Raw genomic sequence first — 56,363 nt, 5'->3', positions numbered from 1 at the left:
CATGTGGCGCGAAATGTCGCCGCGTGGCGTTCGCAGCATCTCCGTAGGAGAGCAGCCCGCCGCCAATTCGCCGCGCAGGCGCTTCATCGAACGACGTAAGCTAAGCAGGTTCGCTATCTCAATGGCGATAACGCGACGGTAGGCGGCAAATGGTTTCTGGATCATCACTTCATTTTCTATATCGTTACGCACGGCCGCGCCGCCGGCGAGCCGGGATGGTGCGCGGGCGAGATCGTCCGTAGAGCACCCCTGCTACCTATTATGACAATGCGACGTAACGTCTAACAAGGATTAGGTGCAACCACGGGCACCCAGGTCGCCAATAATTCCCGCTTTGACGACTCCTGGAGACGACATGTCCCGAACTGCAATCATGGTCCGCCTGGCTAACGGCGGTAGCGAAAATTCCGGCGCTCAGGACGGCTCGCCGTCCACGCACTCGACACTCGGCGCAGCTCGCGCCGAGCTGGAATATCATCTGCGAGAAGCTGAACTGGCCGCCGCTATGGGCCATCTCGACGGTGAGCACAGCGTGGCCGACTACTACCTGCATGACACCGCCACTGATGACGCATACGACGTCGCGTGGGGCCCAGGTAAAAGCGCCCTTCTGGTGCGCGTTTCACACGCGGCCGTGCTCAAAGTGCTTGCCGACGCTGTCGCTGAAGGTAAAGCGGAAAACGAGTTGGCCTTTGAGCTAGACGCCGCGCAGACGGTGCTCAGGTACGGGATGGAGGACCATCGGCGCACTCAGGTCGTGCTGCTGCCATCGCAGGACGGGCCAAACTGGGATAAGCACGTGATTGCACCGAGCAGCATGCTTGCCCACGAGGCATTAGCGTTCGTCAATGAGGTAAGCGCGCGAGCCAACGCGGCCCAGGCGCGGATCGAGCTGGGCTTCGTGGATGACGACGGGATGAAGCTCGGTGAGCGGATCGAGGAGTACCTGGGCGAAGCAGGCTTCGTCATCCTCTCCCAGGACGAGGGAAACATGCGTATTGCAGACTGCTGGGAACAAGATCCCAATCTGGAGGAGCTCGAGGAACCGGCGCCGGCGCCGGGCCTATAAAAGCAATCGGGCGAGCCAGACAGAAGCGCGCCCTATTCTCTCAACCCGCGCCGCCTTCGTTGCGCTCAACACCTTTCGACCGGTCGGTCGATTCAACTTCCGCGGCGTTGCGAGCCAGCGCATTCGCGGCCCTCCGCCGGCCGCGCGTTTCGAACAATGCAGCCGCTGCGATCGCCATTTCAATATCCTCAAGTAGACGCTCGTCAATTTCTCGCGTCGACGGATACTTCCCGCCGAACAAGGCCACCGTCATCGAACGGTTCAACGCTTCCTCGAACTGGTCGTGCAGAGCGTACAGCGCCTCGTTGTTGCTGTAGGCATCCCAACCTGCATCGATCGCTTTCTGGGCGTGCGCACGCATTGCGTCATCATGTGGATGGCGCTGAAGCCACATGTGGGCGCGCGAAGCCTGGTAGAACGCCCCAGGGACGGTTTTGGCCGCCGCAAAATTATCCAAGGTACAGGATCGCCAAGCTGCAGAACTTGTGTCGTCATTGCCTGGCATCGTCCCGCACTTGTCTTCGCGAGCGAAATCGGCCTTAGCATCACTCACATGGGCCTTCGCCACAAGGGCTTCACGCAGCTCGTAGTCGCTCGCCACTGGTCGACATAGGTCGAGGGCGACCAGCGCAGAAACGACCAGGAGACTTTTAGCGGCGAATCTCACGCCACGGCGATATTTCGGGTTTGGGCTAGGTATCTTCATGTCTGCAAAGTTGCGAAAAAACCTCTGATTGGAGTTCTTGTGATCAAGGAGCAAGGATTTACGGCCCCGAGCTTGGTCTCGCGGCGAGCCTGCCATGGTGGAATAGCCTGAGAGGGAATGTTTAGCCGGCAGGCCTCGCTGCGGACACAACCTTCTGCACGTAGCCAGTGCGGAAGCCGGTCGAGAAATTCCCCGACTGGTAGCACGACAGCGCGGCGCGCAGCGCCACCTGGGGAGCGCGATACTTCGGCAGCGCGCGGGTATAGCAGTCGGAGAGAATGAGCCCGCCGACGCGGATGTTATTGCACGGGTCGAAGACGGTCTCGGCGGTCAGGCCATATCGACGGAAGTTGCTTGAGTTGACCTGGACCGGACCTGCGTCGAACACAAAATCGTTCTCCAAGAACCACTTGGCCCAGGCGATCGCTTGAGCGCGGCTACGTGGCTGCGCATCGAGCTTGAACACGCGGCGATCGCTTCGTCGAACGATCTTGTAGCCGATCGCATACGGGTTGAAGCTGCTCTCTACGCGCATGACCGCCTGCATCGTCTGCTGCGAAACGTGCGCTGGCGTGCACTGTTGGATCAGTGCTGGGAGGTCCATACAATACTTACCTTACCCTCGTTACAAAAAGATTTCGCCGGCCGGGGCCGTGTCGGGATCTTCTCCGAAACCGCCGCGGCCGGCCCTTGGCTATCTGCTCGGCTGGGCGCGCCGCCCAGCTGCTGGATATTGCGAGGTCACTTAGAACCGTATTGCTCGTACAGGATGCCCGAGTGGACTTCCCCTGCTACCTGCCCTTTGTTCTCGGCGCTCTCACTAAACTCGACCAGCAGCTGCTCCAGCGTGCCGCCAGAGGCCAGAACACGTGCCCAGTAAGCCTTGCCAGCTTCATCCGGCTCACGGTGCAGCACGTTGCGATACAGCGCCCGCAGGATCTGCTCATGGGTCGGCGCACGGCCGTAGAGCGTGGCGAACTCGGCCGACTGAGCAAACTCACGCGCCACGGAATGGATCGTCATGCCTTGATCCATCACGCCGATCCAGAAGCCCAGGCCTTTCACGTCCGGCCGGCGATCGAACGCTGCGCGGTAGAGTCGATATGCTTTGCCGGCGTTGCCCTCGATGTCGAAAGCCAGCGAGGCATCCGTGAAATCGACTCGGGTAGGGTTCTTGACGGTCTGCACTCCATCGCGTCCAGTCCTGTCGGACAGGGTCAGCACGTTGTTGTTGTAGGAGACCATATAGTCCGAGTGCACACCGCGCAGGACCGGACCGGCGTCGAAGACCACGACCTCGTAGGTGAAGCTGCGAGGCTGATGATTGATCACGACGTTCGAGATCGTGACTTGGTAGCGCATGTCGGCGTCAGGTTGGGGATGCTCGCCGCGCTCATCGATCGCTGGCATTTGCCACACAATTGCATCCTCAAGACCGTCACCATTATCGAGGCGCTCCATCCGCAAATTGAGAGCAGTGCCGTTGAGGGCGACGCTCACAACGGCGTTGGTGAAGTTCGCATTCGGGTGTGCAAACGACCACCGCGAGAAGACGGTCTGATAGGGCACGTAACCACGGGCGGGCCACGCAACGAAACCATCACGGACGTGCGGCCGAGGTCCCCAGAAGTCGGCGTCAAGAACCCAAACTGCATTTCCTGCCCAAAGGCTTTTGCCGTCCACAGTCCCGCCGGGGACGTCGCCTACCCCGAAGCTTTTCATGGCAGGATTGAGCAGGAAGCGACGATGACCGACACCATAATTGCCGTCGCCAGGATCTTTCATGTACGTGTCGATAGCATCTGGACCGTTATAGCCAAGCGCCATATTGGAAGCCGCCGCAGCCTCGGCGGCGACAAGCGTATAAAATGCCCAGTCCGCCGTCGGGGAGTGACTCAGAGCTCCATTCTGGCTCATCACGAATGCCGCTTGCTGGGCCTTGACGCTGTTGACGCTTGAAAGCGGGACCGCTGCCGGAAGGCCTGCCATTGCGCGATACCAGTTGATACGCTCGATGGTCGAGAGCTGATACTCACGACTGATCGAACCTGCGGCTCCTGGCTCATGGCTGCCCGTCCATCCCATCGGCACCGGCGGCTTCATGTAGACTTGGGCAAAGAGCTTGCGCACGGCCTCGCGGTTTGTGGTGTCAATCGCAGCGACGCCCTCTACACCGCCGACTACCTGCGCGGATTGATTGCTCATCGAGCCGACGGACATACCTTGCTGCTTCACCGGGCGCGTCACGACTGGAGCGTCAAGCAAAGTAGGGCCGCGGACCTGATCACCGATAGAGTTGTGCGGTGCTGCCATCGTCCTTGCGGACACGGACGCCATTCGCGCTTCCTCAACTTCCGCCTGCCCGCCGCAGCCTGCAAGGCCGGCCGATACCACCATGGCGAGCGCCGCGTTCAGTTTTTGTTTCATTTGCATGCTTCCATCTCCTAAGCGCCTGTCCGGCGCCAAACACTCTTCAGGACAGTCTTGTAAGCGAACCGACGAGGCACTGGATTCATGCAACATCACGCTCAACGTGATTACATGATAACTATACAAGACACAGTTGCCAACAGGAAAGTGTTCACATGTAACCACCTGAACACTGCTTTTGGAAAGACCAGTGAACGTGAATCACTTGGTCATCGAGATGACGGCGAACTGCTCGGGTAAGAGAAGTTCGCCGGAACATGATGGGATCAGTAGTATTCGAAGTCGAGAAGTTCGCCCGTCATACGGTCGCAGTAAGCTATGCCGATCAGTAGCTTATTGCCTGTCGGTGTCCGGGAAACTTCGCGGCCCCCTTTGCTACAGACATTGTAGTGACTTGCCTGGACTCGAGTCTGACCCGACCCTTTATTACATGTCCAGGAATCTTCAACAATCTCCACAGTGCAGACCACCGGATCGTCGATCGGGATCTGCGGTTTGATCGGATCGGGCAGCTGCGGAGGGTCCGCCTTGCAAGTATTTGTCTGCTGTCCTTCATACGAGTAAGGGGCGCCATACGCACCGCTCGGGCACGTCTGATAGGACGTCGAGTACCAGCTGCCCGAGGTGCCTGCTGGGCAGGTGTAGGTGTTCGGCCAGCTAGCTTCGGTGCAGGTCACAACAGGCGCAGGCGTCGGATCAGGCTTCGGATCGGGAGCAGGTGTCGGCGCAGGCGTCGACGCGCCAGGAGCGTGACAGTCGATGGTGTGCGGACCTTCATACGTATAGTCAGGAGCGTACGGACCACCAGGGCAGGTGCGATACGTCGTCGAGTAGTGACTACCCACGGTACCAGCTGGGCAGGTGTAGGTATTCGGCCACGTATCGACCCAGCAAATGGCGTCTGCTGGCCTGGATGGCTCCGGCGCCGGTGTTGGTGCTGGCGGCGGGTCTGGCGGCGGCGTCGTGCAGTAATTACCGACCGTTACCCACGAACTGGTTGTGGTGTTACCCCATTTGTCGGTGGTGGTCACGCGCTCCTGCTCTCTATGGCCAACTTTGCCGCCAGTACAGCTAGTATTGCGATACGAATATGAAGGTGGAGGTACCGTTTGGCTCGCCTGGCTGTTCCCGAGCCATGCTTTTGCAGCGACGACTGCTGGAACACTGCCGCGCGGGTTCGGCAGCGTGACGCCCTTCTTGACAAGATTCAGAGGGTCGTTCAGAGCATTTGTCCAGCCGGCCCCATTCGGGACATATCCGGCGATCAGACCTGCCAGCTCTTGATCGACCTCCCCAGCCGACTTCACACTACCGCTGGTCACCGCCGTCAAATGCAGAACGCATTTCGCCGCGGCGCACCCTGTCGGCTCCTTCCTGATCTCGAAGAGCAGCTTCCCGCCAGGCTGGGATGAGTCGTCAAACGACGCGGCCGCAAAGCCAAGCGTCCGCAGCTCGGCGATCGTCGGTGCCAAAGGATTCGCGACGCCTGCCACGCTGGAACCCGACGTTAGCGCAGTCTGATACTTCCGCGCATACGCATCCAGCTGGTCCAGCCCGGACCCGATCTGCTTGCCCCGCCCCTGCGCGACCAGGTCTTTCTGGTAGTTGTTGTAGAGCACCGAGCCGCCGATAGCCAACACACTGACCACGGCGCCGCCGATAAGCGTGGCCATCATGTTCCAGCCTCCCTCATGGCGGCGCCGGCTCGCGAAGTTCAAACGATTGCTGTCTTCTTTCATACGATTCCTGTTGTTGTTGTAAACACTTAGGTGCTGCTACGGGGCGACCGAGACTAGCGCGCCAACTGCACCGGGAGCGCTGCTCGGATTCGGGATCTGGGTGTACAAATTCCCCAGCACGGCTGGGTTTGTTGGCGGCGCGCATATACCGATGCGGCCCAGCGCTTTCGCGATGCCGCAGGCGCGCTCACGATCTGGATTGCCCAACTTGTCCACGATGCTGCCCGTCAAATACACGGCCCCCTCGATCGCTCCAGTGGGCTTGACGGTCAAGGTCGTGGCGAACGTCTTCCCCCAGGGCGCTGTGACCTCGGGGCCACCGGCGCTGAGGAAGCCAAGCGAACGCAGTTCGTCGAGAGTCGGCGCGAGCTGGTTGTTCACGTACATGATCTCGTCACCACGCCGGAACGCCGCTTTGTTGGCCATCGCGTACTGCGTCAGCGCGCGCTGCATGTGAAGCAATCCCATGGCCTCGGCCGCGTAATAACGGCTCTCACGAACAGTTCGCGCCCAATCCATCGCGGCATACGCAGCGACATGGAAGAGGAAAGCCGCGATGATCGCCGCGACGAGCGCATCGCCTTTTTCACGGCGTAGATTTCGAAAACGCATGTCAGATCGGACTCGCAAGATAAGCCCAGGCGCACACTATTGACGGGCCGACAATCGGACTTGCGACGCCGGTGTGGGCCGGGCCATTGAGCACGCCTGGAGTCGCGATGCTGGTGCGCAGCCCGGCGCCGCCGGCCGCCATGACGACCGCGCCCGCGAGCTGTGGCGAGGGATCGCCAGCATGCGTGATCGCTTGGGTGTCGCACACCAGGCCAAACAGATCGTTGCGCGCGCCTTTACGGATCGTGAACTGCAGGCTGCCATCGAAAGGCGTCCTCAGTGGCGTGTATCGGGGCAGGAAATCTGCGGCCTTGAGCTGCTCGGCAGTCGGCTGTAGCGGAAGGGGAAAGCCTGGTGCATTCCCATTCTTCACGATCGACAGGCCGTGCATCTTCAAATAGGCGTCAAGGGCCAAGGCGGCCTCGGCGAGGATCTCCCCCTCGCGCGCCGCCTTGTTCATCAGGCGATAGTGGTTGAACGAAAACATGGTCCCGCTCATAAACGCGATCCCGAGGGTGACTGCCACCAACGTCTCGATCAACGAGCCACCAGACTGCCTTTGCCGCATCATCGTCTTAGGCTCGTTTCATCCGCTCGAACATGATCGACACGTTGTTCGCGCTGTCGCACTGGGTCTTCAGCGTGCCAGGGTTGACGACGCCGTTCAGCGGCTTGACGATGGTACCGGCCACGGTGATTCGATCAGCGTCATCGGACAGCTGGTTGACCAGGGTCGTGCAAGAGTCGCTGCGAACATTGCCGTCGGTATAGGTCAGCGCGTCGTTCGGCGAGTTGATGGTGACGATGCCCAGGGTGACAGTGCCGTTGAATCGGTTGTTGATCACGCCGCCGCCTGGCAGATATTTGTTCTGCACGATGGAAGGGGTAGCCATACTTGCCGTGGTCAGGCCGGTGTAATTGGCCGCGCCGGCATACACGTTCTCGATCTTACTGATGTGCGTCGAGACGGTCGACGCCTCCATCCAGCCCAGAAGCGGGCCATAGACCTGGGATTTCATAAAGTAGACGAAGCCGACTACCGCAACCATGACCACGACCGAGACGAGCATCTCCGTGAGCGTGACGCCGGCCTGCTTGATCTGGTTGACGCGGGTGAAGGCCCGCTGACGGCGAGCTGCATTGGTGCTGGTGGCGATTGCTTGTTTCATGTTTTGTGTTTCCTCGTTTTGTTAGAAAAGAACTGCTTAAATACCCTTGCCCATCGTCTTGATCATTGCGGCAGCCGAGGCGGCCATAATGATGAAAATGATTAGGCCAATTACCACCTGAAGCACTTGCTGAACCAGTGGGCCAAACCGCTTCACCTCGCCGGTGACGATGTCCATCGAGGTCTCAGCGATCGACCTCATCTGCGTTTGCCAATCAGACCAGCGCGCGTAGTCACTGATCAGGTCGGCCAGGTCTGGCTTGAACAGGCCAGTCGAGACCAGGACATCACCGAAATTCGACGCTTCCTTGTTGAGCATGCCGAGCATCGCCCGCACGTGCGAACGCATATACGGCGTGGAGATGCTCTCGATTTTCTCGAGCGCAGCTCGCGGCGAGACGTTCGCCTCGCGTAGGAACGCCAGGTTGACCTGGAAGATCACGCACTGGAAATCGCGATATTTGGTATAGAGCAACGGCAGCCGCTCCAACGCTTTGCGCGCCGGGCCGGTCAGGCGCGACAGCGACCAGGTCCAGGCAGCGATCAGCACGGGCATCGCAAGGACCAGGCCGGTCAAAATGTTGCCCATCTGCTCTGCCACCACAGCGACCAGACGCGTGATGACCGGCCACTCGCGGCGCGGCAGCGTGTCTTCCACTAGAGGGAAGAAGTACATGTCGATACCGATGATCAGTCCGGCCAGGATCGTCACAGGGATGGCCACCGAACGGATGGCGTCGATGAACGAACGACGCATCTCGTTCACACGCATGACCGACACCGCCAAAAACTCGAAGCCATGTGCGAGCGCCTGGTTGTCTTCGGCAATGCGCAGCAAACCATATTCCGTATCCGGGATGGTGCCCTGCATCGCGCGCGCCAGTCGGCCGGCCGCGTGGCCACGCAGGCTTTCGTACCAGTGGCCATAGACCGGCGCCAGACTGCTCTTGCGGCGCACGGAGTTCGCGTACATGGCTTTGAGCTCGCCCGACGGCGTACCGCCCCGGCGCAGGCCGAAAGCCATTTTTTGATAAATCGCGGCCCTGCGAGCACGGAACGTGCGCGTTGCCAAGAGAAGGGAAATCGACTTCATCACACGCCCCGCTCTTGCAAAGTCGCGCGCGTGACGCGAGGCGTGTAGCTTTCCAGCGTGTCGATCTCGCGCTCCAGGTCGGCCACGTCCATCGTGCCCTGCGAAACCCAGTACAGCGCCGTGGCCATCATCGGCTTGCCGGTAACGTCTTCGTCGGTTACATGGGAAATGCAGCTGCCAAGCCAATACTCTTTGGCGTCGCCGTCGAGGCCGGCGCGCATGAGGCGCATGTATTCCTCGTCCGGGATCACCAGCTCGACCACCGGCTGGCGGCCCAGGCGTCCACCTTTGCAGTGCGAGCAGCCATTGTTGTTCGCCGTGCGGACCGACTCCAGTGGAATTTCCAGGCGCTGCAGCTGCTCGACGACGCGCTCGGAGAGTGCACCAGGCGTGGCCGCCGGCACAGAGCAATGTGGGCACAGCTTCGGTACCAGGCAGGTATAGGCCAGACCAGCGATCATGTTGGTGTCGCACAGGCTCTGGGGAGGAATGCCGATCTCTTCGCCAGTCAGGCGGTCGATGATCTGGTTCACGGACAGCACGTGTGTCGTGGTCAGCACCTTCTGGCCAGTGGAACTGAGCACCTTGACCATGCGACCCATCTTCTTCTCACGCACCTCACCCACCATGGCCCAGTGCACGCCCATACGCAGCAGCTTTTTCTCGAGGTTCTCGTAGCCGATCTTTTCGACCGGAATACGGGTTATCCCGTACTGCTCATACTCAGGTGGATCTTCGACAGTCACGACGTAGCGGTCGCGCTGCTCCTTCGCGCGATACAGCAGCGCGTACAGCAGCGTCGTCTTGCCGCCACCGACAGGGCCGCAAACATAGATGGCGCCGCGGCGTCGTTCCGTGGCCGCGCGGATCATGCGGATAAACGAAGGCGTAAAGCCCAGCTTCTCGAGCGACGGAACCTGGCCTTTCGATGCCTGAGGCAGAATACGCATGGTGACGTCGAAGCCGCCATCGGCCTCTGGTACCGATGCATAGCGCAACCGGTAACGCCCGCCGTCGATGGTGCGCATGATCGTGCAGCTTTGATCGCGCGAAGCGTGCGCGAATTCGTTGTTCAAATGCTCGTACGAGTCCTGGTCCGCCAGGTTGGTAAACGCGTTCGACAACAGCTCGATACCGATCTGGGCCTTCACCGAGTCGGCCTGATAGATGCGCCCGTCGATCAGGTGGGTAATCCCACAGGTTTTCTCCCGCACGTGGTAATGGATCTCGTCGGCGCGCGCCTTGATCGCGTTGTGCAGGAGGTGGTCGAACAGCGCCGTGTTCTCGGACTCGACGCGCTTCTCGTCCTTCGCGCCAGCGTCGGTACTTTTGCCATAGCGGCTGCGGATCTCGGTCGCCGGCGCCGTGTTGGTCTCGACGGTCCAGCCATCACGCTCCAGGCGGGCTCGCACGGTCCCGAGCTCCGGGCTGTTTTTGAAGCTGTCCGTCACCAAGATGCTAGCCATCTTCGGCGCTTCGGCCAGCGCGACAATATTGGCGAGAAGATCCGGACGCAGAACAATCGTCGCGCCTTTACCCTGGCCAGTCAGCAGATATGGGTAGTCACGCGACGCCTCGGCATTGGCCTCGCGTGCCTTCGACATCCGCCCAAGGAAGCTGGTGATGATATTGGCCATCTGGCTCAGATCCCCTTGATGAAGGTGAGCATGTTCTTGCAGTGGTCCTTGACCTTGCCCTTCGCTGGATACACACAGACGCCGTCCTGGCGAATCTCGCCGACGATATAAGTCAGCACCGGGTCGCCAGTTCGCACCCTCCGCTGCATCCCCTGGACCCACAGGACGGCAGACACGTCGTCGCCCGAGCGCGAGATGCGGGTGAGCGAAATGGTGGGAGCCTTGCTCGCCTCACGACCTGCCGAACGCATACGGTCGCGAGCAGCATTGATACTCGCGCCGGTGCCGTCAACGCTCGTGATCGCGGGGACTTCGGGTGCTGACGTCGTCGAAATGGATGCCGCCGGTACCGGCGGGGTTTCGCGAGCCATGTCCGACAAGCTGACCACGCCTGGTGCGGCAGGAGCCGGGGCCGCAGCCGCGGCGCGTTGGGCGACGGGCGGAGCGGCCGGGGTGGCGCCTGCTGGCATGTTCGAGGTGGTCTGAGCGAAGGTGGTGGTCGTTGCCGCCACTAGACCAAGCGCGAGGACGATAGCGTTAAAGCGCATAGTATTTGCCGATAAATTTGATATAAGGTTTCGATTCAACGCTGGCGCCGCGCGACAGTTCGATCTGCTCGATCGTCATCATGTCTGGCAGGTTGGCCACCGCCTTCAGGTCGGTCTCTTGGAACGGCACAGTGAACTGGTACGTGGCGAACTGAGGGCGTTCCCCAGGTGCGACCTGGACTCCGTTCTCGGGCACGAGGGGCTTGAGCGCGTCCAGGGTCGGGCGTTCAAGCTGGCGATCCGAGAGTGACTGCAGCCAGGAGCCGACGATCTCGGAGAAAGTCGAGTTCGGTGCCAAGATCAGCTTTTTGCCCTCACCGACCTTTTCGAAAGAGAGCGTTCGTTTCGCGTAGTCGACGTCGTAGAAGGTGACGGATGGGTCGTTGGCTGGCACGTTCAGGGCGCGCAGGAAGCCTTCGGACGTCGCACCAGTCTGGCGCTTCCAGACGGCCGTGCAGTCGGTAGACACACACTTCAGACTCTCGATGTGCCAACCGGCTGCCTGACCAGGTACCGATGCCAGGAACGGAATGAAGCCGCCCATGACGCTCGATGGGAACTGGTTCGCCGTCGATATCTCGGTCACGGCCGCAGCGACCTGATTCCTGTACAGCTCCGCCGGCGGCACAACAGGTGCGGCAGGTGCCGGCGCCATCATCTCGCTGATGTCGTCGGAGAACAGAACGGCAGTCGCGGCCACCACACACATGAGGCCCAGGACGATCCTGCTGTCCGTCTGCCGTACTGGCTTCAGCTCGGCCGAGATGACAGCATCTGCAGCGATGCGATCCAGGGTCAGCGCCTGCGCGCCCTTGATCTCCTCCACGTGCAGATCACCGAATACCTTGCTCGCATATTCTGGTTGCTTTTTGATGAAGGCCAGCGCCGCCGAGATCACTTCGTTGCGCGTGCCGACCCGGTCCATGCCGAGAACTGGCATGCGGCGCTCGATGTCGATCGCAATCAGGCAGTGCTGGTCGTCGTCATTGATCCGGTGGATGAAGATGCCGCCGTCCGACAGCGAGTCGGCAACCGCAGCGGCGGCCGAGCGGACCTTGCGCCACTTCTTCACTTCGGCGAAACCGTACATGCGGCCGACTTCACCGATGACCTCGGTATAGACGTTGGCCTTGAGGCGCTTGGCCTCGTTCGCCATCTCGTCGCGAGTGTCACTTGTGGAAGTGCACCACTCCATGCCGAATGCCAGCTTCCTAGCGACGACAACCATCAATGTGCTCCGACGTTAGCGATGTACGGGGTCACCAGGATGACGGTTTCCGTCGTGTCTTCGCTGGCGACCTCTGAGCCCAGGCGCTGACCTTCGAGCAGGCCCTGGTTGTTCGTACGCTTGGTCGAGCGCTTCATCGCCGACAGGATCATGGTGGAGCCTGGCTTGACGATCATGGTCGTATTCACGTTCGCGCCATTGGTCAGCACGGCGTCGATGACACCCTCGCCCACGCCCTTATTAATCTTGCCGCTAGTGTCGTCCAGTGCGAACGAGACGCGGATGCTCCCGTCAGGCATGATCGTCGGGCGAACCGACAGGATCTGGCCGAAGGTCGCGTAGCCTGGGTTGCCCACGTAGGCCGGTGCGCCGCCAAGGACGGTCGAAGGGACGACCGTGTAGGACTGGGTATAGCTTTGCTGCTCGATACTGGTCAGGGTCACGTTCTCGTTGTTCGCCACGACTGCCATGTAAGGCTTGACGTCCACGAACTTGCTTGCGGTCGAGATCGCGCGATAGAGCACGTTGCTACCGTCCCAGTTCTTCGGTGTGACGCCATCGAGCGGCAGAAGAATGTTCTGCACCATGCCGGCCGCGCTGCCGACGAGTGATGCCGGCGTGGCGATCTGGAAGCGGAACTTCCGGCTGTCGAGCACGGTGCGGTACACCATATCCCAGTCGACGCCCGACTCGCCGGTATTGCTCGATGCGACAGTGATCTCCTGGACCTTGAACAGGACCTGTGCGGTCGAGATATGGTTGATGTTGTCGACGAACTGCTTCACAGTACGGTGGCAGGCCTTCGAGCAGTCGACCGTCACCGAGTTGAATGATTTACCGACGACTACCTTCTTGTCGCCAGCGATCTGCTTGAGGGCGGCTTCGAGGTCCTTCCAGCCATCCATGTCGATCTCGGCGCTCGAGGTGATCTCGTTGCTGAAGTTGCCCGACACGCCGCCGCCGGCGCCGCCCGACACGCCCGCAGTCGAGTTGCCTTTCTTGCCAATATCGGACTTGCGCTTGGTCGAGTGCTGCGCGATCGAGACGCCGTAGGTGCGGGTGAAGGTCGGCTGAATCAGGAGCGTGTCGTCTTGCCAGTCCCAGTCGGTACCCAGCAGGCGGGTGACGGTGCTGATCAGCTCGCGCAGCGGCATAGGTGGCAGGGTCGAGAGATCGACGCGCGGTTCTGCAGGCGGCGGGGAAGCCGATGCCTGGGCTGCTGCAGGTTGAGCAGCAGCGCCCTGGCCGCCTGCGGCCGGCGCGGCAGGCGCCACCGGGGCGCCTGGCTGAATGCCGGTCTCGACTTTCACTGGCAGCCTATATTCCTCGGTCAGCAAGCGAGCGAAGTCTTGCACCGTCATGTGCATGTTCGATGCGTGGTGCTGCGGCGCGGTTGAGCGCAACACTGGAGGCAGTGCCGCTTTGAAGGAGCCACGAGCAACGGATTGCTGAGGAAGATAGGGCACCTTCTGGGCCGGCAGAATGATTGGCGCATAGGTACGGTCAGCAGCCGCATGCGCAGCAGAGACCTGGGCTTCTACGTCGCGATGTGCCTCGGCCACCGACTCCATTACCGGGGTGCTCGCGCAGCCGGCGAGCGAAGCGATTACTGCGATGGAAATGAGGGTACGGTTCATGGCTTATTGGGTAGCGACAGTGTTCTGACCCATTGGCAGGATCACGATTTGTTTGAATTCGGTCGGCAGGACCTGGAAGGCGCCATCGCTCTTGCGGTAGGTCTCACCGATCACGCGCAGGGCTTCCCAGAAGTCGGCGTTGCGTGCAATGGTGATGTCACGCCTCAAGTTCAGCGAAAATTCGCGAGCCTCGTACACCAGCTCGAAGTCGACGCGAGCTGCGAATTCTTCGAGCGCTTCTTCGAGAGTGTTGTGCGCGTCGGCGCGCAGAACCCAGTCGCGCTTGAGCTTGTCTGCCGAGACCACTGGTGCTGCCGGCGCCGCCGCCTTCTGCGCGCTACCTGCGACTGGCACCGCCGAGGAGCCGGTGCGCACGCGGTCTGCGATGTGGATACGCTGCCCCGGCAGATCGACGGTGACGATAACGTCGGTCGATGCCGTTGCCTGGTTCAGCAGCTGCTGCCAAGTGCCCTGCCCGCTGACCCTCAGTGCCTTCTTGCGCAGCTCGGCGCGCGAGTAGTTCGCCTGGAAGCCTGGCGGCACGATCTCGGCCACCAGGTCTTCAACGGCGATCGACTTGAAATTCACTTCAATGACGGCATCCGTCTGACGGTTGTCGACGAAGCTGGCGTGCGAGGCGCTTGCGGCGAACCAGAGAGCTACTGCAACGGCGATCTTATTCATCTTCATGTGGTTTACTTTTCAATATTTCCCGGTTCGTACGTAGCGCCAGTACCGCGGAGTGCGCGCTAGGATCACTCCACCTCGCACCCAGTAGCGCGCGCGGTGCCAGAGCCATTGCATGGACCGGCCGCGGTAGGACATGTAAAGGCTCATGCCGGCGTACAGCACGAGGCAGCCGATCGTCACGTAGTGAAAGACGATGGCCGAGAGCAAAAGTGGGAAGATGACGGAGCCGTCGATGCTCCCGATCTTGGTTCGGTAACCTGCGTTGCGCCAATCCATTACGCTCCTGCCTTTTCAAAGTACGCCTGCGCCTCTGCGCGGCCCATTTGGGTGATCTCGCGGAACTGCTTCAGGCTCATCTCGCCGCCACGGATGTAGGGAACACACTGGGTCGCAAAGTCCTGACCGTGTTCGATCAGGTAGTTGCGCACGAAGCGTGCCCATTTCGGATACGGCCACTCTTCGCTCTGCAAGGCGTCCTTGATCTCCGAATCGAACGTGATCCAGGAGGTGAGCGGGACGACACGGCCGCTGGCAAGCTTCACGATCTGGCGGGAGCAGATCATCCGGAGGGCGCCGAGAATCTTCGACGCCGCTGCCGAGCGGACCTCGACAGGGAACATCTCGACCAGGCGGAACATCGTCTCGTTGGGCGTGTCGGCGTGGATCGTGGCCAGCACCGAGTGGCCGGTGATCGCCATTTCGACCGTCTTGTCAGCCGTCTCCTGGTCGCGGACCTCGCCCATCAAGAGGATGTCAGGCTTGGATCGCATCGCCGACGGAGCCGCGCGGCCCCAGCTCAGCAGGTGCTTCCCGATCGCCGCCTGCGCCACGAGCGGCCCACGGCCGAGCCCGGCCTTGCCGTAGCTGATCTCGATCGGCTCTTCGAATGTCTGGATGCTTGGTGCCGGCACTTCCTTCGTGCGTTCGTGCAGCACGGCCGCGATGAGCGTCGTCTTACCAGAGCCGGTAGGGCCGTTGATCAGGATGAGGCCTTTGTCGACCTGGAGGTCGTCAGCCACGCCATCTGGCAGGCTCATTTTCGACAACTCAGGAAGGTTCTCGGGAATCGTTCGGATCGTAATCGAGACGCCGTTTTTCTCGCCACCGACGCGAGCTGCAATGGCATGCAGACGCAGACGGATCAGGACACGGTCGGCACCTGGTCGGAAGAAGTCAGGATCTTCGTCCACTTCTTCGCCTTTACCGAGCTTTGGAATCGCTGCCGGACCGCACAGGATCTGCAGGATCTTCTTCGCCTCGGTGTCTTCGAGCACGCGGGTCGTCAGCGGGTACCAGCTGCGGCGCCAGTACACGGTGACGTAATCGTTACTTTGGATCTTCACGTCCGAGCAGCCCTGGTCGAGTGCGGACGTGATCAGCACGTGCGCCTCGCGTTCACCGAACCCGGCCGGCAGGACGAAGGGCGTCAGGCCCTCAACGGTATTGGCGATCACTTCGTGGTCTTCCAGTCGGCGGAATTGCCGTTGAACGTCGGCTGCGACGAGATGCGGAAGACCGAGTCGCCGATGACGATGGTGTTCGGATCAGGGCGGCTAACGGTGTCGGTTGCAGCTGCAAACTTCGGCGCGCTGACCAGGCCGCGGCCGTACAGTGCGTAGAACAGGCGCATGCCGTTGAAGTCACGCTCCAAGCGTGCCAGGTTCAGTTCGAAAATCTTGCGCGATTGCTTGCGGCCTTCCGCGTATGCTGAACGCACGACCGATTCCCAGTACTTCTTCTCGGCGTCGTCTTTGGGCAGGATGCTGCGCTGCGCGTCGCCGACAATCTGGTCGTCGCTGTCAGTCAGGCCCAGGTAGAGGTAGTTGCGCCAGTTGTTCTGGCCAAAGGTGGCCGGAGAGACGATTCGGTACACGCGACCCTGGACGCGCATGGAATACTCGGTAATCGCGATGACATCCTTGGCTTCCTCGATCACCGGCGGCAATGCGCCCGTCGGGAACGTCAGCGAGCCGAAGTTGAACTTGGTGTCGAGAACAGTCTTCTCCTTCTCGATCTCAGCGATGATCACGCGGCTTTCATCGGCCAGGCCAGCGCGCATGCCCAGGCCGATGCCGAGCTGCTTGAGTGCAGCGGCGCGAACCTCGGAAATCCCGGAAGGGATGGAGGACAGCTGCGACGTGGCGGACAGCACCTTGTCGAGCGTGGACTGCGGGGTCGCGGCATCTGCGTATGCGAGCGGCATGAACGCCGCGACAATTACACCTGCGCCGATGACGCTGCGGGTAAATACTCCGGCCATATCAATACAGCTTCGAGCGCAGCTCGATGAAGGTGTCGTTCAGCACCACGTCGGCGCGGCCGCCGCACTGCTCGGCAATTGCGGTGAGTGCTTGCGTCAGCGTCGCGCCGCGCAGCTTGATGAACACTGGCAGGGCCAGCCGAGGCTGCGGACCAGTGTGCTTGAAAGCGAGGCCTTGGGCGGCAGCGATGCGCTTCAGGATCTCCGAAGCGTCACCTTCCCAGATGACAGTCATCGTGTTGCCGGCAAGGCTTGCTGGCGTTGTCGCCTCTGCCATTTCGGCCTTCTTCGCGTCAGCGCGCACGGCAGCTTCCAGGATCGACATGCGCACACCAGGGGTGTCATCTGGGGCTTCAACTGGCTTCGACGACGCACAAGCCGTGAGCAGAGCAGCGACCACAGTAGCGATCATTGAACGGCCCATCAGAGGAGTGGTGCGCATCATTTGTTCTGTCCTGTAACCATAAAACGAATCAAGCCGATAGATTACAGCCTCGCGTTCTCCAGTGCAAGAAAAAGGATGCACCGAGGCAATGGTGATGACATGTTGGAAACGCTCAGTGTCGACGTCTTCAGGCGTGGGACCCATCACAACCAGGGGCCAGGGGCCAGGGGAGCGTGCATACCGGGGTGTTGGGTTTTCGGGGTTGAAGTTCTTCTTCAAAAAACAACAACGACGACAAGCGGCCGAAGGCTGCTTGTTGTTGTTTACTTTAAAACCAACAACCTTTAGTAAACCTTTAAGGGCTGAAAGCCACTATCCATGCGGGTTTCAGAAGGGTATTGCCATATTATTCGGGGTGAAGTGCCCTAGATTTCGGGGTGATACGTCATAGAGTTCGGGGTATCGCCATAGTTTCCGGGGCGATATGTCATAGTTTTCGGGGCGTTTTCGACCCCTTTTTTTTCTAATGCCATAGTTTTCGGGGTGCTCAAAAGCCGAAGGCGGCGATGTCTTAGTTGCTGGATCACAACAGTTTCTTGCCGTCAAGAAAAAGGCTGCTCAATTGCTATCTTTAATTGAATGACAACGCAAGTGTTTGCGAAATCTCACAAAATGTAACAATCAATGTGTTCTATAGCCTTGACAAGTCAGCGTTGAGTTGTGCGTATCGGTGCGCATGGTGATCGAAGACGGCGCTTGGCCGAGCTGGAGATTGGTCTAGTGCGTCCGCGTAAAGGGAGGAGATTTCTAGAATTGCAATAAAAGAGCCGCTATTGCCATAGTTTTCGGGGCGTGGTTGCAAATTGGGCGCTTAAAGCCATAGTTTTCGGGGTGAAAATGCACTGAAGGCCTTTGGCACTTGGTAAATGCCATAGTTTTCGGGGTGATCTGCCCTATTTTTGCAGGCGTGGTTGCAACTACAGCATCTGGGAGGTGGCGGTACGATGCTGGCTGCGGTGGTAACGGTCTCTTGACTCGGTCGGAAGCGCTGCGACTTGCCTTCGATTGTTGGTGAAATGCCATAGAGCCAATTGCGAGAGTATGACGTTGCCTGCTAGTATTTCTGCATGTTGTCGAATTTGGAGTAGCAATGCCTGGCAAGACGAAACAAAGCAATGAAGCCCGTGAAGCAAAAGTAGACGCACAAGAAACGAATGTAGTTCCCGACGATACTGTCTCCCTTGCTCTCGCCACTCCCCACCTAGCAACCCGCCGTGGTGAAGTCATCGGCGGCAAGCAGGAGGTGAAAAAGCATGTTGCAGCAATCCACACGTCGGGCGAACTCGGCCTGGTGGAACGCAAGCTCGTGAACATCCTGCTGCTGAATGCCTACGATAACTTGGCTACGGTGCGGCAACATCGCCTGCCAACGAAATGGCTCATGGCGATGCTCGGGTGGGCTGAAGGTGACGACACGGTGCATCTCAAGAAAGCCCTGCTTCGGATCGTGACGACCCCTGTCGAGTTCAACCTGATGGAGGATGCCGCTGCTCAGCCTGGCAAGAAGACCCAGCGCTGGACGGCAACAGCCCTTCTGGCATCTGCGGATCTGGTGAACGGCTACTGTGAATACGAATACGCGACGCGTCTGGCCGAGGAGCTGGGCGATCCGGATGTGTACGCGATCATCAACGTCGGCATTCAGCGCCAGTTCAGGTCCGGATATGCCCTCACCCTCTACGAGAACTGCGTGCGTTATCGCCGTATCGGCTCCACCGGCTGGATGTCCCTCGCGATTTTCCGGAAGCTGATGGGGGCCAGTACGCCGACGTACGACGATTTCCGCCGGCTCTCTGACCTGGTCATCAAAAAGGCTGTGAAAGAGGTGAACGAGGTGTCCGACATCAAACTCACGGCCGAATACGAGCGCGTGGGCCGCAAGGTTGCCCGCATCCGATTCGTCGTCGAAGAAAAAGAGCAGGCGACGATCTTCAACCAGAACGAGAACGTCATCGAAGAGGTGAAGCAGGGCGACACGTTCAAACGTCTTCGCAGCCATGGTATCGGCGAGAAGCTGGCGATTGCCTGGATCCTCACCGACGAGCAGCGTGCTGTAGCAGCGCTGGACATCACCGAGCAGAAAGCGCGTGGAGGCCAGATCAAGAAAACTGGCGGCTATGTTCGCAAACTGATCGAAGACACCACGATCGACCTCTCGACGAGCACCTTCGATAAGCAGCTGGAAGAAGAGGCAAATGCTAAGCGTGCAGCGGAAGCTGCCCAGGCAGCTGCTCGAGAAAAAGCCGAAGCCGAGAAACTGGCCCGTGGGGATAAGTTGCGTGACCTGGTCAAGAGCCTGTCCGATGCGGAGATGAAGGAATTCGCGGCCACGTATGTCGCCGGCGAGGGCGCCGGTCGAGCGACCAGCTATGATCCTGTCACCGGCACGTTCAAGATCGCAACGGAGCGTGTACCCTTCATGACCTGGGTCCGCAAGCAGCTCACGGTGAAGCATGGAATGCCGACCGAATGTAACCTCCCCTTCGCTGCATGACGCATCAAGAAAAAAACTACCGTTTTGTTGAGTTTTACTAAAATCGGTAGTATGCTCCGAGGAATGTTGTTTACTTGCCACTAGGGCGACCTGGTCAAGACAAAATTCTTTGGAGCTCGAATGGAACTTGGCATCTCTCCAGTACCACAGCGCGTCACCCCAGACGACCTGATCAATGTGGCCGACCGCTCGGCCAAAATGCTCCATCGGATCAGAGATTCGATGCTGCAACCCCACCCTCGCAAAGAGGCTCCCGTCTTTCCCAGCAACAAGGTTCAGGCACTTTGTGGTATCGATAAGACAAAGATGAACACCTTGCTCAAGGCTGGGAAGCTGCCTCAGGGGACGCAAGAGTCGAAGGGTAAGATGCGCAGGTTCACCCTAGCCGAGACAATGCAATGGGTCGAAGCGACGGTGAAGCCGAAGAAGCGCGGAAAAGGCAAGAAAGGCAGGATCATCACGGTCGGCAACTTCAAAGGCGGCGTAACGAAAACGTCGACTGCCATGAATTTGGCCCAGGGCCTCACCCTTCGCAGGGGCCGGCGAGTGCTGATCATCGACCTGGATCCACAAGGCTCCACCACCACCCTCTTCGGCATCAATCCTAACGCCGAGATCGACGTGGACCAGACGGTTCTGCCGGTAATCGATCAATCCCAGGCAGATCTGCGCTATGCCCCGATGAAAACCTATTGGGACAACCTGGATTTGATCCCTGCTTCATCGGACCTGTTCAACGCAGAGTTCCTGCTGCCGGCCCAGGTGCACCAGGGTGACGCTTCCTTCCAATTCTGGCAGGTTCTGCGCAATGCCCTTGAGCCTCTGCGCGACGACTACGACTACATCATCCTTGACACGGCGCCAACGCTGTCGTACCTCACCATCAACTCTATTTTTGCTGCCGACTCCATGTTGGTGCCGATCGTGCCGGACGTCTTGTCTTACTCGTCGATGGTGCAGTTCTGGTCGCTGTTCTCCGACCTGGTCAATGGCATGAGGAGCTTCGGCCGAGACGGAGAGATGAAGTCGTTCGACTCGATCGAGATCCTCATCTCGCGCATGCCGAACAAGACCTCGGCCCAGCTCGTGAACGAGTGGATCAGGAAGACCTACGGTTCCTACGTGTCGCCGATCGAGATCCCGGAAACTGAGCTCGCGCGTACCACCAGCACCGAGTTCAAAACCATCTACGACATGCCGAATTACGACGGCAGTGCAGAGGCATATCGTCGAATTCGCGACCCCTACGACAAGCTGGTCGACATGACTGATGACCGCACTTGCCGGTTGTGGGATACCGAAGAAGTTGAAGCGTAGTAGAGAGAGAGAGAAAACGATGTCGACTAGCAAAGATCAGGTCGCTAAGGCTGCCTTGATTGACCTCGGCGATGACCTGCCGATGGGAGTGGGGACGCCAGCAGTAGAGCGCCCGGCGCGCACTGCTCCAGGCCAGTTAATGGCGCTGCAGGGCAAGTACCTGGATGCGTTGGCCAAGATTGCTGAGCTTGAAAAAGGCGGCAATGCGATGGAGCTGGATATCTCCCGCATCATTCGCGTGGCAGGCCGCCAACGGCCGTTATCGCCAACGGAACGCGCCGAGCTGAAAGCAAACCTTGATGCGAATCCGTTGATCCATCCGGTCGTGGTTCTGCCGGAGACGCCAGAAGGGTTCGAACTCTTCTCTGGCTATAACCGCGTGGACCTATACGAGGAGCTTGGCCGCACGAAGATCCTCGCCGTGGTGCGAGATGTCCCCCGCGATAGCGTCGAAGTGCTTGCCTTCTATGCCAACCTGCTGGCGCCAAGTCTCCCGGACTTCAAGAAGTACCAGGGCCTGAAGGCGCGCTTGGCGGAAGCTGGCCTCGAGCAGAAAGATCTGGCAGCAGAATCAGGCCTGAGCACGTCGACGATTTCGCGCCTGATGCAGTTCGACGGCCTGCCTGCGGAAGCGCTCACAGTGCTTGAGCAAAATCCATTCGTTCTTGGCTCGTCGGCAGCGGAGAAACTTGCGAGGGCTGCGAAAGCGGGCCGCAGCGAACTGGTGGTCGAAGCGGTGAAAAAGTTGGCTGAATCCAGTTCGAATAGCAGCTCGTCGGAACAGTCAAAAGCCGAGCGCTTCACCGAAGAGAAAGCGGTAGCTTTCGCTTCCGGTCGTACGTCTCCCACGGCGCGGCCGGCGGCGAGAGAGCCAGTGATCGTCAAGAATGGGAAAAAACGTTTCGCGCAGCTTACGGTGCGTGGTGACCAGGTGACCGTGAAGTTCAGTGACCCCTCTGCATCGCCCGCCGAGTGGGCGGCCAAGTTCGAAGAGTTTTTGAAGGCTGAAATCGTTAAGCAGTCGGCCTGAAGGCCCCTGCCCTACTTACCAGGATAACGCCATGAGATAAGCACTAAACGGACACACGAGTCCCGAAAAGACAAAAGCCCAGGTCGCCAAACCTGGGCCTTGCTTTGAGAAAGACTAACGACTGTCTCCCACAGATTCGCTACACACCGACGCCAATCGGTATCAGCTAAGTTCAAGCCATCAGTGTAGCGCGGAGAACGCCGTTGTCAAGTCTCGGGGACTCTTTTTCTCTAAGAAAAGGAGTTTTTTATGTCGCTATACCAGCTGATGGCTGGGCGCGCGGTTGCGCTCGCCCGCCCTCTTCCACTTCCTTTGATCAATGCGCGAGCTGAGGTCTTCAATCCCCTTACCTGCCTGGATCTGAACCAGACCGCGCGCCGTGTGCTTTTCGGCGTGCTCACGTTCGTGCGCGCACGTTCTCTCAAGAGCGAAATCTTCCCCAGGCGCGACACCCTCCGGGCCGAGGCGCTCATGAATTCCATGTCGCCGGTGTACCGCGGCCTCAAGCTGCTTGAAGATAAGGGCTACATTACGCGCGGCCAGCTGCGCAAGCACCTCGACGGCAAGTTCTACCTGTCTCCAATCTACCTGACCGATAAAGCGCTGGTTCTGCTCGGCCTCAAGAGCGTTATCCACAACGGGCCGTCTGCCAAAACGACACACGGCCATATAAAGAAGGAACTTACCAACAAAAAGCAGTCTATTCAGAAAACAACCGGGGACCAGAGTTCCGAGAAAAAGCACGACATCGACCGCGAAACCAGGCTGCCAGTGGAGTTGCTGCCCCTGCTCGACCAGGGAGTGAAGCGCACGGCCGTGTGCTGGCTGATGGCCATGGCCAAGAAGGCTGGAAAGCGGTTGGGTGATGTCGTCCAGGTGGTGAAGGGCAACATCGCCGCCCTACGGGGCCGTGAGGTAGTGGCCTACCTAGCTTGTCTCCTCCGGAAGAATGTGGACTTCGCATGGGTCGCGCGCCAGTCGCGAGAGCAGCAGCAGTCTGCGGCGATGGATGACCTGGCGAAGCGCAAGCTGGAGGCCCTTGACCATCGGTACGACGGGCACCAGGTTATCGCCGACGATGGAACTCTCCTGGGCGTCTTCCGGGCGGCAGATGGGCCAGGCCAGCTCGCGGTGGTCGAGTCGGCGACGGGTTCCATGCCGGTCAACCTGCGGTTCGCACGCGCTTTCCTCGACGAGAAGGTGCTACTGGTGGCGCCGCGGGAAGTGGATTGGGAGGACGACGGCGAGGAGTGGTGATACGGGGCGCTAGCCAGGATAGTTGCGAGCCCTGCGAGCAGACGGCTGCCGCAGCAACCGCTGACCATATTTCGGACGACCTTATGACCGTACCAGGCCTCAATATTAACGACTTCCATCACGTCGAAATGGACTTCGCCGACGCTTCGTGGCGCCGCCAGATTCCAGCTGTGCCAGGCTGGTACGCCATTGAGACTGATGCGCCATTGGACGCCCTGTTGCGCTTTCCGCTGCCTCTGGAAGAAGGCCTGCACTACCAGATCGCGAATCGAGCGGCTGATGCCCAGTATCTCATCGCACAGGGCGCTGCGATCGTTCCGCTAGAGCTAGGCGATTCATACATCGTCTACATGGGCGAGCATGGGGATCTAAAAGCTCGCGCCCGCGAGCATACCCAAGGAAACAAGGGAACTGGGTGCCTGTCGTTGGCACAGTACCAGCTCGCTGCTGAGTATTTCTGGATCTTTCATTACCGGCCTTGTGAGGAGCACCTGCCGGGTAGTGCGGGCAATAAGCTGCTGCGTAACTACCTCGAACAAAAATAGCGGAGTGAAAACGGCTGGCCAATCCTGTGCTCGCGTTGATTGGGCATAGTGCTGGCCGATCCCAACTTGGGATTACTTTAGAATCAAGCACTTAGAAAAAAGCGTAGGGAAGTGCGCGTCGCTAAGTATAAAAAAGGTGCGCCGCTCGGTCTACTAGCGAGCGTCGCTGTACAGGTTCGTCTTCGCGAGCCCTCGCCTCCCCGTCTATTGGCCCGACCCCTCCCCGCGCCAGTTTGCGCGCGTCTCGTCGCGCATAGCGCATTTGAGCTCGAGGCCGGCTTGCTGTAGGGCGCTTAGTCATGCCGTGCCGAGGGCGTTAGAGAACCGCGGGCAGCTTAGACTCGTGTGCCAAGATAGTGCCTTGGGCTTTGCAGACGGCCCACACGCATGTGAGTGTGGCGCTGAACGATCGCGAGTTGACGCCACACTCCGGTGCCGCGGTGGGGCGCATGGGGACAGGAGTGCGTCCCAAGCAGGGAGTGGTCAGAAGAGGGGCTGCGGCCCTGTCTTGCGGATGCGAGACAGGAGAGCGCCCATCTGTAATGCCAAGCATACCGGGCCATGGCCAGCCGACTCGGCAGCATGGCGTCCGTGAGCTCGCGACGAACTTAGCAATCGGCGGGGCAGGGCTGATGACCTATACCCGGAATTTAAGCGGGCTATGGGGCAAGATGGTTCAATCCCAAGTTGGGATTCTTTTGAAATCAATCACTTAGAAAAAAGCTGCCGGCGCAGGCAGGATAGAAGCTCAGCCGGTTGCAACTGGTGAGTGCTCTACGAGGGAGAAAGTGTGTTCCCATCAGGACCGGAGCTTCGTAGTGGCCTGATGGGATAGACCTTTAGAAGGAAAGGTCGCGAAGGTTCGACGTCAGCTCGTCGTCGGGACGCTGAGAGCTGGTGGTGGGCGGTGGTGCCGGTGGCACGCTCGGCTGCGGCGCTGGGACCTTGCCAAGTTGAGCAGCAGCATGCTCAGCGACTTGACTGGTAGGCGCCGCCGTATGACGCGGCCGGTCACTCGACGGGGCTGGTTCTGCAGGCGCGGACGCCGCCAGAGAGCTATCCGAAGCAACAGGAGCGGCTGGCGCCGCACCGGCTTGCACTTGGTCAGCTGCGAACACGCGGCCGGCATGATAGACCGTCGTCCCGTCCAAGCGGAAACCAGCCTGCTCCAGCGCGTAACCTAACTCGACCCAACGTCGAGCGTCGGCCTGACGATCCGTGCCCTCGGCAGTGAGCCGCTCGATAATGGCCTTGCCGATCGGGGTAGGGCGCAAGAACAGGCGGAAGTTGAACAGAGCCATTGGTTCACTCCAGCGTTACGCTGCCACCTTCTTGGGTTTCACGGACTCTTCGGTTGCATCTGCGATGTCGACGACGCGATCTTCTGGCTTCACAATGAAGTTGGCGAACTTCCACATGCCCCTGGAATTTGCGAACTCAGGATCGTCTGAGATCATGCGCTTGCCCTTATAGACCTCGCTGAAGACCTCATCACCCAGGGCCGAGCGGATGAGTGCGGCGCCGCCGCCAACGAAGATGACTGCGCCCAGGTCGGAACCATCGCCGACTTTCGCAACGAAAAAATTCTTCACCTCAGCCAGATACTCACGGCACGAATTCTCGATGATCTCGGACACGTCATGGTCTTCGCCGAAGAGCTCATACTTTTTGGTGCGCAGGGCTTCTTCAACGTAGCTCGGCGGCGGGTCATTGCTCAGATTGAACTGCGACTTGATGCGAGCCGTGATTTTGGTCAGCAGGGTGAGAACACCTACGTTCTCGGTGCCACTGCGCTCGCCATAAACACCGCGGACATTCTCGATGACGACAGCGATGTCCAGGGTCTTGCCACCGAGGTCCACGACCGCCACGGGACGGCGCGTAATGATCTGGCTCACGCTTTCGTTGTAGGTACCGTCGGGGTTGAGGAGGGCGTCGTAGAAAGCGGCGATCCCTTCGCTGACGACTTTCTGGCGGGCGATGGTGGCCAGCGGCGCGCCGGCGCCAATGCGTTCCACAGGCTTAGCCAAGCTGTCCATCTTCTTCTCAATCAGCGCCACATTTGGCGCGCTGTCCTTGTAGTACTGGTCCACTGGTAAGCCAGTCACCAGGAAGAGCTGCTGGCCACCAAGGCCAACGTCAGCCAACGCGTGATTGACCAGCACTCGATTCAGGCTCGAGAGTGGATAGTCGACCATCCGCGTGTCCATGGTCTTGATCAGCGCCTGGCCATTAGCAACGGTCCAGCTCTCGCCATCGGTCTTATAAGCCGAGCTATGCTGGTTGCCGACCGACATGACCTGATTGACGCCGGGGGTGGCCTTGGACTTGTGATAGCCGTACTGGAATTTCTTCTCAGTGGCGTCGTAGCCGAAGCAGGTTTTGATGGTGTCGTGGCCGTCGTCTTGGCCGATAGCGATGAGTGAATGCTTCATTTGATCTCCGTCGTTGCACTATGGCGAAATCGCCGCTTGTTACGTTTCATTACTACGTGACGACACTCTACACGAACTGGTGTAGTTGTCAAGATGAAACCCCTTGCAACCATGCCTTTTTTGGCCCTTGAGTGCATTTTTAGTGCATTGCAGTGCAGCGGAAGGCCGCTAAGGCACTTAAAGTGCGTGCGGAAAGATGCCTCGGATGCCTTTAAAGTGCATGCGTTGCACTTGGGAGGCTAAAAAATGCACTCCCGGCATGTCGGTTTCCATATCGAGCAAGCGGTGGAGGGCGATCCTCGCGATTGGGTATATCTCAGGCGATTTATACTCGCGGTTATATCCTCAGCGCCAATATATTTTTGGGCTACATGCCGCTGTGATAGAAGCGGGGCAGGGTGCCCGTATGTTACCCTCAACATCTGCAAAAAGCGCGGACGACAGCTGTCTATGGCAAAGGCGCTGCGAGCGCTTGTGCTGGCTGCGGGAGATCTCAGCCGGCACGCGGCCATCGCGGTCTGCGGCCGTGAGTTCGGGTGTTAGATGGGCGAAAAAATGATGCGAAAGCGCGGTTAGGTCTCCGATGCTACCTAACCGCGGCCCGCCAACCATCAAGAAACCCAACCTAACAAATAGAATCAACGACTTAGGTACCTACGGTGTCAGGTATCGCCGGCCTATCATTCTGGCGTGATTGTCAGTTAGGTAGACGTGGTTGCAAACATGAAGATTCGCACCTGTGCAACACTGCTCATTCACGGACGAACCGAACGCTTTTGAAGCGCTCCGCCCCGAGTTCGCCAGGTGCAAAGTTCAGCTTCCAGTTCGTGGGGCGAAGCGTGCCCTGAGGCCGGGTTTCCAGTGCCAGGTACGGCCGACTGATTGTGCTGACTGCTGGCTCTCGGCAGGCTCGAGCGGCCTATTGGTTATAACGCCGTGATATTCAGTATCCAGCGCGTTCCTGCGTGGTTAGGTGACGGGTCAAAGGGGGGTCTCGACCCGGCACCTAATGGCAGGACAGAGGCGCTGGAGTATAAAAAAACCATTATACTGTTGACGCACGGCAATTCGACGCTCCGCGGCCCTTGTCCGACCCTGTTTTCCCCACGTCTACGGTCCCCGACCGAACAAAAATATGCCGCCAATGCAGCAAGCAACCGCACCACAATCCTCGGGATTCTCACAGCCACGGCCGACCGCGCAAGGTGGCACCCCAACCGCCCTGGCTCTTAAAAACATTGATGCCGAGACGCTCCTGGAGAATATGCCGCAGGACGCGGCCGAGCAGATCGTCGCCGAGTGGCGCCAGGCGCGCGCCGCCGCCTCGATGGGGGCGCCCAACGTCCGCTCCGTCGCCACGTATGAGACGAACTCACGAATTCTTGAGATCAAGTATTCGAACGAGATGCAGGCCGACGATATACTCAACCCAGTGGATATAATCCGCCGATTATTCCTCCACTCCGCGAGTATAAGTGCGGCCACGTGGCGTCTTTATCGAGCGGGCTTCCTTCACACAATGAATCAGCGCGCACTGCAGTGCGAGAGCTTGGGCCAGCCGCAGCCCACACTGATCCGCGCGCTGGCCGCGCTCGTCGTTGTGTCATCCAAGCCGTATGGCGCGGGCCGCCCGCGCGCCAAGAGGCCGGCGCGCGACAAGTCCATCCCGGCTAAGCAGTTCGATAAGGTCATCACGCACCTGGCAACGGCATACTCCGAGCGCAACCAGTGGGCGCGCCGCGCCCAGTCCTTCGCCATGGCCACGATCTCCACCGGGCTGCGCCCGACTGAATGGGTCAATGCAGTGATTCGGCCGGCGACGTCGTCCGAGGTTCCTCGCGGCGAGTCCGAGGCCGGCTGGCTGGCAGTGGTCGTCGACACCGCCAAGCGCAAGGCCGGCGAGCCGGACTGGGAGCGGACCATCGTGGTGGAACCGGGCGTCTACCAGATCCATGTCCGTCAGCACTTCGAGGAGATCCAGTCGGTGATCACCACGAAATCCGACGCGCACGAGGCCGTCCGTAATTACTCGCGCCGGTGCTCACGCGCCATGGGCCGCGCATGCCGCGAGCTGTGGCCGGCGCCGGTTCAGGGAAAGGACCCGATCCGGATCACGCTGTACTCGCTCCGGCACCAGGCGCGTGCGAACGTCGCGGCCGCCTATGGCACCTTCGTTGCCGCGGCCATGATGGGGCACTCGCCATATGTGAGCCAGAACTGGTACACCGGGAAACATCGGGCGAACTCTTACGCCGGCCCACGGAAGGTGCGCAGCGCCGGCATCCCAGTAGCAGTCCCAGGCCACGATGTATTGGCCAAGGCCGCTGTGTTTGAGCAGAACCCGGCATTGCTCGGGGCCTTGGCTTCGGACGACAACCAGGTCGAGGCAGAGGACTATTGAGCGTGAAACAATGGGAATCCGATCGCCGAGCGAACGAATCCCTTAGTTTTCAATAACATAGATCTGTTTTTGGACGGAAAAAGGCCGTGAAAAAGCGATTGTTTCACGGCCCCGAGAGCTGTTCCACGCAATCTGCCATTCTTCTGTACCATACGGTATCGTTTGGCGACCATATGGTTTATTGATGTCCACGTACATACCCGCTCTCCTCACATCATTCCCGTGGCTGACCGAGCCCGAAGCCGCAGGGGTCGCCGCACAGCTCGACCAGGTCGAGCATCTCCAGTCTGCTGCCGACCAGATCCAGGCGCTCGCCCTGGCTCTCGATCAGGCCGGATTGCCACCGACATCGACCCTCCTCCTCAGCTTGGCCGGGCGCGGCTCCAAGCAGACTGCGGTCGCAGTGGCCCGAGCTACCGCGCGCGCGCGTTTCGAGCGGGCCGCCAGCGAGAAGGCGGCTCATGCAGAACGGTACGGCGCCTCTCCAGCACCGACAGCGTTGAGCGAGACAGCCGTTCGCCAGATTGTCGAGGCTACTGTCGAGTCCACGATGGCCATGCTGCCTGGTTCTTTCTCCAGTGGTGAGATCGATGAGCGTGTCGTCAAGATGCTGGGCACGTTGGCCGGCGATGTTACGTGGCTGAGATCTACGATCGACACCGAGCGCCAGCTGCGCAGGTACCGAGAAGCGCATGGGCCGCTGCCCGAGCACCAGGCGCCCCAAGGGCCGCCCACCACCGCGCAGCGCCGGGACGTCGTGCAGCAGCTCGCGGGCTCGCTGGAGCGCGAGCGCTTCAAGGCACACGTTGGACCTATGGACAGCGCCGACGGCCGCGACGAATAGACCGCTTGCAACCACGCATGTGAAAGCCTTCCAGAATTGCGGATGAAGCCATCCTGGAAAGGCAGTTATGAAACAGACCCACTCGATTAGCAAGATCCCCCAGTTCTCCACCCTGACGCGCGAGCAGGGCGGGGTAGTTCTCTCTCAAGCGAAGAACATCAAGGTCGTCGCCCGCGCCGGCTCTGGCAAGACGAAGCTGGCCATGGCATACGCAGCTGCCCGCCCGAAAGCCCGCGGCCTGTACCTGGCATTCGGTAAGCCGACCCAGCTGGAGGCCAGTGCCCGGCTGCGCACCCTCAGCGTGAATACCGAAGCCCGTACCGGGCACAGCCTTGCATGGGCAGGGTTCGGCTCCAAGCTCGACGCGGCGTGCAAACTCACTTCCAACGGTTCCCTGCGCACCGGGATCACGGCGAACCTGCTGGGCGTGAACTGGCCGGTCGCGAAGGCTGTGAACGAGACGATCCGGAAGTACATGTGCAGTGCCGACAAGCAGATCTCGGACAAGCACCTGCCGGACGAGCGCGACTTCCCGATCGTGCGGGCGGCCGCCGGCACCATCATGGACAACGCCGGCACGTTCTGGAGACGCCTGACGGATCTCGACGACCAGGAGGCGAAGGCGGTACCAGACGTCTATATTAAGCAGTGGATCAATTCCGACCCGGTGCTGAACTATGACTTCATCCTGTTCGACGAGTGCCAGGATGCGAATCCGCTGATGTCGTACCTGGTCGAGCAGCAGAACCATTGCTCGCGCCTTTATATTGGCGATCCTCACCAGTCGATCTATGGCTTCCGCGGCGCGGTCGATGCGATGTCGACACTGAACGTCGACGAAACGCATATCTTGTCCGCCTCGTTCCGCTTCCCTAAAAACATCGGGCTGCTGGCGTCCACATTCCTGCAGCACTGGAAGGGCGAGAAGGTTCCGCTGCGCGGCCTGGGCGCCGGCGGCCGCATTGTGCCGGGTGACCAGCAGGCTTACTTGGCGCGCACCGTGGCCGGGCTGATCGGCAAGGGGTTCGAGCTCCATTCGAAGGGGCACAAGATGCACTGGGTGAAAGGCTTCGAGGATTATCGCGTTGCGCCGATCATGGAGGCATATCGCCTTTATAAGGGCGAGAGCAGCTCGAACTTCCAAGACCCTGTGCTCAAGCTGATGAGGAGCTGGGGCGAGCTCGAGGATTACGTCGAGGTTACCGGCGACGCAGATGCCGGCTCCGTCTTCCGCCTGGTGCAGCAGTACCGCGACGAGATCCCCAACATCATCGAAACGCTCAAGCGCGAGCAGCTGCGCAGCAGCGAGGGCGCGCCCTTCGTCTTGACCACCGCGCACAAGGCCAAGGGCCTCGAGTGGCCCGTCGTCCGGATGATCAACGACTTCTTCTCGTTCAAGGACCGTTCCGACGGTACGAAGTGGCTAACGCCCGAGCGTATCGATCCCCAGGAGGCCAACCTCGCCTACGTCACGTTGACCAGGGCAATGAAGGCTGTGGGGCCGACTCCCGAACTGATCGAATGGTTCCAGCAGCAGCCTGGTACCCAACACCTTTTTCCGAAAGCCGCCGAGAAGGCGGCGCCAGCACCGGCGCCAGCACCGGCCGAGCCTGAGCATGAGACCGAGGCCGCGCCACGCGCAGCATAAATGAGGACTTCACAATGAGCAGTACTCCATCACCAGTATCAACCCGCCCAGCTGATCTTGCTGTCGCATGCGCCACCAGCCTGATCAGCCACCAGGCGCTGCTGCGCACGGCTTTGCGCGAGGCGGCCGCAGCCCCCGCTTCCGCAGGTGAGGGCGCAGCGCCCTATCGTTGGGAGGCAGTACGCCTCCAGCTCGACATGGTGATCGGCGACACCATGCGCAGCATCAGCGCTTTGTACAATGCCGCGGCCGAATCGCGCCCGGCCATCGAGCCGGATAGTGCGCGCCGCACCGCCCAGCGAGCGCTGGCCTTCCTGAATGGCGTCGTGCAGCTGCACCAGCCACTGAGCGAAGCAGTGCAGATCTGCGGCGTCAAGGGAAGTTCGGCGTCTGGTACCTGGCCGATTGAATGGGCGAGCATGTTCTTCAATCTTGACGAAATGCACTCGCAGGCCCTGGCGGCACTTGAATCGGTGTCCATCTCTGCACGCCACGAGCAGGCAATCGTGGCGGCTAAGGGGCACGTGTATAGCGAGGGCGATCAGGAGTTCGAAGTCCTGGTAACGCTGGAGGCCACTGCACATCGCTTTATGCATGTGCGAGCTGACGACTTGACTGCGGCGCAGGAGTTGGCGCTGACCGTCGCACGTAGCGAGAACGGCGCCCACTTCACGCTCAATGAAGGCAATTTCGTCACTGCGAGCGACGTCCACGTCACCTCCGTCTACGATGCGGTCGGTAATGAGGTCTGGAATGACAGCGAGGGTGAGCTCGCGATGCCGGCCGACGCCCCGAGCTAGTCCTTCCCGGCGTGCGTGGACCGCCACGCCCCTTGCAACCACGGCATCGGTCTCTCGGCACACTGCGGTTTTCCCTAGTGAGCAGTGACCGATGCCGAACATCTCTTCCAGCCAGCACCATCTGGACCTTGCCCGACACCTCTCGACGAGCGTTGCGGTCGGCAAGGACAGTCTCCCAATCGTCGTCTACCGCGGCGAACACGGCGAATCGACGGATGTGATTCATAGCCGCACCCGAGCAATCTCGTTCAGCAATGCCCAGGCCGCGAGCACGTACGCGACACAGCCGAACAACCCAGATGACAAGCCTGTAGCGCCGCGCGCGATGGCAGCTTACCTTTCGATCACGAATCCAGTGGTCGCCGATCGCGACGACCCTTTCATCGACATGAGCACCATTGCGGCAAAGCTGGGTGTCACGAAGGCCACGACGATCGCGCTCCGCCTGGCCGACCATATCGAGCACACTTGCAACTGGGTCGACAGGTTCGAGCCAATGTTCGAATCGGTCGCAGATCTGCTCGACCGAAACCCGGAGCTCCTTTCCGAACTCTATCTCGACGCTTACCCAGTGTTCGACGACGACGAGATCGTCGGCTGGTTCGCTGAGGCCGGCTACGATGGCGCAGTCCACGCAGGCGCCGGTGAGACCGCGGCGGAGATCGAATACAAGGTCTTTTACCGGTCCCAGATCCACTTCGCGATCGGTGTCGACCATGAGGCCTTAGTGCGTGCCCTGGCGCAGCTTCGTACCGAGGAGCGCGTCCTGCAGGTAGCTGGCGCCGGCGCGGAAGACCCGAGGGGCGCTGAGTCGTCACTGCTGAAGTTCCAGTCGAATTACAGGGGGCAGACAGCCTACCAGGTGCTGGCAGGACCGCTGGCCGGAAAGCGGGTGACCTATCGCTACATGAAGCGCGAGTTCTACGAGCAGGACTATGCCGACTACGGTGGCCAGGTCTGGCGTGGAGATCCGGGGAGCTATCGACGCGAGGTCCTCAGCAGCGTCGGGCTGGTGTGCTGCAGCGATGGGCGGGTGCCCCAGGACATTGTCGATGAAGTGAACCGCCTCGCAGGTGCTTGGAGGGAGCACGACTCGATGATCGCGCGAGAGCCCGCGCGCGCGGGCGTGTATGTGGGTCGTCATGGCTGGACTGAAGCGGCTGACGTTGTGTTCCGCTACGGCGCCGTCCTTGAGCGCTTTAACAGCCTGGCCGAGGCCGAGCGGTGGCTGTCCCAGCCCTCGCGCGCATGGCCGGACCAAGCGTGGGAGGAGGGCGCAGGTGGCGATGTGCTGCGCGAACTATCGCCGGCCCCAGCTCGCGACGGCATCGCGCTCATTGAGGTCGAGGCCCTGGACGAAGACACTGACGACGCGCCTGTTATGGCGCACTCCGGCTAAGCCAGGCTCATTGGTTGGGCGCGGACGGGCGGCGCCCATAAAAATATCGCGATGGCGCCTGGTTTTGTAACCACGCCTGTCCAGAAATCCTATCGTAGCGACATGGCATATCGCCAATAACCACCTCGATAAGGATTGTCATGACCATTCATCGTTCCCAGCCAGTATCCGCCTCGCACAGCATGCCTGGCGACTTCGTCCGTCTCGTCAGCGCCCGTGGCGCCAGCTACCCGCAAGCGGCTGCGCTGGGCCCGGCGATCGTCCTGCTCGCCGATGGCATGTTCGGCAAAATCGATCGCCAGGACGGCCGCACGGTGCTGGTGCCGGACGCGCGGATTCCGGCGCTGTTCCGCGAGATCGGCCCGATGACACTGTCGGAGTCGGTCGTTATCGAGCGCGTCTCGGTCGACCACGAGCATGAGAAGGCGATCATGGGCCTGCAGTACCTGCGCCAGGTGTCGGATGTGGCGCGCCAGCGCGCGACCGGCCCGGACGGTACCGTCCAGCGCGGCGTCATGCAGGCCATGCTCGGCGAGGCTGCGGGCTCCGATCTGCGTCGCATCGCCGACGAACTGCAGGCCGCAGGCATCCAGGTCGTGGAGAAAAAGGTGGTCCGCACCACTGAAGAGAACGTGGTCTTCCTGACTCGCGATCCAGAAGCCGTTCGTGCGGGCCGAATCCCGCAAGACACCATGCAGTTCGAATCGGAGCCGAAGGCTTCGAACAGCGAGACGATCGAAGTGTACGACGCGTCGCGCACTCGCGAGCTGCTGCTTGCCACCCAGCCGGTTCGCGAAGTCCAGCCGCAAATGGGCGAGCCAGTGCCGGCTGCCGAACCTATCCCGGCTGCTCACGCCAGCATCATGAGCCTGCTCGGCATCGAGGGCATGCTGACGCCGCAGGACGTCGGCCTGGACCCAGGCATCACCGATGACCTCGGTGACCCGGACGAAGACGAGGACCAGCCAGGCATGCGCTGATAGGGCTTGGGCGCGCCTGCGCCCATCCTGCAGCCCGATTTCATTTGTCACCTGCACAGCGGGCTGACAAATGAAATCGTCTTCACCGACGCTCGTCATGCCGCCACCATCCACCCACCGGCGGCGCTTTCTTCAAGAGGCACCCCATGACCAAGACCCTTATCATTGCTGAGAAACCATCCGTGGCCGCGGATATCGCGAATGCCATCGGCAACTGCACCAAGACTGCGGACGGCTTCGAGCGTGCCGACGTCGTTATTTCGGCCGCCGCTGGCCACCTGGCCACCGTCATCGCGCCAGGCGCAGACAAGAGCGGCAAGTCCCTGGAAACCCTGCCCGTGATCCCCGAGCAGTTCGAAGTGCGCCCGATCGACCATCCGCGCGCGCTCGCCCGCTTCAAGATGCTGCAACGGCTGATGAGCCGCCCGGATGTGACCGCGGTGGTCAACGCCTGTGACGCCGGCCGCGAGGGCGAGCTGATCTTCCGTCTGATCTACGAAGCCGCTGGCTGCCGCAAGGCCTGTAAGCGGATGTGGCTCAAGTCGATGACCAGCGATGCGATTCGCGAGGCCTTCGCCAACATGGCGCCAGCTGCTCAGTACGACCGCCTGGCTGATGCCGCCCGGTGCCGCTCCGAGGCCGACTGGCTCGTGGGGATCAATGGCTCGCGCGGCGTCTCGATCCTGCACCAGATCATCCGGGGCCCATATCAGTCCACGCCAACCGGCCGCGTGCAGACCCCGACCCTGGCCATCCTGGTCGACCTGGAAGAGAAGATCCGCAACTTCAAGCCCGCGGACTACTTCGAAGTGCATGGCACGTTCGGTGCGGCAGCCGGCGACTATACCGGCCGCTGGTACAACTCCAACCCCACTGCTGGCGCCGGCGAAGAGGGGGAGGGAAGCAAGTACCGGATCACCAAGCGCGAGGACGCCGAGGCAATCCTGGCGAAGTGCCGCGGGGCCGCGCCATCGTCGGTGCAGGACGAAACCAAGCCATCGACCGAGACGGCACCGCGCCTGTTCGACCTGACTACCCTGCAGCGCGAGGCGAACAAGAAGTTCAAGCTGTCGGCTGCAGACACGCTCAAGATTGCTCAGTCCTTGTACGAGCGCCACAAGGTAACCACCTACCCTCGCACCGACGCCACCGCGCTTCCTGAGGACTACGTCGAGCCGGCCAAGCAGATCCTCGCAGACATGAGCGGTACCAAGTACGAGGCGCACGCCCAGCGCGCGCTGCGCAGCGAGTGGGTTCGCCCGACCAAGCGCATCTTCGACAATGCCAAGATTTCCGACCACTTCGCGATCATCCCGACTGGGTTGAAGCCGCAAGGCCTGACCGAGGCCGAGGAAGCGATCTACGACATGATCACCCGCCGGTTCATTGCGGCGTTCTACCCAGCGGCCGAATATCTCGAGACGGTGCGCATCACCACGGTGGCAGGCGAGCAGTTCCGCTCCAGCGGTCGCGTCATGCAGCTCGAAGGCTGGAAGGCTGTGTACGGCGCGCTGATCGACAACGACGACAAGACGCCTGCACTGCCACCGGTGTCGCCAAGCGAGCGAGTGGTCACCAAGACCGTCGAGCTCAAGGCCCTGAAGACGAAGCCGCCGAAGCGCATGACCGAGGCGATGCTCCTGTCGGCGATGGAGCATGCCGGCCGCCTGGTGGACGATAGCGAGCTGAGCGAAGCCATGGCCGGGCGCGGCCTGGGTACCCCAGCGACCCGTGCGGCGACGATCGAGGGCCTGCTGAGCACGGCCGGCGCCGGCGGGAAGACCAAAGAGCCGTACCTGGTCCGCGACAAGAACAACCTGGTGCCGACCGAAAAAGGGATCAACTTGATCTCGTTCCTGCGGCAGATCGGCGTCGGCGCGCTCACGTCGCCGGCGATGACTGGCGAGTGGGAATACAAGCTTCAGCTCATGAGCGAAGGCAAGTATGAGCGCACTGCGTTCATGCACGAGATCGAGCAGGCTACCCGTGACATGCTCGATGCGATCCGCGGTAAGGCGCCTGCCGTCGACGCTGTCACCCTGGCTGTCCCGTGCCCCAAGTGTGGCGGCGCTGTGAAGGGTGGCATTTCGTCCTATGCCTGCGAGCGCCAGTGTGGCCTCGAGGTCCGCCGGCAGCTGCTGTCGCGCGCGTTGGCGCCGGCCGAGGTCGCCCAGCTGCTGGAAAAGCGTCTCACCGACAAGCTGGAAGGATTCGTCAGCACCAAGTCGAACAAGCCGTTCTCGGCAATGCTCAAGCTTACGAACGAGTGGAAGGTCGAGTTCGAGTTCCCACCGCGCGAGGAAGCCGATCCTGCAGTCCTGGCGGCCGCGCCGGCGCTGAAGCAGGTGTGCCCAAAATGCAAGGGAACCATGCGGGCGCTGGAGACGAAATTCGCGTGTGAGAAGGGCGACTTCTATTTCAACCGGACGATTTCTGGCCGCAGCATGATCGACGTGGAGGCGGACTATCTCATCGAGAAGAAGAAGACGCCCGTGTGTGGTGGCTTCCTGAGCACGCGCACGGGGAAGGGATTCTTGGCCGGCTACAAGCTCACCCGCGATCACAAGGTCGAGCTGTTCTTCGACTGACATACCGCCTGCATGCCGTGGAGTGCCGAGATATGCGCTCACGGCATTCCGCTGCATTTTTTTGACCACACAGATGAAGCTCCTCACTGCATTTTTTATCGTGGCCGCCGCTGCCGCGGTTATCTGGTTCGTCCTCGTGCCACGTCAGGCGGCACAGCAGCGGTACCGCCGGCGCGCCGTCATGACCCCGAACGAGATGGAGTTCTACGGCCGCATCGCGCGTGCGCTGCCTGGCATGCACGTGTGTCCCCAGGTGGCCATGCATGCACTGATCGAGCCGACCTCGCCAGATGCGAAACTGCGCCTGATCGACTTCCGCCGGATCTCGCAGAAGATCGTCGACTATGCCATCTTCGACGCCCAGTGGGCGTTGGTGCTGGTGATCGAACTGGATGACCGGACGCACGTGGCGAGCCGTGATGCAATTCGCGACGGATACATGAGCGCGGCGGGCATCTGTACGCTTCGCTACCAGTCGCGTTCGAAGCCGGGTGAGGCCCAGATCGCTGCTGACGTCCTGGGGCCTCGTGAACCAGCGCCAGCACCGGCGCCATCCATCCTGGTAGCGGCGATCGCCAATGGATGATGTCAACATCGGCCCGAGCGACGTGCTCCGGCAGCTCGCGAAGGCTGCTGGATTTCGCGTATATGTCTGGGACGCGGTCGAAAACGGGGATGAGGCTGACAGCTACTTCTGGATGGCGTCCGGCACCGGCGCCGGCATGCGGCAGTCTGAACTGACATTCCCATCGGATCGAGACGCGTGGCTGGGCTGCTGCGAGGCCAATGGGCTGCTGGCGGCGATCGCCCAGGAGCTGGGCGCGCTCGGGTATGGAGTATTTCGGCAGCCGGGCTTCATCGCGTATCGCTGGGCCTGCCAAGATGGCCTGGTATCGGAGGCCTCGTTTCCCAGCGCGGCTGAGGCTCTCGTTGCATGCGCCATGTATGCCGCTGAGCACGATGAGTCCACCGAGGTCGAAAGTCCGCAGCTCATGCGATAGAACGCGGTATAAATATTATTTCCGGTTGGACGTTAAGTTTAGTTCATGCATTAATATACTCAGTATTCTGAAGTATAACCGGAGGGATTGTGTCAGACGGAATCGAAGACGAAGCACCGGAACACAAGGAGCTTTTGAGCGCGATGGAGGAGCTCGAGCGCGCCAAGCAGCGTGTCGACCAGCTGCGCGCGCAGCACCGCGCCAAGGCGATCGCCGATGTCCGCGAGAAGATCAAGATTTATGGCCTGAGCGCGGCCGAGCTAGGCTTTGTGGGGACTGTGACCGCGCAAGCCGCGCGTGGCGCAGTCCAGGAAAGTGAACGGACCGCAGCAGACAGGCGGTCCCAGGTAAAACCGAAGTATCGGTCCCCAGAAGGGAGCGAAACATGGTCCGGTCGTGGTAAGCCGCCGCTTTGGCTGCAGGTCTTACTTGACCAGGGCCGCAATAAAGAAGAGTTCGAAATAACTGAGGTCGACCTCGGGTCGGCTGAATAAAGGAGTATAAAGTGACTACTGTGGTCAGTTTAAATGCAGAAGCGGTGCGGAGAATACTGGACTCGAATAATCTCGGTCCCGGCATGCTGTTGGTGGAGGAGGGCAAGCTGCGCATTTTCATCGATCAGGAGCCCGCGGCCGTACTGGCGGTCCACCAGGCCACCAGCGAGCTGGAAAGAGCGACGGGCGCGATCGTCGAGATCGGGTTGAAGTCCAGCCTTGGGCCAGCACAGCTGGCTCAGCTGGAGCGAGCTGGATCTGCTATCTGAATGCTTTCTAAAGCGGATGTCCCGTAGCGAGATCAGCCGCGCTGTACCAGGTGAATTTTCACGCCTTCTCGTCAGGCCGTGAAGCGAGCTGGATCGTCCTCGCCCAAGTCCATATGATCGAGTGGTTCGGCCCGGCCCGCTGTCCTGCCGGTCAGCCGATCGATATGTAGCATCTCGTACAGCTGCTTGACGTCGAAGTCCGGCTCCAGGTCCTCTGACCAGTGCCTGTACATCGCCTCTTGCACCTGCTTTTCCGCGGCAATGGCATCCTAGTTCATTCGTGTTGGCGCCGGCATCTCGACCGGGCAGCTCTCGCTCATCCACCAGAGCATCTGGCTCAAAGGGTGCAGGAGAGGAGGTTTGTCCAGGTCCATCGAGACCGCATTTTTCGACAGCTGCAGCCAGACCTTGGCGCCCACTGGATAGATGACGGTGTCGCGCACCCGCGGCATGGTGCGCGAGGGCCGCAGGGGCACGGCGACATGTAGGGTCTCGGTATCGCACCAGCCCACCCGCCGGAGCGACGAGGCGCCGACCAGCAGGATGTTCCTCCCTACGCTCTTGGCCAGACTCTCGAGGATCAGCCTTTCCTTATCGCCCTCGGCGGACGCACTCATGTAGCACCCTGGTGCAGTGCGATGCACCAGACCTTCGTTCGCCCAACGCTGCAGGAGGTTCGCCGCAGAGCGCTCGGTAATCGACAGCGCCTTCGACACATTCGCGCTATTGAGGACCTGTTTCGAACGAAGAAGCTGGGTTCTGCTGAGGAAAGGGGAGGGCTGGGTCATGGAAATTTCCGTAAGGCACGCTCTAGAAAACACATTTTAGCGATGGCGAATTTGCCGGAAAATCGCCAATAGCGCAATTTTTTACATCGGAACCGTGTATTTTAGTCGTAACTGTATAAAAACACAGTATATCGGCATTTTCGGACCTTTGACAGCAGTTCTGCTTGAGGTCAGCGCGATCGGGATTGCGACGGCAAGCCTCTACATTACGGTGGCAGGCCGAGCTTGTCTCTGCAACCACGCCACTGGTGTGCACGACTTCGCGCCTGCGATACTGGTGCGACGCCTGGTGCGGTGCCGGTGGCAACAGGCGTGGTTGCACTGAAGTGCTGAGCCGCTTGTGACACTATGCCGAGCATCAGATACAACCTCGGTGACAGCAACATGGCAAAGAAGGTCTTTCAACTCACGGGCGGCGCATATCCCTTGTTCTCCTGGCGCCTGCCTCAGGAAATCGCAGCCTACAAGCAGGCCAAGCTGCAGGCCGCGCAGTGGATCCACGTGATCAACGGGTTCTCCCAGAAGGGTATCAAACAGTCCGAGATCGAGGACTCCGGTATCGCTGCATGGCTCGCTGACCAGGGCAAGCGCCAGGTCACCCGTGAGGAACTCGCGGAGGTGGCTTCGTATGCACTTCCATCGATCAAGGAAGCGCGGCTCACTGGTGCGGATGTCCAATACCGGAACTACTCCTTCGCCGAGAGTGGAGAAGACTACAACGAAAGCCTGTTCTACTTCCCTACCGTCGATGAAGACCTGGCCGACCGAATCGCCGACCTGGACGACCGCATCGCAGCCCTCAACTTCGACTTCGACAAGCTGGGCGAAGATCCGGACGCAGTGTTCCGACTCGACGCGCGGCGCAACGACCTCATCAGGCAGCAGGACGAGGTGGCGCAGGGCATCACGCTTCAGACGCACTTTTCGTCGCACCTGCAGAGCATGTGCCCGGACGCGCGCGCGGACTTCGCGCACATGCGCTGGTCAGTGAAGATGATGGAAGGCGTGCGCACCCTCTTCGTGCACGAACTGCAGAGTGACTGGGCGCAGAAGGGCCGAGCCTACGAATGGAAAGGCGCTTACAAGCGCGCGCCCCTGGTGACTGAGACCGAGCACTGGACCGCGTTCCTGCTGCGCCGGGCAATGCTCCTGGCCGTCGAGCAGGAATGCGGGCAGATGATCTGGATCAACGGCAAGGACATGGCCAACGGTGGTCGCTTCGGCGCCGAGGGGCTCAACGAGTACTACATGAAGATCGTGCCGAGCCTGGGCAAGAAGCTGGCCAAGCCGTTCAAGTCCGAGCTTCACCTGGCCGACTTCGTCCTCAAGGGCGAGCCACGTCGCCTGGCCGTGATGCCGGTAACGGCCGAGATGCGGGAGAAGTTCACCGCGGGCGCGCCGGTGTATTCCTATGCGCGCGTCGTCGAGCAAGCCAGTTTCGACCCGGTGCGCGCGGCCCAGCTGGAGAAGGCGCTGCAGCTGCGTGCGGACACGACCCTGGGCGAAGACGTGCGCATGCGTGTCTCGGTCGTCCGCGAGCTGCTGTCGGCCCACGAAGAACATCGTCCCGCGGCAGAACTTGTCGGCCGCACCGCGCGGATTGCCTTCAACGCCGAGGACCCGGTCGCGGCCCTGGATCATGAAGGGTTCCACCTGGTGCTGAACCACCATTTCAGCGCGCGCGAGCGTGAAGACGTGGAACGGCAGTTCGCGTATGGATCACCTCTGCTGGTGCGCACTGTGCGCCTGCTCCTGTCGCACGGCGAGTTCGACGCCGCCAAGCAAGCCATGGGCAACTGGGAAGAGGCAGCTGCGCACGCATATGCTCTGTGGCGTAAGGGGAAGATGCCGCTGTCCCGTGTCGAGAGCCTGGCGATGAGCGTCGAGGCCAAGGCCGGCGCCAGCAGGATCTTGTCGAAGGTGTTCCCGAAGGCCCAGGAACTGGTGAAATCGGTTTGCAGTTGGATCCGCGGTAGCGGCGTCTCGCCGACCGACTTCCTCGCAAAGATCGTCCGCGCACACAAGGAAGGCTTCATGGCCAGCCAGCCGGGCGCCGAGGATGACCTGGTCGAGGCCGTGAATCGGCGACAGGACCGCCAGGATGACGGCAGCGAGCATGCCGAAAAGCTCGACACCCCGGAATACGTATTCAACTGACAGGAGCGATACATGCGCATCGAAGTGAACCAGTTTGGCAGCGGAGGCGCGGTAAGCACGTCCTTCGTCGAACTCTCCCAGGAGCAGATCCAGGAAGTCGTGAAGCGTGCACACGATGTCGCGCGACTGCGCCAGCAGGGCCAGCCGCTGGACGCCGTGCTCGACGGCCTGAGCGATGTCTTGACCGAAGCGCAGATTTTGGCAGCGCCGGCCGAGTCGAGCCGAGCGCCGGCGGCGCTGCCGGTCACCACCGGCCTCGTCGACGCGTTTGCTGCCCTGCGCGCCTCGGCCCGGCCGAGCACGGCTGGAGATGGTACCGCTGTGGTGAGCCAGGCTGCACTCGATGCTGTCGGTGACGCGTTGCGGGCTGCGGTCGATGGCGGTGGCGTGCAGGAGTGGAAATGGAAGCGCGTAGCGGCACCAGCGATGGGTGGCCAGGAAGTGCAGTCGCATGACCTCCAGAAGGTGCTCGAGAAGATGTCTCAGGCGGCCGCCCTGGGCGGCGCGCCGACCGTGCGCGAAGCCCTGACGAATCACCCGCTACTATTCTGCCAGGCGTTCGCTGACCTGGTGGCGCAGGGTGAAAGGGTGGCCGAGCGCGATGCACATGCAACGACCGTCGTGCACCTCGATAATGGTGATCCGAATTCGATGGTGACGCTGGGTGCGCCGGCCGGGATGAGCGAGCTGGATGTGCGCGCGGCCGTGCAGGCGGCCGTCGTGAGTGCTGGTGACTATGCGGGTATTCCGAGGGAGCTGGTCGGAGCCGGGTTCGAGCCGATCGAGCAGATCACCGTAAGTGTGCCGGCGCCACCTCTCGACGATTTCGACGTCGAGCCCGAAGTGCCTCGTTGAACGATTGGGCGACTAAAGGCCAGTCCCGGCCTGGCTGCACCCGGCGGTCATCGTAAAGGCATCGCGCAGCCATTCCTTGGCTGCCTTCTTCTTGTCCATGATGGTTTCGACTGGTGCCGCGTTCTCAATCAAGAGAAGGCCGCGGAAACGACCGCGGTCGTCGATGTAAAGCACCAGCCGCCCGTCAGGACCCTGAGCCGTGCACGCCCGGCCCACCTGGATAGCGCGCGCGCCGGCCGACACACTTTTGATCGGGATGGCATCCGTGATCACCCCTGTCGCGATTCCTGGCATGCCTTCGATGGTGACGGTCGCTGCGCGCTCGGTACGAGTAGTTGGCCGGAAGCGGATTCGGACGTCCTCATTGGCGCTCCGGCTCTTGACCACCTTCAGGGTGCCCTGTCCGAACAAGAACACGGTTTCGCCTCCAGCCAGGCTCTCTCCCATGCGCTGCCCGATCTCGTCGAAGAAGAGAACGCCTTCCTCGAGGGTGACGCCGAAGCGCGCGGCGACGAGCTTGGCAAACTCGCGCTTGTTGAAGCCAGTCGCCGGAAAGGTCTTGCGAGCGCAATCGGGTTGATGGTCGAGTAGACACCCTTCAGTGTTGTATGGTCGAGATGAATCGGTAGCGGTCATGCTGCGCTTAGCTCGGAACGTCTTCCAGCTGCAAAGGCGAGCCGGTGAGGTATTCAGGGAAGTTCTCCGGCATTGGCGGAATGCTCGCCGGGTCGACCGGATGCCCTGATGGTGCTTGCCTAGTCCTGTGCCCGAAGAAGGATGCGCCGCTGCTCGCGGGCGCAGCAGACGCCAGTCCAGCGCCAGCGCCAGCGCGCACGATGCGCGAGACGCGGTCGGGCGCGGCGACAGCGACGTTCTGGCCAGTCTCACAGTCATACTCCAGGTGGCCTCCCACGCTGACGATGTCGCCGGTGGCGAAGCCAGTTCCAAGGGTGGAGACCAGTTTGATCAGGCCCGCATCGCGAAGTTGAACGGCGACCAAAGATTTGACTGGGCCGGCGCCGCCGATGAGCAAGGTGAGGCTGCGCGGAGTGCTGGTGATGCGCTCGATTCGCCCGACTGCAACAAAGCTGTTCTCGTTCATAAATTTTTTTTGTGTTGTTACGTTCTATTAGTATGGCACAAAAATGCATTCATGAAGATAGAAACGTGGATTACGCCTATTCTGCAGGCGTTAGGTAGGTCCTGACACCTAACGCCCTGACGTTGACCATAGATAAGCTTTATGAAATGATCTTGCCTGAAGACAATAAAACGTCGATTTCTATCAGGGAGTTGCAGTGCCAGCAGTAGAGCAGAGCAGTGTCGAGCAGGTGGTCGAGAGCGATTACGAAACCTACCTCAAGCAGCGGTCCCTGAACGCTGCTCTGGCCAAAGTAGTGGTATTCGCGGGCGTCTGGTTTGTACTAGGCGCCCTTGCTGTTGGTATCGCAGTTTTCAGTCGCCCAGATCCCGGTCTTGTTGGCATGGATTCCAACGGCCGCGAATACCCTCTGGTCGTAACCAAGATGCTCACCAATACGCCAGGAGCCAAGCAATAATGTCGAGCCAGCAAAATGCTGCGGATCTGTTCGGAATCGATCTGCATAAAGAGGTGACGCGCCTGCGTGAGCTCAATACCAAGCTCGTCGGCGGGGCGGCACTGGGTTTCGTCGCCGGCACTCTCGGTCTCATTGTGGGCATCATGGGAATGACCAGCAAGCCAGAGCGCGAGCGCGTGGCTCTCGACCCTGCGGGCCGCTTCTACCCAGTGCTTTCGCTTACGAAGAACGATCCGCCTGACGCGCGAATCACCCGCATGGCTGGCGACTGCATCAACGGGCTGTTCAATCACGCTTTCCACAACTTTCAAAGCACTGTGGAGCGCTCGGTCGGCGAGTGCTTCACTGGCGGCGGCACCGAATCGGTCCGTCAGGTCCTCGAGCCGTTCCTGAAGAAGATGAAGGATAGCAACGCCAACCTGGCCGGAAGCTTCGTCATCCAGCCCTTCATCAATGCGCGAAGTGTGGCCGGCACTGGAGCCTCCGCGCGCAACGTCTTTCATGTTCAAGGTGTCATCGATATCGGGTATCGTGGCGGGAAGGCAAACACGACGTCGCGGCCAGTGTCTTACGCATTCCAATCAGACATCGTGAGGGTGTCATACGATTCGCACATCGAAGGGATTCGCCTTCAAAATGTCGTCCTGGTCCCCTGGCAGCCCTAAGTCGACCAGTCTTGCAGAAGAGGAAGTTTTACGGATGAATATTACAACCACGGTGTTGAGCCAAGCGGAACTGGATTCCATGGCAGGGGCGGACGAGGCTAAGGTTATAGAGCTGTGCCAGGTCGAGCATGAGCGCGTCCTGCTCGAGCACCCGGAGTACGCCGATTGGATCGAGGACATCGACCCCTACGTCTGCCCTCGCCAGGAGCTGATCGACGCTTTGCGTAAAGCGCCTAACGGCTTCGTGCGCCAGTACCTGTTCTCCATCTTCGCTTTCCGCCAGAGCATCAATCTCGTTGCCGGCCGTAGTTTTCTCTGAAGGTCCCCCAATGAAGTTAAAAGCATCCGTCGTGGCTTTGTCGGCCTGTGCTTGTTCTGTTGTATGCGCACAAAACGTACAAGGTGCCGCTACGCCCCAGCCTGCGCCGTCGCGCGCAGCCGTCGTCGAAAATTTTCCTACCCGAGAAGCAGCACAGGAGAACTGGCAGCGGCTCGACCCTCCCAAGCGCAGTCAAGTTGCGAGTGGCCCGTCGGGAGACATCGGTCCACCTGGCGCCGGCCCGCGAGCTGGCGCCCAGGGTAGCGGTCGCCGTGTCGTCGGAGGCCCTTTGCCAGATCCTAAGTTGCCGGCCACCGACTATGCAGCCGAAGCGAGCAATCGCGTCTCACCCATGACCCCGCAGGAGATCCGTGAATTCGGCGAGTCGATGGTGGAGACTGCGCGTGCGATGGCTGAGACGCCGGGCGGACCGTACACGGTTCGGGGCAGCAGGATCATGCAGATTAGCTTCGAGCCGAACTCTCGCCCGCAGACGGTCGAAGTTGCGCTCAACCACGGAGCGCTGATCACCTTCGTTGACCGCTCCGGCTCGCCGCTGATTGTCGACGGCGTGAAGAGCTTCTCCTACGCATTCGATATCGGCGTGCTCGCGACCGATGAGGTGAAGGAACGTGGTTCATCGACAGTTGAAGTATCGGCGAAAGCAATCAGCGGCCAGGGCAACATGATGATCCGCTTGGCTGGTGTCCCTAATCCCATCCTCCTCCAAGTGCGCGTTGGCAGCACCAGCAAGACGGTCGATAGCGTCATCCAGGCTGTCGTTCCCGTGCTGACTGCGGCGAAGACCGTCCTGCCGGGTGATCGCCTTGAGGCCGATGGCGGCACCCAGGTTGGCGAGATGCAGGGCTTCCTGATGGGCATCCCGCCGGAAGGTGCCGTGGAGGTAAAAGTCAACCAGGTCGCATCGACTCTGGCCTGGATGTGGCGTGGCCATCTCTACATGCGCACGCCACACACGATTTTCAGCCCTGGCTGGTTTAGCCGCCAGGCCGCCGTCGACGGTACTGCCGTCTACAAAATGCCGTACACGTCCCTGGTCCGCATGGGTGTCGATGGTCGTGAAGTCAACGCTGTGCTCGAGCTGCCGTACATCCCGCCAGTCGCAAGCCGCACTAAATCGTAACTGAAGAAGGAAATCATGGATTCGAACGACACCACGGCACCGGGCGCCGCACCGGTCTCGAATGATGCGATTGGCGGCGCAGGTGCTGAGCCAAAACCGAGCAAGCCACGCTGGGACCCCAAGGGCAAACGCAACATGATGATCGTCGGCGGGGTAGTCGTTACCGCGTTTTCGTTGCTGATCGTCCTGTTCTCCGGCGGTGAGAGTGCTGAGGAAAAGAAGCCTTCGAACGTCGTCGAAGCGCCGGCGGAGGCCATCCCAGGCACGATGCTGAGCGAGGCCGACCGTGAGGAGTTGCGCAAACAGGAAAATGCGCGGATCGCCGCGGCGCTCAGTGGCGGCCAGAGCGCCATCGGTAACACACCTCCGGTGAGCACCGTGTCAACCCCTTCGATCCAGCAGCAGCCAGGTGAAGTGCGACTGGATCAACAGCCACAGCAGCCGCCGATCTCTCCAAATTCGGCGCCTACGCAGGCGGCGGCGTCGACCGATCAAGCAAAGGTTGAAGCCCTCGAAAAGCAGATGAACCGAATCATGGATGCGTGGGGCGTCGGTGGCGGTAGCGGCCAGCGTGTCTTGTCGACCTATGTGCGCGAACCGAGCAAGACTTCTGGCAACGGCAACGGCAACGGCGCGCGGGGCGCCCAGGAGCAGGGTAATGGCGGCGCCCAGCACGACAGCGATGACGTCATGGTGATCAAGGCCTACGAACAGCCATACGCCGCGGAGATGATCAGCGCCACCGACTCGGATACGCCAGGCAAGTTGCGTGCGCGCATCCAGAACGGGCCACTGGCCGGCGCAGTGCTCACTGGCTCCGCGCGCCGAATCGGTACCCAGGGCTTCCAGGCTGACTTCAATACCGCATCCTTCAACGGCCGCACGTTCAAGGTCGTCGCCTACGGGATGGACGGGGAAGTCGCCGGGGACGTGGTCAAGGGTGAATACGACGGCCGCTACATGCAGCGCTATGTTTTCCCAGTCCTGGCCGAGGGCGTGAAAGCCTACGCCGGCGCGCGAGCACAGGTGGGAACTACTGTCATCGCGATCCCGATCCCTGGAGCTGGTGGCGCTGGCATCGTCACCGGCGGCCAGCAAACGCCTACGCCGTCGGCAGAGCAGGCCCGCAACGCCATGTACTCGTCGGGCGCGAACCAGGTCTCGCGTGCGCTGGCGACCGGGCCGCAGGACGGCCACGTCACCCTCGCATCGGGTACTCAGATCGGCATCGTCTTCGAAGAGTCGGTTTATCAGTCCAATCTCGCCGGCCGTGCACGTAATAACAAGTAAATAAGGAACCCTAGTATGTCTGACGATCGCCTCTACCCGCCGAACCTTGCTGAGCCGAACCTGGGTGACCAGATGGACCCGCTCGGTACCGCTGGCGCCGCAGCGCCGAGCGCGCCAGGGCCTGCACCGGCGGCCGCGAATGTGAAAATCGGCAAAGTGAAGAAGGAAAAAAAGAAGCTCTCTACCAAGCGGAAGGTGGCATACGGCATCGGTGGCGTGTTCGCTGCACTGCTCGGTCTCGTCGTGATCGCCGATGCGACAGCGCCGAAAGTCGAGGTGTACCCGCAGCCGACAGCGGCGATGGCAACCGCGGGCAGTTCGATGATGGGCGCAACTCCCGATGAAGCGGCGACGGTGATGGGCGGCGCGCCGGCAGGTGCACCGGCACCAGCCACGGCACCTGAAGCTGCCGTGGGTCCTGCTCCGTCGCCGGCTGCGGCCGCCTCCACTCACGCTGCGGCTGCCGTCGCCGCGGCAGCCGGTACGACCGTAGCGCCTTCCCCAAATGGCGCACAGCCAGTCCAGATGGCTTTGGCACAGCCGCAAGCTGCTGCCGCTCCTGCGCCGGCCCCGGTCCCGACCAAGGCCTCGACACCGGCATCGCCGTCCGAACAGATTGTTCTGGCCAAAGCCAAGCCCGAGCCTTCGGCGAAGGCGGCGACACCGACCCGTACTGAGGCGGATCTGGCAGCTCGCGTTGCGATGCTCGAACGTCGCCTGGCTCGCTATGAGCGCGCTGAAGCACAAGAGCGTGCGCGGGCGAAGGCAGCTGCGCGACGCGCGGCCGCGGTGACGCCGGCACCGGTACAGCACGAGAAATTGAAGGTCGTGGCCCAAGTGGCGCCGGAACCGAAGAAACCCGTGATCCTGTCCGATGACAGCGTCCGCGTGATCGGTATGTCCACCCGCCATGGCGTGACCAGCGCACTCGTCGACTTTGGCGGGATGAAGCACCGCGTGTCGCGTGGTGAATCGCTGCCAGGGCTGGGCACCGTCCAGAACATTGCGGTCGACGCAGCCGGTAATCCGGTTGTTGAGGTCAACGGCGTTCGCTACCAGTAATCGCAAGGAGCAACCGACATGGACCTCAATACGCTGCTGGCCTCGTTTCATGAAGGGGCGGCTGTCGTCAAGGAGCTGGCGATCGCTGTTTGCTCGCTGGCGCTGGGCTGGTTTCTGGTCGGGAGCGCGGCGCACCGCATGACCAGGTGGAACGACGCTCGCCGCACGTATGGGTGGGGGTCTGTGTCGGCCAGGTTCCTGGTCGGGACCTTCTTCATCAATGCCAATGCGTACATCAACATGCAGGTCCTGACCTGGACCGGCGAGGCGATGCCACTGACGAACTCGATGTCGGTTATGCCGGGCGGTGGGGACAGTGTCCCGAAGATGATCCTCCAGTGCGTCCTGGCGTGGATGGCAACCCTGGGTGTGCTGGCCATCATCAAAGGCACGCGCCTCATCGTCAAGCTGGGCGACGGTGGGCAGACCCAGGTCGAGGATCCAGGATGGACCGCAGCGGTGTTCATCATCGCAGGCGCGTTCGGCGTGAACCTCTGGCGTTTCGTTGGCCCAATGATCTAGTTGCAACCACGCAGAAAGAATTCGGCTATACACCGGATATGTAGTTAAAAACCACTCTAATTAAGGGAAATCCCAAATGAAACTCTCGAAACACTTCCTGAAAGTTGCGGTCCCGGTCTTCGCGATCGGCATGATGGTTGCGGCGCCGGCGCGTGCCGATACCCTGTTCGAGCGCCTGCGCACAATCACCAGCAACCTGCCAGTGATCAAGGATCTGGCAATTTACGGCTTCTTCCTGGCCGGCCTCGTTGCGATCGGTTGGGCCGGTATGGAAATGCTCAAGAAGTCGAAAGGCCGCGCCGGCGAGGACACCAGCTGGGGCAGCATCGGCATCAAATTCATCGCCGGCGCCCTCATGGTCGCGCTCACCGGCACCACCGACACCATGACGCAGACCTTCGTGGGTACCTCGACCACCTCCAACTCTTCCGTCAACCTGCAGTAAGCAAGATGTCGGAACTCGTACCAGGCGTCAGCCGAAACACTTTCCGGGATCACGATCCGCAAGCGGAGGTGGCGGACGCCGCCTACCGTGCGAAGCGTCCTTCGGTGCTGCAGCGCGCGTCGTACACATGCCAAGCGTGCGGAGTGAAGTCGGGGGGCGGCCTGGAGGTGCACCACAAGGACTGCAATCACGCCAACAACGCGGATGAGAACTTCTCGCCGCAATGTGTGTTTTGCCATCCGGTCAACCATATCGGCGAGCTCGCCAGCCGTCTGGTTCGTGCAGACGAATCCGAGCTCGCCGGGGGTGCGTCGCACTTGGCGTACCTGCCGGACCTGCAGCAGTCTGACCTCTCGCACTTGATGCGCACCATCGGCCACGTGCTGGCCAGTGCGGATGCATCCGAAGAGGCGAAGGCCGATGCCCGAATGCTCCACGCCAGCTTGCTCGAGTACTCCCACTACATCGAGTCTGTGTGGGGGGCGTCCAAGGCCTCGCACTTTGCAATCGCGCTGAAAGAGGTGAGCGAGCCAGTGTACGCCGGCCGCGCGGAGCCGATGAAGGGGCTGCGGGTTGTTTTTGGGCTCGGTGTGATCGCGAAGCAAGCGAAGAAGTTCGCTGACGAATTCGCGTCGCTGCCGATGTCCTCTTGGCCGTCGATTTTCACTCGACGCACGGCCGCTAGATAAGAATTAATGAAGCACGGAAGCACAGGGATCTGATGTTTGAGCTGAATGTAACGCACCGCAAGGCGGCGCAGGCGGAACCGAAGCCGTCACCTCGCGAGGTGGCCGAGAAGCTCATGGTCGGTATCGTTCTTCACGATAACCGCAACACGCTCGCGGAAGGCTGGGCGTTCCTCCCGCACCGCGAGCCGTTTCGCGTGCGTGGCCTGTACGACCTGCCGAATGACGTCCTGTGGATCTCCTCGGGCGACTTCCAGGACTTCCGCAAGCTCGGCGGCGCACAGATGCACCATGTGCGGCGCACGGGCTACTTGGGCCTGAAACTGTCCGAGATCGCCACCGACTTCGGCATCCGGATCGACGGGCACCATGCGCTCGAAGGCGGCAAAGCCCTGGTAGTCTATGTCCAGCATGCCGTGCGAATGGCCGTCGAGGTCTACAAGCTGGATGACCCGACCCGCAACCTCCAGGACGACACCCTGGTGGCCACGATCAGCAAGGCCATGCCTCCGACATCACCGTCCAAGGATATGCTGCTGCGCAAGCTCTCGTCCGCATACCAGAGCTGGTCGTCGAAATACACGCCATTCATGGATAACTGCGTTCGCGTGCGCCTGCGCTTTAACCGCATGCCATACGCTGAATGGCTGTTGAGTAATCCGGTCCCAGATTCGGGATGGTCTCATGCGCTGTCCCACGTTGGCTTCGACCACGATGCGGTCATGGCCGGCACCTTCCCGCCGACCTTGATCGAGTGTGTCGTGGAGCTCGACGGCGTGCCAGCTGAGCTGGCGGGTCTGATCGCCTACGGCTTGGGCGCATCGCGGCAGCGCTCCAAGCGCAGCTGGATGACGGACGTCGAGTATCGCTGGGTGAGCCGCTACGCCCGAGTCCACGTGAAGTCGTACCTGGTGTCGTTGACGTGTCTGCCGCTGCCTTCGGGCTGCCAACTGCCGTCGGGCCTTACCCAGGATCGTCTAATCAAGGCTCTGCCGGCTACCGGACTCGTGTCTTATGTCCACTGCCAAGGGCTGATGGCGGCGAAGTACTCGCGTGTGACCAACGACCAGGAATACGACGTACATGCCACGTGGTTGCGCGCGCACGACCGAGCAATTTGTTTCGAAGCCGCTCTACGCATGCAGCAGGCCGGGTTCCAAGTCTCCGGGTACGGAAACGGCTCGGTCATGGTCAACGTCGATCGCGAAAAGCTGGTCGAGCTGGAGCAGGCCGCGATTGCGAACGACTTCACGATGCCGCGCTGGAATGCGCTTCTACAGGAGTTTGGCTATGTTAGCCCCGATCATTCCCATTGATCCCCTCGATCGGGCGATCAGCCAGATTGTCTGGCGGTTGCCGCTTGAGCTGACCGCGGAGATGGATGCCATCTTCCATTTGACCCCGGTCCAGCGGATCCAGCGCCTGATGGAGATCATCACCACGGCCGCGAAGCGTGATCCCAAAATCGTCGAGGTCCTGCGTCAGCCGGATGTGCTGCCAGGTCTCAAGCAGATTGCAGACGATCGCCGGGCCGAGCAAGACCTGGTTGCCCAGCAGCAGAGCCCGGCACGCGCGCCGTAGGCGGCGCGCATCCATCCCTTACACGAGTAGCAATATGACAAACATCCTGCTTTCCCTCGCCGAGTCGGCGCACGATAACCTGGGCGGCGGTAGCGCCATGGTGCACTGCCAGTGGCGTGGCGCCGTGGTACCGTCCCAGCGTCTGGATCAGGGGGCATTCATCAGCGAGCTGCTGCAGGACAGCCACCTGCCGCAGAGCACGCACGGTGGAGCTGTCGCCAGCGACGAAGGCCCTTTCCCTGAGCCGTATTCGCTGGAGATGGCAGACGGAACGCTCGTGTCGTTCCTGCTGGTACGAGGTGCGCGCACGAACATCCGCGAGGCTGACGCGGCGCGCATGGCTGAGCTGGTCTCGGCGAACGTCGCAGCGTATATGGCCGGCGGAAGCGGGAGCTCGTACTCGTTCGGCCTCTACTTCCTGCACGACCCCAACACCGCCGCGCAGGTATTCGAGCAGAAGATCGCGCCGATGTTGGCCACGGCCAAGCGTCTGGGTGGCGACGCCGAGTCGTATCGGCGTGACCTGGCGTCTCGGCTGGCGAGTGGTGCAGCTGAAGAGATGACGCTCCTCACCGTGCGCACGCACATGAAGGCTCTCCGTCGGGATGAGCTCAAGCGCGCGACGGAGCAGTACCAGGAAATGATCAAGAAGATCATGGAGACTGGGAAGGGCATAGAGAACCTGCCTATGGCGATGACGTCGCCGTTCGGCCAGGTGCTGCTCAGCCGCAGTCCTGCGATCCTGCAGCGCCACGAAGGCCTGGTCAAGAACCTCTTGAGCGACTTCAACAGCCGCGCCATTGGCCTGTCGATGCAGCTGATGGCCGTGCGTGAGGCCTTCGAAAGGGTGCGCCGCTTCGGCGATCGCGAGATCCCCTTCCAGCCAGGCTGGACAGCGCGGCTTCTCGGGCAGGAGGGCTCGATCTACTCCGCGACGGCAGACAACGGCTCGCCGGCGCCACTGGCGCTGGGAATGCAGGTGCTCACCCGGAAAGTGATCGGCCATATCGATAACTACGAGACCGCCAGTATCGGGCACACCTGGTACGGCACCGCGGTGATGGAGGTTGGGCCTGTCTCGCCTCGCAAGCTTCCATCCCAAACCATCTTCGCGGCGCTGATGCAAAAGGTTCGTGCCGTCGGCATCCCGATGAGCATCTCGTACGAGATCTTGCCGAAGGGGCTCGAGTACAACAAGCTCAACCAGTTGCTCAATGCGTTCCTGGCGCCCTTCAATGCGACCAACCGGCAGATCCGCGACGCATACAAGGAACTGCGAGACCATCACGAACGTAGTGCTGCGACAGACCCGATCATCGGCCTGCGCGTGTCGTTCGCCACCTGGGACCGGTCGAAAGAGAAGGCCGAGAGCGCACTTCAAGAGCTCGACCTCGCTGTCAAGAGCTGGGGCGGTATGCAGGCCTCGCCCGAGACCGGTGAGCCAGACGTTGCACGCCTCTCCAGCATCCCGGAATACACCACCGCCAGCGTGGCGCCAGTGGTGCCAGCGCCGCTTTCCGATGCGGTGTACATGTCGCCGCTGATGCGCCCGGCCTCGCCATGGGAGTTCGGACAGCTTCAATTCAAGACCAGTGACGGCGTGATCTACCCGGTGCAGATCGGATCGAGGAAGCACGCGTCCTTCGTCTCGGGCTGGTGCGCACCCTCGGGCTCCGGCAAGTCCTTCCTGATCAACCGGATGATGTACAGCCTCTCGCTCACGCCCGGCGCCCAGCAGTTGCCATACGCACTGCTAATCGACGTTGGCTACTCGGGCAAGGGCTTCCTGCGGCACCTGCGCACGGTCCTCCCGCCAGCGTTGCACGACCAGCTGGTGTATTTCAAGGTGCTGAACGATGCCGAGTACTGCGTCAATCCGCACGATCTGCAGCTGGGCTGCAAGGGGCCGACGGGCATGGAGTTGGACTTCCAGGTCGCGGTCTACGAGGTGATCTTCAAGAGTTTGGGCGAGGAGGCCAGTGCATTCATCAAGGCGATGATCGCAGAGGCTTATCGGATGTTCGGGCCTGATTCGACCGACGCCAGGATCTGGCAGTCGGCCTATAGCGAAGACATCAGTCGCCAGCTCGAGGAGATCGGTTTTGAGATCGACCATGCGAAGCCGCCGACTGTCTACATGGTCGTAGATGCCCTGTTTGCAGCTGGCCGCATCGAGGCAGCCCGCATCGCTCAACGCTTCGCCGTGCCCCGCATGGAGGATATGACCAAGGTGCTGCAGAGCGATCGTATTCGCTCCGTCTACGGCACCGCGAAGATTAACGATGAGCTCATGGTCGATCGTGCATCTCGCGCCTTGATGAATGCGACCTCAGAGTATGCGGTCCTCGCCGGCGTCACGCGCGTCAATGTCGACAACGCCCGCATCATGGTGGCCGACCTGCAAAATGTTCTCGGCGGCTCTTCGGCCAGCGGCCGGGAGTTCGCAGGGATGATGTATCTGTACGCACGCCACCTCGGTGCGCGCAACTTCTTCCTGGACGTCGATGAGATGGCAACCTTGGTTCGACCCGCGTACAAGGACTACCAGATGCGCCGTGTCCGCGAAATCCAGCAGACGCCGAAGGTGCTCACGTACGAAGAATGGCACAACGTCAATTCAGTGAAGGGCCTGGTCAACCTGAATGAGAAGGAAACGCGCGAGACCCGTAAGTTCAAGGTCTACCTGAACTTCGTGACCCAGTACGTCACCGACCTCCCGAGCGCGATCCTCGACGGCACGACGACCCTTATGGTCACCGGGCAGCAGTCGGAAAAGCAGAACGTGTTTGCGAAGGATGCACTGGGCCTGTCGAATACCGACCTGGACATTCTGCGAAACGGTCTGGATCGAGTGGGCCGTATCTGGTCGTGGTTCCGTCTGCGCGATGGCATGGTGACGGCGGTCTTTGATAACGAGGTCGGTCCGATCGAGACCTGGTGCTACACCACCGACGATACCGACGGACCACTGCGTAATGAGCTCGAGCTGCTGATCGGCGAGCGCGAAGCTCTCCAGTGCCTTGCCCGTGAATTCCCCAAGGGGTCGGCTGCATCGTACATCGAGCAGCGCAGCCGGATCATGGGTACCGACCGGGTGGGCGACAGGTCCACGACCATTACGTCGATCATCGCCAGGGAAATTGCCGAGCGCTACCACGAATCGGCGCGCGCGCTGCAGGCCGCCTGATAGGAGCCCGATGTTATGCACAAAAAAGTGGATAACTAGGGCCTTTTTTTCGTCCAAAGCCAGTGCCCATGCGGTTTCCATCGGGAATGACAAAAAACAGGCAGGTCCCGGATCACCGCTCCGAAATGGGCTTTTCACTACCGGAGAACTGAAGCATGAAAAAGACGATGACGCCCGTGAGCCGCGGCGATGTAGCAGTAGGCGCCTTGCTCGGTGGCGTGGCCGCTTGTGTAGGCGCGGTGGCGCTCGGTCCTGTGGGCCTGGTGCTGGGCGCGGTCCTGGGGGTGGGCGTATCGGTGGAGCGCCGGCGCCAGCGCGCCGCGCTACAGGCCCGGATCGATAACCCCGCGCTCGTCGAGTGGGATGTGGTCATCGAGCGGGTCCATGTTGGCACCCTGTCCGATGCCGGCCTGGCCGAGCTGGAGAAGGGCGTGCTCGAAGACTGGCATGTCTACCGTAGCCAGGCTCTCAACCTCCTGAGCACCGCAATCCGGGCGGCGCAGATGCTGGCTTGGGTCGTGCCGGTTGCACTCTTCTGGGCAGCGCTTGCCGCCGTGGTCAATCCAGAGGCGATTCGCACGGCCGTGAGCGACCTGCAAGCGATGACCGGGATGGCGAGCGCAATTGCGCACGTGACGCTATCTGCCGCTGGCATCCTTTGGGTGGTGCTGATGGCCATTGCGGTCGGATTTTATCCGTGCCTGGGCTACGTGAACATGTTCAGCGCCGAAACCGCACGCGCAGTGCGCCATCGCGTGCGTGTTGTAGCCGACGGCCGCATGATGCTCGTCCCACATCCGGCAGCCGCCGTCGCCGCTTGACCGAGAGGTTCCGGGGAGCGCAAGCACTTTTTGCAACCACGCCTGACCGAAATTTTTATGATGGGCTCATCAGCGATCGCACAGCGGTTTGCTGAAGCGGTTAAGCAGCAAAAAGTTTAAGCGATATGGCATCGTCATCGGCCCAGACGCTGCCCACCAGTCCTGGGCCAATTTCTACAAAGGGAATCATCATGTTCGGTCGCATCAACGGCAACAGCAACGGCAACACCACCTGGGTCAACTACAACGGCAAGACCGGCCTGTTCACCATCGATCACCGCGAGCAAAATGCCGAAGGCAGCTACCGCGAGCACCTGACCACCACTGGCCGTAAGGTCTACAAAGAAGAATACCCGGACATGATCTCGGCGTTCGTGCGTCGCGTGATCGTCAAGGAAGAAGAAGTCTACCAACAGCAGGGCGTCTTTGAGAACAAGATCCTGGTGTCGCTGCGCAGCCCGGACGGCAAGGACGCCGTCGTCAAGTTCAGCATGGGCAGCAGCGCACTCCAGGTCCTG

56 protein-coding genes (2 of these 56 only partly in view) are annotated in these 56,363 nt (G+C 60.9%); 33 read left to right on the top strand and 23 right to left on the bottom strand.

Features of this window, described 5'->3' with window-relative positions; translation table 11 throughout:
* Positions 1-165, bottom strand: partial view of a hypothetical protein gene (locus AB3347_RS18010; protein WP_369093142.1) — the 5' portion only. It extends 150 nt beyond the left edge of the window; only the first 165 of its 315 coding nucleotides appear in the window; it begins with the start codon at positions 163-165; its stop codon lies off the left edge, out of view.
* 190 nt (positions 166-355) lie between these two features.
* On the opposite strand from AB3347_RS18010, the gene AB3347_RS18005 reads away from it, so the two are divergent.
* Entirely contained in the window at positions 356-1,069 is a 714-nt protein-coding gene (locus AB3347_RS18005) for a hypothetical protein (protein ID WP_369093141.1), read from the top strand.
* Positions 1,070-1,109: 40 nt separating this feature from the next.
* Here AB3347_RS18005 and AB3347_RS18000 read toward each other — a convergent pair whose 3' ends face one another.
* From AB3347_RS18000 to AB3347_RS17920, 17 genes are all read right to left on the bottom strand, one after another.
* Entirely contained in the window at positions 1,110-1,871 is a 762-nt protein-coding gene (locus AB3347_RS18000) for a hypothetical protein (protein ID WP_369093140.1), read from the bottom strand.
* A gap of 25 nt (positions 1,872-1,896) precedes the next feature.
* On the bottom strand, positions 1,897-2,379 hold the full coding sequence (locus AB3347_RS17995) for a lytic transglycosylase domain-containing protein (RefSeq protein WP_369093139.1): 483 nt from the start codon (positions 2,377-2,379) through the stop codon (positions 1,897-1,899).
* 137 nt (positions 2,380-2,516) lie between these two features.
* Complete coding sequence (locus AB3347_RS17990) at positions 2,517-4,208, bottom strand: DUF4214 domain-containing protein (protein ID WP_369093138.1); 1,692 nt, start codon at positions 4,206-4,208, stop codon at positions 2,517-2,519.
* A 263-nt stretch (positions 4,209-4,471) separates the two neighbouring features.
* Positions 4,472-5,944, bottom strand: a complete 1,473-nt coding sequence (locus AB3347_RS17985) for a hypothetical protein (protein ID WP_369093137.1) — start codon at positions 5,942-5,944, stop codon at positions 4,472-4,474.
* Positions 5,945-5,980: 36 nt separating this feature from the next.
* Entirely contained in the window at positions 5,981-6,556 is a 576-nt protein-coding gene (locus AB3347_RS17980) for a hypothetical protein (RefSeq protein WP_369093136.1), read from the bottom strand.
* A gap of 1 nt (position 6,557) precedes the next feature.
* Positions 6,558-7,082: a hypothetical protein gene (locus AB3347_RS17975; protein WP_156923732.1), complete on the bottom strand. Its 525-nt coding sequence runs from the start codon at positions 7,080-7,082 to the stop codon at positions 6,558-6,560.
* Positions 7,083-7,131: 49 nt separating this feature from the next.
* The gene (locus AB3347_RS17970; protein ID WP_369093135.1) at positions 7,132-7,725 is read right to left on the bottom strand and encodes a type 4 pilus major pilin; all 594 of its coding nucleotides are present in this window, start codon (positions 7,723-7,725) and stop codon (positions 7,132-7,134) included.
* Between the two features lie 36 nt (positions 7,726-7,761).
* A complete protein-coding gene (locus AB3347_RS17965; RefSeq protein ID WP_369093134.1) occupies positions 7,762-8,817 on the bottom strand; it encodes a hypothetical protein in 1,056 nt (351 codons plus the stop codon).
* Positions 8,817-10,454 (bottom strand): ATPase, T2SS/T4P/T4SS family, encoded by a 1,638-nt coding sequence (locus AB3347_RS17960; protein ID WP_369093133.1) that lies wholly within the window; start codon positions 10,452-10,454, stop codon positions 8,817-8,819. Before AB3347_RS17960 ends, AB3347_RS17965 begins: the two co-directional genes overlap by 1 nt.
* A gap of 5 nt (positions 10,455-10,459) precedes the next feature.
* Complete coding sequence (locus tag AB3347_RS17955) at positions 10,460-11,002, bottom strand: hypothetical protein (protein ID WP_369093132.1); 543 nt, start codon at positions 11,000-11,002, stop codon at positions 10,460-10,462.
* Positions 10,992-12,230: a hypothetical protein gene (locus tag AB3347_RS17950; protein ID WP_369093131.1), complete on the bottom strand. Its 1,239-nt coding sequence runs from the start codon at positions 12,228-12,230 to the stop codon at positions 10,992-10,994. The genes AB3347_RS17955 and AB3347_RS17950 overlap by 11 nt, the downstream gene beginning before the upstream one ends.
* Positions 12,230-13,540: a hypothetical protein gene (locus tag AB3347_RS17945; protein ID WP_169728124.1), complete on the bottom strand. Its 1,311-nt coding sequence runs from the start codon at positions 13,538-13,540 to the stop codon at positions 12,230-12,232. The genes AB3347_RS17950 and AB3347_RS17945 overlap by 1 nt, the downstream gene beginning before the upstream one ends.
* A gap of 330 nt (positions 13,541-13,870) precedes the next feature.
* Positions 13,871-14,557, bottom strand: coding sequence for a hypothetical protein (locus AB3347_RS17940; RefSeq protein ID WP_369093130.1), 687 nt, complete (start codon positions 14,555-14,557; stop codon positions 13,871-13,873).
* A gap of 12 nt (positions 14,558-14,569) precedes the next feature.
* Positions 14,570-14,833 carry a hypothetical protein gene (locus AB3347_RS17935; RefSeq protein WP_369093129.1) on the bottom strand — a complete coding sequence of 88 codons (264 nt, stop codon included), beginning with the start codon at positions 14,831-14,833 and terminating at the stop codon, positions 14,570-14,572.
* Positions 14,833-16,011, bottom strand: a complete 1,179-nt coding sequence (locus AB3347_RS17930; protein WP_369093128.1) for an ATPase, T2SS/T4P/T4SS family — start codon at positions 16,009-16,011, stop codon at positions 14,833-14,835. The genes AB3347_RS17935 and AB3347_RS17930 overlap by 1 nt, the downstream gene beginning before the upstream one ends.
* Positions 16,008-16,817: a type IV secretory system conjugative DNA transfer family protein gene (locus tag AB3347_RS17925; RefSeq protein ID WP_369093127.1), complete on the bottom strand. Its 810-nt coding sequence runs from the start codon at positions 16,815-16,817 to the stop codon at positions 16,008-16,010. The genes AB3347_RS17930 and AB3347_RS17925 overlap by 4 nt, the downstream gene beginning before the upstream one ends.
* Before the next feature lies 1 nt (position 16,818).
* Positions 16,819-17,262: a DotD/TraH family lipoprotein gene (locus tag AB3347_RS17920; protein WP_369093126.1), complete on the bottom strand. Its 444-nt coding sequence runs from the start codon at positions 17,260-17,262 to the stop codon at positions 16,819-16,821.
* Positions 17,263-18,352: 1,090 nt separating this feature from the next.
* Between AB3347_RS17920 and AB3347_RS17915 the strand changes: the two genes are divergently transcribed.
* From AB3347_RS17915 to AB3347_RS17895, 5 genes are all read left to right on the top strand, one after another.
* Positions 18,353-19,756: a replication initiation protein gene (locus AB3347_RS17915; RefSeq protein ID WP_369093125.1), complete on the top strand. Its 1,404-nt coding sequence runs from the start codon at positions 18,353-18,355 to the stop codon at positions 19,754-19,756.
* Positions 19,757-19,876: 120 nt separating this feature from the next.
* Positions 19,877-21,073 carry a ParA family protein gene (locus AB3347_RS17910; protein ID WP_369093124.1) on the top strand — a complete coding sequence of 399 codons (1,197 nt, stop codon included), beginning with the start codon at positions 19,877-19,879 and terminating at the stop codon, positions 21,071-21,073.
* A gap of 19 nt (positions 21,074-21,092) precedes the next feature.
* Positions 21,093-22,103: a ParB/RepB/Spo0J family partition protein gene (locus AB3347_RS17905; protein ID WP_369093123.1), complete on the top strand. Its 1,011-nt coding sequence runs from the start codon at positions 21,093-21,095 to the stop codon at positions 22,101-22,103.
* 249 nt (positions 22,104-22,352) lie between these two features.
* Complete coding sequence (locus AB3347_RS17900; RefSeq protein ID WP_369093122.1) at positions 22,353-23,360, top strand: hypothetical protein; 1,008 nt, start codon at positions 22,353-22,355, stop codon at positions 23,358-23,360.
* An 83-nt stretch (positions 23,361-23,443) separates the two neighbouring features.
* A complete protein-coding gene (locus AB3347_RS17895) occupies positions 23,444-23,905 on the top strand; it encodes a hypothetical protein (protein ID WP_369093121.1) in 462 nt (153 codons plus the stop codon).
* An 839-nt stretch (positions 23,906-24,744) separates the two neighbouring features.
* Here AB3347_RS17895 and AB3347_RS17890 read toward each other — a convergent pair.
* Together AB3347_RS17890 and parM are read right to left on the bottom strand one after the other, a co-directional pair.
* Positions 24,745-25,206, bottom strand: coding sequence for a hypothetical protein (locus tag AB3347_RS17890; protein WP_369093120.1), 462 nt, complete (start codon positions 25,204-25,206; stop codon positions 24,745-24,747).
* A gap of 15 nt (positions 25,207-25,221) precedes the next feature.
* Positions 25,222-26,340 carry a plasmid segregation protein ParM domain-containing protein gene (parM, locus tag AB3347_RS17885; protein ID WP_369093119.1) on the bottom strand — a complete coding sequence of 373 codons (1,119 nt, stop codon included), beginning with the start codon at positions 26,338-26,340 and terminating at the stop codon, positions 25,222-25,224.
* Between the two features lie 1,144 nt (positions 26,341-27,484).
* Here parM and AB3347_RS17880 point away from each other — a divergent pair.
* From AB3347_RS17880 to AB3347_RS17830, 11 genes are all read left to right on the top strand, one after another.
* Positions 27,485-28,741 (top strand): hypothetical protein, encoded by a 1,257-nt coding sequence (locus AB3347_RS17880; RefSeq protein WP_369093118.1) that lies wholly within the window; start codon positions 27,485-27,487, stop codon positions 28,739-28,741.
* A gap of 184 nt (positions 28,742-28,925) precedes the next feature.
* Positions 28,926-29,585, top strand: a complete 660-nt coding sequence (locus AB3347_RS17875) for a hypothetical protein (RefSeq protein ID WP_369093117.1) — start codon at positions 28,926-28,928, stop codon at positions 29,583-29,585.
* 67 nt (positions 29,586-29,652) lie between these two features.
* Positions 29,653-31,233: a UvrD-helicase domain-containing protein gene (locus AB3347_RS17870; RefSeq protein ID WP_369093116.1), complete on the top strand. Its 1,581-nt coding sequence runs from the start codon at positions 29,653-29,655 to the stop codon at positions 31,231-31,233.
* Positions 31,234-31,247: 14 nt separating this feature from the next.
* Complete coding sequence (locus tag AB3347_RS17865; RefSeq protein WP_369093115.1) at positions 31,248-32,033, top strand: hypothetical protein; 786 nt, start codon at positions 31,248-31,250, stop codon at positions 32,031-32,033.
* Positions 32,034-32,124: 91 nt separating this feature from the next.
* Positions 32,125-33,432: a hypothetical protein gene (locus tag AB3347_RS17860; RefSeq protein WP_369093114.1), complete on the top strand. Its 1,308-nt coding sequence runs from the start codon at positions 32,125-32,127 to the stop codon at positions 33,430-33,432.
* 140 nt (positions 33,433-33,572) lie between these two features.
* On the top strand, positions 33,573-34,412 hold the full coding sequence (locus tag AB3347_RS17855) for a hypothetical protein (RefSeq protein ID WP_285376579.1): 840 nt from the start codon (positions 33,573-33,575) through the stop codon (positions 34,410-34,412).
* Between the two features lie 146 nt (positions 34,413-34,558).
* Positions 34,559-37,000, top strand: coding sequence for a DNA topoisomerase (locus AB3347_RS17850; protein ID WP_369093113.1), 2,442 nt, complete (start codon positions 34,559-34,561; stop codon positions 36,998-37,000).
* Between the two features lie 73 nt (positions 37,001-37,073).
* Positions 37,074-37,586: a DUF2726 domain-containing protein gene (locus AB3347_RS17845; RefSeq protein ID WP_369093112.1), complete on the top strand. Its 513-nt coding sequence runs from the start codon at positions 37,074-37,076 to the stop codon at positions 37,584-37,586.
* Complete coding sequence (locus AB3347_RS17840) at positions 37,579-38,001, top strand: hypothetical protein (protein ID WP_369093111.1); 423 nt, start codon at positions 37,579-37,581, stop codon at positions 37,999-38,001. Before AB3347_RS17845 ends, AB3347_RS17840 begins: the two co-directional genes overlap by 8 nt.
* 89 nt (positions 38,002-38,090) lie before the next feature.
* Complete coding sequence (locus tag AB3347_RS17835) at positions 38,091-38,495, top strand: H-NS family nucleoid-associated regulatory protein (RefSeq protein ID WP_369093110.1); 405 nt, start codon at positions 38,091-38,093, stop codon at positions 38,493-38,495.
* Between the two features lie 11 nt (positions 38,496-38,506).
* Positions 38,507-38,764: a hypothetical protein gene (locus AB3347_RS17830; protein WP_285376587.1), complete on the top strand. Its 258-nt coding sequence runs from the start codon at positions 38,507-38,509 to the stop codon at positions 38,762-38,764.
* A gap of 269 nt (positions 38,765-39,033) precedes the next feature.
* Here the strand turns inward: AB3347_RS17830 and AB3347_RS17825 are convergent, their stop codons facing one another.
* Positions 39,034-39,552 carry a hypothetical protein gene (locus tag AB3347_RS17825; RefSeq protein WP_369093109.1) on the bottom strand — a complete coding sequence of 173 codons (519 nt, stop codon included), beginning with the start codon at positions 39,550-39,552 and terminating at the stop codon, positions 39,034-39,036.
* A 384-nt stretch (positions 39,553-39,936) separates the two neighbouring features.
* Here AB3347_RS17825 and AB3347_RS17820 point away from each other — a divergent pair, with 384 nt between their 5' ends.
* Together AB3347_RS17820 and AB3347_RS17815 are read left to right on the top strand one after the other, a co-directional pair.
* The gene (locus tag AB3347_RS17820) at positions 39,937-41,709 is read left to right on the top strand and encodes a hypothetical protein (RefSeq protein ID WP_369093108.1); all 1,773 of its coding nucleotides are present in this window, start codon (positions 39,937-39,939) and stop codon (positions 41,707-41,709) included.
* Between the two features lie 12 nt (positions 41,710-41,721).
* The gene (locus tag AB3347_RS17815) at positions 41,722-42,564 is read left to right on the top strand and encodes a hypothetical protein (RefSeq protein ID WP_369093107.1); all 843 of its coding nucleotides are present in this window, start codon (positions 41,722-41,724) and stop codon (positions 42,562-42,564) included.
* A gap of 12 nt (positions 42,565-42,576) precedes the next feature.
* Here AB3347_RS17815 and AB3347_RS17810 read toward each other — a convergent pair whose 3' ends face one another.
* Both AB3347_RS17810 and AB3347_RS17805 read right to left on the bottom strand, forming a co-directional pair.
* Positions 42,577-43,200, bottom strand: coding sequence for a hypothetical protein (locus AB3347_RS17810; protein WP_369093106.1), 624 nt, complete (start codon positions 43,198-43,200; stop codon positions 42,577-42,579).
* 7 nt (positions 43,201-43,207) lie between these two features.
* Complete coding sequence (locus AB3347_RS17805) at positions 43,208-43,666, bottom strand: hypothetical protein (RefSeq protein ID WP_369093105.1); 459 nt, start codon at positions 43,664-43,666, stop codon at positions 43,208-43,210.
* Positions 43,667-43,862: 196 nt separating this feature from the next.
* On the opposite strand from AB3347_RS17805, the gene AB3347_RS17800 reads away from it, so the two are divergent.
* From AB3347_RS17800 to AB3347_RS17735, 14 genes are all read left to right on the top strand, one after another.
* The gene (locus AB3347_RS17800; protein WP_369093104.1) at positions 43,863-44,123 is read left to right on the top strand and encodes a hypothetical protein; all 261 of its coding nucleotides are present in this window, start codon (positions 43,863-43,865) and stop codon (positions 44,121-44,123) included.
* A complete protein-coding gene (locus tag AB3347_RS17795) occupies positions 44,123-44,788 on the top strand; it encodes a hypothetical protein (protein ID WP_369093103.1) in 666 nt (221 codons plus the stop codon). Before AB3347_RS17800 ends, AB3347_RS17795 begins: the two co-directional genes overlap by 1 nt.
* Before the next feature lie 34 nt (positions 44,789-44,822).
* A complete protein-coding gene (locus tag AB3347_RS17790; protein WP_285376596.1) occupies positions 44,823-45,107 on the top strand; it encodes a hypothetical protein in 285 nt (94 codons plus the stop codon).
* A gap of 352 nt (positions 45,108-45,459) precedes the next feature.
* Entirely contained in the window at positions 45,460-46,251 is a 792-nt protein-coding gene (locus AB3347_RS17785) for a DotH/IcmK family type IV secretion protein (RefSeq protein WP_027866340.1), read from the top strand.
* Between the two features lie 15 nt (positions 46,252-46,266).
* Positions 46,267-47,541, top strand: a complete 1,275-nt coding sequence (locus AB3347_RS17780; protein WP_369093102.1) for a DotG/IcmE/VirB10 family protein — start codon at positions 46,267-46,269, stop codon at positions 47,539-47,541.
* Positions 47,542-47,556: 15 nt separating this feature from the next.
* Positions 47,557-48,603, top strand: coding sequence for a hypothetical protein (locus tag AB3347_RS17775; RefSeq protein WP_027866342.1), 1,047 nt, complete (start codon positions 47,557-47,559; stop codon positions 48,601-48,603).
* A gap of 18 nt (positions 48,604-48,621) precedes the next feature.
* Complete coding sequence (locus tag AB3347_RS17770) at positions 48,622-49,125, top strand: hypothetical protein (protein WP_027866343.1); 504 nt, start codon at positions 48,622-48,624, stop codon at positions 49,123-49,125.
* A gap of 76 nt (positions 49,126-49,201) precedes the next feature.
* On the top strand, positions 49,202-49,570 hold the full coding sequence (locus AB3347_RS17765) for a hypothetical protein (RefSeq protein WP_027866344.1): 369 nt from the start codon (positions 49,202-49,204) through the stop codon (positions 49,568-49,570).
* 5 nt (positions 49,571-49,575) lie between these two features.
* Positions 49,576-50,259 (top strand): HNH endonuclease, encoded by a 684-nt coding sequence (locus tag AB3347_RS17760; RefSeq protein ID WP_369093101.1) that lies wholly within the window; start codon positions 49,576-49,578, stop codon positions 50,257-50,259.
* A 32-nt stretch (positions 50,260-50,291) separates the two neighbouring features.
* Entirely contained in the window at positions 50,292-51,572 is a 1,281-nt protein-coding gene (locus AB3347_RS17755) for a hypothetical protein (RefSeq protein WP_369093100.1), read from the top strand.
* Entirely contained in the window at positions 51,547-51,837 is a 291-nt protein-coding gene (locus AB3347_RS17750) for a hypothetical protein (protein WP_156923754.1), read from the top strand. Before AB3347_RS17755 ends, AB3347_RS17750 begins: the two co-directional genes overlap by 26 nt.
* Positions 51,838-51,871: 34 nt before the next feature.
* On the top strand, positions 51,872-55,024 hold the full coding sequence (locus AB3347_RS17745; protein ID WP_369093099.1) for a hypothetical protein: 3,153 nt from the start codon (positions 51,872-51,874) through the stop codon (positions 55,022-55,024).
* Positions 55,025-55,179: 155 nt separating this feature from the next.
* Positions 55,180-55,845 (top strand): hypothetical protein, encoded by a 666-nt coding sequence (locus tag AB3347_RS17740; protein WP_036214689.1) that lies wholly within the window; start codon positions 55,180-55,182, stop codon positions 55,843-55,845.
* A gap of 191 nt (positions 55,846-56,036) precedes the next feature.
* Positions 56,037-56,363, top strand: partial view of a hypothetical protein gene (locus AB3347_RS17735; RefSeq protein ID WP_027866350.1) — the beginning only. It continues 465 nt past the right edge of the window; only the first 327 of its 792 coding nucleotides appear in the window; the start codon lies at positions 56,037-56,039; its stop codon lies beyond the right edge, outside the window.

Source organism: Massilia sp. X63, assembly GCF_041023745.1.
Taxonomy (GTDB): domain Bacteria; phylum Pseudomonadota; class Gammaproteobacteria; order Burkholderiales; family Burkholderiaceae_D; genus Telluria.
This window is presented reverse-complemented; position numbering and strand designations above follow the sequence as displayed.

Bases quoted from the DNA above. Each gene is read 5' to 3' on its own strand.
- AB3347_RS17740 (WP_036214689.1), top strand. From the start codon at position 55,180: ATGAAAAAGACGATGACGCCCGTGAGCCGCGGCGATGTAGCAGTAGGC.
- AB3347_RS17940 (WP_369093130.1), bottom strand. From the start codon at position 14,557: ATGAAGATGAATAAGATCGCCGTTGCAGTAGCTCTCTGGTTCGCCGCA.
- AB3347_RS17790 (WP_285376596.1), top strand. From the start codon at position 44,823: ATGAATATTACAACCACGGTGTTGAGCCAAGCGGAACTGGATTCCATG.
- AB3347_RS17840 (WP_369093111.1), top strand. From the start codon at position 37,579: ATGGATGATGTCAACATCGGCCCGAGCGACGTGCTCCGGCAGCTCGCG.
- AB3347_RS17950 (WP_369093131.1), bottom strand. From the start codon at position 12,230: ATGGTTGTCGTCGCTAGGAAGCTGGCATTCGGCATGGAGTGGTGCACT.
- AB3347_RS18005 (WP_369093141.1), top strand. From the start codon at position 356: ATGTCCCGAACTGCAATCATGGTCCGCCTGGCTAACGGCGGTAGCGAA.
- AB3347_RS17920 (WP_369093126.1), bottom strand. From the start codon at position 17,262: ATGATGCGCACCACTCCTCTGATGGGCCGTTCAATGATCGCTACTGTG.
- AB3347_RS17845 (WP_369093112.1), top strand. From the start codon at position 37,074: ATGAAGCTCCTCACTGCATTTTTTATCGTGGCCGCCGCTGCCGCGGTT.
- AB3347_RS17805 (WP_369093105.1), bottom strand. From the start codon at position 43,666: ATGAACGAGAACAGCTTTGTTGCAGTCGGGCGAATCGAGCGCATCACC.
- AB3347_RS17935 (WP_369093129.1), bottom strand. From the start codon at position 14,833: ATGGATTGGCGCAACGCAGGTTACCGAACCAAGATCGGGAGCATCGAC.
- AB3347_RS17825 (WP_369093109.1), bottom strand. From the start codon at position 39,552: ATGACCCAGCCCTCCCCTTTCCTCAGCAGAACCCAGCTTCTTCGTTCG.
- AB3347_RS17810 (WP_369093106.1), bottom strand. From the start codon at position 43,200: ATGACCGCTACCGATTCATCTCGACCATACAACACTGAAGGGTGTCTA.
- AB3347_RS17875 (WP_369093117.1), top strand. From the start codon at position 28,926: ATGTCCACGTACATACCCGCTCTCCTCACATCATTCCCGTGGCTGACC.
- parM (WP_369093119.1), bottom strand. From the start codon at position 26,340: ATGAAGCATTCACTCATCGCTATCGGCCAAGACGACGGCCACGACACC.
- AB3347_RS17955 (WP_369093132.1), bottom strand. From the start codon at position 11,002: ATGCGCTTTAACGCTATCGTCCTCGCGCTTGGTCTAGTGGCGGCAACG.
- AB3347_RS17895 (WP_369093121.1), top strand. From the start codon at position 23,444: ATGACCGTACCAGGCCTCAATATTAACGACTTCCATCACGTCGAAATG.
- AB3347_RS17965 (WP_369093134.1), bottom strand. From the start codon at position 8,817: ATGAAGTCGATTTCCCTTCTCTTGGCAACGCGCACGTTCCGTGCTCGC.
- AB3347_RS17995 (WP_369093139.1), bottom strand. From the start codon at position 2,379: ATGGACCTCCCAGCACTGATCCAACAGTGCACGCCAGCGCACGTTTCG.
- AB3347_RS17750 (WP_156923754.1), top strand. From the start codon at position 51,547: ATGTTAGCCCCGATCATTCCCATTGATCCCCTCGATCGGGCGATCAGC.
- AB3347_RS17855 (WP_285376579.1), top strand. From the start codon at position 33,573: ATGACCATTCATCGTTCCCAGCCAGTATCCGCCTCGCACAGCATGCCT.
- AB3347_RS17910 (WP_369093124.1), top strand. From the start codon at position 19,877: ATGGAACTTGGCATCTCTCCAGTACCACAGCGCGTCACCCCAGACGAC.
- AB3347_RS17780 (WP_369093102.1), top strand. From the start codon at position 46,267: ATGGATTCGAACGACACCACGGCACCGGGCGCCGCACCGGTCTCGAAT.
- AB3347_RS17960 (WP_369093133.1), bottom strand. From the start codon at position 10,454: ATGGCCAATATCATCACCAGCTTCCTTGGGCGGATGTCGAAGGCACGC.
- AB3347_RS17785 (WP_027866340.1), top strand. From the start codon at position 45,460: ATGACCCCGCAGGAGATCCGTGAATTCGGCGAGTCGATGGTGGAGACT.
- AB3347_RS17860 (WP_369093114.1), top strand. From the start codon at position 32,125: ATGCCGAACATCTCTTCCAGCCAGCACCATCTGGACCTTGCCCGACAC.
- AB3347_RS17925 (WP_369093127.1), bottom strand. From the start codon at position 16,817: ATGGCCGGAGTATTTACCCGCAGCGTCATCGGCGCAGGTGTAATTGTC.
- AB3347_RS17905 (WP_369093123.1), top strand. From the start codon at position 21,093: ATGTCGACTAGCAAAGATCAGGTCGCTAAGGCTGCCTTGATTGACCTC.
- AB3347_RS18000 (WP_369093140.1), bottom strand. From the start codon at position 1,871: ATGGCAGGCTCGCCGCGAGACCAAGCTCGGGGCCGTAAATCCTTGCTC.
- AB3347_RS17985 (WP_369093137.1), bottom strand. From the start codon at position 5,944: ATGAAAGAAGACAGCAATCGTTTGAACTTCGCGAGCCGGCGCCGCCAT.
- AB3347_RS17760 (WP_369093101.1), top strand. From the start codon at position 49,576: ATGTCGGAACTCGTACCAGGCGTCAGCCGAAACACTTTCCGGGATCAC.
- AB3347_RS17865 (WP_369093115.1), top strand. From the start codon at position 31,248: ATGAGCAGTACTCCATCACCAGTATCAACCCGCCCAGCTGATCTTGCT.
- AB3347_RS17795 (WP_369093103.1), top strand. From the start codon at position 44,123: ATGTCGAGCCAGCAAAATGCTGCGGATCTGTTCGGAATCGATCTGCAT.
- AB3347_RS17915 (WP_369093125.1), top strand. From the start codon at position 18,353: ATGCCTGGCAAGACGAAACAAAGCAATGAAGCCCGTGAAGCAAAAGTA.
- AB3347_RS17775 (WP_027866342.1), top strand. From the start codon at position 47,557: ATGTCTGACGATCGCCTCTACCCGCCGAACCTTGCTGAGCCGAACCTG.
- AB3347_RS17990 (WP_369093138.1), bottom strand. From the start codon at position 4,208: ATGCAAATGAAACAAAAACTGAACGCGGCGCTCGCCATGGTGGTATCG.
- AB3347_RS17900 (WP_369093122.1), top strand. From the start codon at position 22,353: ATGTCGCTATACCAGCTGATGGCTGGGCGCGCGGTTGCGCTCGCCCGC.
- AB3347_RS17765 (WP_027866344.1), top strand. From the start codon at position 49,202: ATGAAACTCTCGAAACACTTCCTGAAAGTTGCGGTCCCGGTCTTCGCG.
- AB3347_RS17770 (WP_027866343.1), top strand. From the start codon at position 48,622: ATGGACCTCAATACGCTGCTGGCCTCGTTTCATGAAGGGGCGGCTGTC.
- AB3347_RS17870 (WP_369093116.1), top strand. From the start codon at position 29,653: ATGAAACAGACCCACTCGATTAGCAAGATCCCCCAGTTCTCCACCCTG.
- AB3347_RS17755 (WP_369093100.1), top strand. From the start codon at position 50,292: ATGTTTGAGCTGAATGTAACGCACCGCAAGGCGGCGCAGGCGGAACCG.
- AB3347_RS17880 (WP_369093118.1), top strand. From the start codon at position 27,485: ATGCAGCAAGCAACCGCACCACAATCCTCGGGATTCTCACAGCCACGG.
- AB3347_RS17815 (WP_369093107.1), top strand. From the start codon at position 41,722: ATGCGCATCGAAGTGAACCAGTTTGGCAGCGGAGGCGCGGTAAGCACG.
- AB3347_RS17820 (WP_369093108.1), top strand. From the start codon at position 39,937: ATGGCAAAGAAGGTCTTTCAACTCACGGGCGGCGCATATCCCTTGTTC.
- AB3347_RS17890 (WP_369093120.1), bottom strand. From the start codon at position 25,206: ATGGCTCTGTTCAACTTCCGCCTGTTCTTGCGCCCTACCCCGATCGGC.
- AB3347_RS17850 (WP_369093113.1), top strand. From the start codon at position 34,559: ATGACCAAGACCCTTATCATTGCTGAGAAACCATCCGTGGCCGCGGAT.
- AB3347_RS17745 (WP_369093099.1), top strand. From the start codon at position 51,872: ATGACAAACATCCTGCTTTCCCTCGCCGAGTCGGCGCACGATAACCTG.
- AB3347_RS17970 (WP_369093135.1), bottom strand. From the start codon at position 7,725: ATGAAACAAGCAATCGCCACCAGCACCAATGCAGCTCGCCGTCAGCGG.
- AB3347_RS17980 (WP_369093136.1), bottom strand. From the start codon at position 6,556: ATGCGTTTTCGAAATCTACGCCGTGAAAAAGGCGATGCGCTCGTCGCG.